The following is a 57671-nucleotide window of genomic DNA, read 5'->3' as shown; positions in this document are numbered from 1 at the left end:
ATACGCTCCGCTAAAGGACTTGCTATGAGTCGCTTCGAAGGGGAAAGGGCGAAAGCTTTGTTTGCAGGGCTTGCAGCTCATTCGATCCTTCCTTTGGAAAGTTGTCTTACTGCCGCCTTAGGTTTGTTATTTGCCATTACCGGGCATATGAAATCGTGGCCGGTCGTGAAAGGAGGCTCCGAAGGAATCGCCACATCGTTTGTGGCTTATTTGAAAACTTTGGGAGTGGAATTCAAAACTGATTTTTATATAGGCAGTTTGCGTCAATTGCCTAAGGCCAAAGTTATCATGTTTGATACGGATCCGACTCAATTGGCAAACATCGCGGGTTCGGTGTTGCCCGGCGGATATGTGAAACGATTGAAGTCTTATCGGTACGGACCTGGAGTATTCAAATTGGATTGGGCACTAGACGGTCCCATCCCCTGGAAAGATCCGAATTGTTTATTGGCATCAACAGTTCATTTAGGTGGAACTTTGGAAGAGATCGCTTTTGGAGAAGCATCTGTTTGGCGGGGAGTGCATCCTGAAAAACCGTATGTACTTCTTGTTCAGCAAAGTCAGTTTGATTCTACGCGCGCACCGAAAGGGAAACATACCGGTTATGCCTATTGCCATGTTCCCTTCGGTTCTACCCTCGACTTGACAAATACGATTGAAAATCAAGTGGAACGATTTGCGCCCGGATTTAAGGATCGAATTCTATCCCGCCACAAAATGAACACGAAAGATTTCGGAACGTATAATTATAATTATGTGGGGGGAGCGATTACCGGTGGAGTCGCCGATATCCCTCAGGCATTTCTTCGTCCGGTTGCCAGATGGAATCCTTACGGCACTCCGAACCCGCATATTTATATTTGTTCCGCATCTTCTCCTCCCGGCGGAGGAGTTCACGGTATGTGCGGTTATCATGCGGCAAATTCGGTTTTGAAAAAAATGGATCGGTTGAAAGATATGGATCAACTTTAGGTTCCGGGAATACGTCTTTGATGAAAGACAGAATTGATAAAACAAAATTCGAATTCAAATATTCACTCGGGCGAATTAACTTATATTTCCATGGATACCGTGAATCAAAAACTTAAATTTGTAATTTCACTTGTCACCAAGGGATTGGATGTTTCTCTGGCGGGGTCATGCAAAAAATAGGTACTCCATTTTCTCCCTCTTCTACAAAACTCGTTTTACTCGGCTCGGGGGAACTCGGCAAAGAAGTCGCTATTGAGGCACAAAGATTCGGAATTCATGTCATAGCGATTGATCGTTATCCGAATGCTCCTGCTATGCAGGTTGCGCATGAGTTCAGGGTCATCGATATGTTGGATCCTATCGTCTTGGAATCCACACTTCGTGAAATCAAACCGGATTTTATCGTGCCTGAAATAGAAGCCATTCATACTAAGACTTTGGAGAAATTGGAAGCAGACGGTTTTAAAATCGTTCCCAGTGCAAAGGCAGTGAACTTGACTATGAACCGGGAAGGGATTCGGAATTTTGCAAGTATTGAACTAGGATTAAAGACATCTAATTACCGTTTTGCGGATAATTTGACGGAGTTTCAAAACTGTATTAAAGAAATCGGCATGCCCTGTGTCGTGAAACCTATCATGAGTTCTTCCGGAAAAGGACAAAGTCTAATTAGGGAAGAGAAAGACATATTAGGTGCGTGGGAATACGGGCAAACCGGAGGAAGATCGGGAAAAGGTAGGATGATCATTGAAGAATTCGTTTCCTTCGATTTTGAAATCACTTTACTCACCATACGCCACATAGGCGGCACTTCCTTTCTGGAACCGATCGGGCACAAACAAGTGCATGGAGATTATGTAGAATCCTGGATGCCTCAGCCTATGTCGGATCTGGCATTAACATCCGCTAAACGAATTGCGAAAAAGGTGACAACCGGTTTGGGTGGATATGGGATTTTCGGAGTCGAATTATTTATCAAGGGTGATGAAGTTTATTTCAGTGAAGTTTCTCCTAGACCGCATGATACCGGGCTTGTGACTTTGATTAGTCAAAATTATTCGGAGTTCTCCCTTCATGTTCGGGCTTTACTCGGTTTACCCATTCCTGAATTGGAATATTATACTCCTGCGGCTTCTGCCGCCATTCTACTCGAAGGAAATATTTCTTCTCCTGGTTTTAAGGGAATGGAAAAAGCATTATCACTAAAAAATGCCGACCTTCGATTGTTTGGAAAACCGGAGATCCAAGGAAAACGTAGAATGGGTGTAGCACTTGCAAAAGCGAAAACAATGGAAGAGGCACGTGAGAAAGCGAGGCAAATTCGAGATCATATCCAACTGGATTTATGAAACATGAGCGGGTGTTATCCGGCCTATGAGAATATTATGAAATGTTAATTTTTTGGAAGAAATTCGAAATCTTCTAAATAAGAATGATGGTGAAATAAATTTTTACGCATAATGAGATAAACCTATGAAAAAAAACAAATTATTAAGAATGGATAATGTCGGTATCGTTGTAAAATCCCTTGATAAGGCAATATCTTTCTTTGAAGAGATTGGGTTGAAGCTCGAAGGGCGAGCCACTATAGAAGGTGAATGGGCTGGTCGAATCACCGGACTCGGTTCTCAGTGCGTAGAAATTGCTATGATGGTTACCCCGGATGGTCATAGCAGACTTGAGCTTTCACAATTTCTCACCCCACCTATTATTTCAGATCACCGGACTGCTCCTGTAAACGCACTCGGTTATCTGCGCGTTATGTTCACCGTTGAAGACATTGACGAAATGGTATCCAGGCTAACTAAATCCGGCGCTCAACTTGTTGGCGAAGTGGTTCAATACGAAAATTCGTATCGACTTTGTTATATTCGTGGAACGGAAGGCCTTTTGATCGGTTTAGCACAAGAACTCGGTAACAAATAAGTAGTGGCGTTCTATTATTATGAAACGTCGTTAAACTACATTTTGTGATTATTTTAAATTTAATTCCGTAAAATATTGAAATATTAGAATGAGTAACAACAACTTAAAAAGACTCCCGCGATTAACTGCAATTTTAGTTAAGTTACAAACAAAAAAGCTATTAACAGCATTTGAATTAGCGGATGATTTTTCCTTAAGTGTCAGAACCATTTACAGGGATATCCGAGCTTTGGAAAAAGCAGGGGTTCCTATAATAACTCAGGAAGGAAAAGGTTATTCGCTGAAAGAAGGTTATAATGTTCCGCCGGTGATGTTCACTGAAAAACAAGCGAATGCTCTGATCCTCGTCGAACAGTTAGTTTTAAAAAACAAAGATAAATCAATTGTAAAAGATTATTCGGAAGCGATCGAAAAGATAAAAGCCGTATTGGATTCCGAACAAAAAGAAAAAATCCATTTGCTAATAAAACGAACACATCTCGATCAAAACTACGAAAGGGAAAAAAATAGTAACAATTTGTCTGATTTGCAAATCGCTTTGACAAATTGTTACTTGATCAATATCGAATATACAAATGAAAAAAATATCATAACAAGGCGCCAACTGGAACCGTTTGCTTTGCTTAGCACTCAAAATTGGTTATTGCTGGCCAAATGTCGATTAAGAAATGAATTCCGTTTTTTTCGTCTGGATAGAATAGGAAAATTAGAACTTCTCCCGGAAAAGTTTCCTTCACATAATATGTCCTTACAGGAATATTTTGATCGGTATTATTAATTTTTTCTCAACCCCTGACATAAGGCTGTCACCTGTCTAATCTTGATTTTTCGTCTACATAGCAGAAGGAAAAAAAATGATAAATCAGTTAATTAACTTAAATTGGATAAGTGTTTCCGTAGCTTACGTAGTATATTCTGTGCTTGGGGCTTTATGGTTCACTTTGTTTTTCAAAAGACAGTATGTTATTTCGTTGGGCAAAGAAAATGAGGCACCTCAAAAACCGGCCCCTATTTTCATTATCGGGCCAGCGGTGTGCATACTCGTAATAACGATTGCAAGTGCTATCTTGATTTATGCTTTAGGGATTGATTCAATCAGTGGGGCACTTGAATTCACTCTAATCATAGGAATGGGATTTTTGGTATCGAATACTATAAATATTGCCATTAACCCAAACATACCCCGACCAATTCATTACGGTATTATTACTGGGTCGTACCACTTGACAGGCATTTTAATTGTTAGCCTCATCATAGTGACTATGAAGTAACATGCGAGCCCTATACACTAAAGATAGAAATTGCATATAATCAATGTTAAATTTTTATTCATGGGATTTGTTTTGCAAGCCTTGGAACATTTGCTACCCGTCACTGTATTCGATTATTAGAAAGTCGATTAATTGGTGCTTGAATTTTTCTATGAAAGCATTATAATCGGATCTATGAGAAAAATTATTTTCGCAATCAATATTACCGCTGATGGGTATTGCAGTCACACGGACATGATCGGTGACGACGAGTTGCACGAGTATTTCACCGATCTTTTGCGTAATGGAACTCTTATTCTTTATGGCCGAATCACGTATCAACTCATGGTACCCTTTTGGCCTGAAGTGGCCAGGGATCAATCGGAGTCGAAAGCAACCAATGAGTTCGCTCGCGTGTTCGACTCACTTGATAAGATCTTATTTTCCACCACATTGGAACAGGTTGAGGAAACGAATACGAGACTTGTGCGGGGAAACATTATGGAAGAGGTGCTTGCCTTGAGGGAACAGCCTGGAAAGGAAATTTTCGTAGGCAGCTTGAGCATTGCGTCTCAGCTTTCTGAGCGTGGTTTGATAGATGAGTATCGTTTCGTGGTTCATCCGGTCGTTGCAGGAAAGGGGCCGCGGCTGTTTGATACTGTGAAGCCGCAGGAAAGTCTTCGGTTGGACTTTCTTGGCTCAAAAACTCTTCAATCTGGCGCCATTGCTCTTCACTACAAAAAACATGTTTGAGGAAAAATTCCTTTGCTTTTAACTTAATCACCTAACTATGGCTTATTGTTAAAATCACGACTCTTGCTCCGCACCATCTCTTGGCTTTCGCAGGCAGAGGGCAGGGGTGTAGCGTTGATAACGTCTATTTCGTTTTGTTCCGTCGCTAAAAAATTGATCTTAACGAATAAATATCTTCCATTATTTTATATAGAAGATAAAATCGAAACGATGACAAAAGAATCAGAAAAAACATTATTATCTTATGAAACGGTCGTTGGTTTGAAAATAAAAGATGAAGATCTTTATACTAAGTATAGGGAATCTATGACTCCGCTTTTGAAAAATTACGAGGGTGGCTTTCGTTATGATTTTAAAATTCAAGAAACGTTGATTAGCGAAAATACAAATTTCATAAATAGAGTGTTCTTGATTTTCTTTAAGAATAAGGAATTGAAAAATAGTTTCTTTTCCGATCCGAACTATTTAAAAATAAGAGAAACCTATTTCTCTCCTTCCGTCGAATCTACCACCATCATTGCCGAATATGAACGTTATAATTAAACGAATATAAATATGGGTTTTTTGTAGTTTAACAAAAACACATTATTTTTTTCGGAATTTATGATCCGACTAGGAAAGAATTCTTTCCGTTGATTTCTTTGGGAAAGATCATTTAACAGAGATACATCCCGAAAGAGCGTTCCAAGATCGATCAGCAAAGATTACACAAGGAATGAGTTCGTTTATCCCGCGGCATTTTGGGATTTAGCCGAACTACGTTTATCCCGCCTTTCGAGGGTGTTATCAGATTTGCGCTAATCCCCGAAACTTAGCATGTTAACCGCATTGCGATTTACTCCATTGAAACGAGGGATATACGAACTTCGTTTAAAACCCCCGCTGGGACTTACAAAACGGAATAACCGAACTTCGTTTAACCCCCAGGAAGGAGGAACTCGCCGGGATATACGTATTGCGCTAATCCCACCTACCACGTGTTGTTACACGAACTTCGCTTATCCTCCTGAGCGCGGAACCCGGTTGATTATCCAACTTCATTTGTCCCCCAACAGAACCCCAAAAAAGCTAGTTACCCGAACTTCGTTTATCCCCGCTTCCCACTTATCGCCGTTCCAACAACCCGCCACCTACACAGCTGCTCCGACAAAACCATCCCCGGCTCCTGCATAGAATTATGTCTCATAAAAAAGACTGTACAAAATCAGGCCTGTCTTTAGAATTTCAACAAATCGTCAGATTTTTGGGAGTATAGGGGATGGATTTCGTCAAAATCCGAGGCAAAGATTTACAAGACTGTATCATGCAAATGAAAATGAAATATGGGCCGGAGGCGCATATTTATGATCAACGTGTAACAACGGAAGGCGGACTCTTCGGAACCGGGCTTCTCGCAAGCAAGATGTATGAAATCGATGTGGGTATCCCAGAAAAACAAAACTCCAAAGATCGTATTGAGAAAAAACTCAAAGATCTGAAAGAACTGATCAAACAAAAGCAGAAAACGGATTCACTTGTGCCGGCAAACGAGAAGAAGGTGGCGAAAACGATTGAAACCGTAAGACCTTATTCGGAAAGAAGAAGAAGGGCGGCCGTTATGGAACGAATGGAGCCGATCGTAATCGATGACGAGGATTACGAATTGGAATCTTCTTTAAAGCCATACCAAGCGGAAGAACAAATCGGTTTGTCATTGGCAAATGTTCCCGAAATTCATGGAAAACCCCCTATTTCGAGAGAAATTCCGCAAGTTTCCATTCCCAAAAGACATTCCAATATTGAAAAACTTTCCGACAAATTGAAATCGGAAGGGATGAGCGCAAGTTATGTGGACGAGATTACACAAGTGCTGGAAGAACATCTTTCTTCCGTAGATGCGTCTCGTTTTGCAACCGTGTGTGAAAAAGCGATTTCTATACTCGAATCTAGAATCACAATCGATTCCGATCTATTCAGCGGAACGCCCCGCGGAAAAAGAAAGGTGGTTTTTTTCGTAGGACCTACGGGCGCGGGGAAAACCACTTCCATAGCAAAACTTGCAGCAAAATACTCCCTCCATATGGGAAAGAAAGTTTCCTTATACACAACGGATAACTACCGTATTGCGGCGATCGACCAACTGAAATTTTATGCGGATGCGATGGGCATGCCTTTTTATGCAGCGAAAGACGTTCGCAAATTGAAAGAGGCGGTCGCTCGGGACGGATCCGAACTGATTTTAGTGGACACTGCCGGTTACTCTCATAAAAACCCCGACAATATTTTGAAACTTCGGGAATTTTACCAGGCATTTGGAGACAAAGACTATCTGGAAAACATTTTGGTTCTTTCTTCCACGATTTCTTCCTCCAATGCCCGCTCGGTTGCAGACGCTTATGAGACAATAGGATACAAAAGAATTTTATTAACTAAGCTGGATGAAGCAGAATATTTAGGTTCTGTAGTGGAATTAGCCGATACTATTCACAGGGAATTCGCATTTTGTAGTGTGGGGCAGGATGTTCCTTTTGACATCCTTAACGCTTCTAAAAAACTTCTTGCAGAGTGTGTAGTTTACCCAGAGAAATTGAAGGGGATAGCCGGCGAGGTCTTTGATAAGGCCACTTAGTCCGCTTGTTATCCCTCCTAGATAGGGGAATAACCAAGCGATGGACCAAGCTGCAAATCTTAGAAAGCTTACTGAAGGAAATACTGGTTTAAAATTAGTCCCGACTTCCGATGCTCAGAAAAAAACAAAGATCATCGCGGTTGCTTCCGGAAAAGGCGGGGTTGGTAAAAGTACTGTTTCCGTAAACCTTGCCATAGCCATAGCGAAGACAGGCCTTAAGGTTTTGATCTTTGACGGAGACTTGGGACTTGCCAACGTCAACGTATTACTTGGAATCATTCCTAAATACAATCTCTATCATGTGGTCAAAGGCCATAAATCTTTAAAAGACATTATTATCTCCACACCGGAAGGGGTGGACATCATTGCAGGTGCCTCCGGGTATTCTCAGCTCGCCAATTTAAACGAAACTCAAAGAAACAATCTGATCAAAGGATTTGTGGACTTGGATCGTTACGATGTAATGATCATAGATACCGGCGCGGGGATCTCCGCCAATGTGATCGGTCTTGTTATGCCTGCCGATGAAGTGGTGGTCGTTACAACTCCCGAACCTACTTCCATCACCGACTCCTACGGACTCATCAAATCGATTGTTTCTCAGTCCAAAGACAAAAATCTAAAGATCATAGTGAATCGGGTTCGCAGTGCCATTGAAGGAAAAAAAGTAGCGGACAGAGTCATCGATATCTCCGGTCAATTTTTGGAAGTCCAAGTGGAAAATTTGGGATTTATCTTTCAAGACGAAGAAGTGGAAAGATCCATCCGGGAACAAAAACCTTTTATTTTAAACTCTCCTCGTTGTAAGGCGGCGGCTTGTTTGACTCGAATCACTCATAATTTGTTACAAACAGAAGGCGGTTATTCCGATGAAGAAGGCCTCACCGGATTTTTCAAAAAATTCTTTAACTTTGTAGATTTCAAAGAGAAAGAGATGGAAAAAGAAATGGAAGACGAAGGTTAATCCCTTGCAGATTGTTTTTCTTGCCGGTTTTGCTGTTATTGGTGCCATCATCAGCACCACCTGTGGGTTTCTTGTTGGAAACCGAATAGGTTATATTTTATTTGTCTCTGCCATTTCCACCTTTGCTTTTGCGGGTCTAGGATTCGGGGTGTATACCGTTTTGGAAAAAAAAGTTCCTGAATTTTTGGAATTTTTAGGCGGGTTGTCCATCGGTGGATTTGGTTCCGGTGGGGAAGAAGGGGATATGGATGAGGCCGGTGCGTCCTCTATGGCGTCTTCCGATTCAGGGTCTCTTTCCAGCGATGACTTTGGGGTACAATCGGGTGCCGAGTCTGCTGCCGAAGCAAAACTTGCTATGGCGAAGTCAGGCAAGTTCGGAGATCATATCATTGTGGACAAAATTGCCATCAAAAACGAGCCGAAACTCATGGCTGAGGCGATCCGAACCATGATGGCTAAGGATGATCCCCAGGAAGGATGAAAATTTATCCAATTTATCAGACATAAGAAAAAAATTGCTCTTGTAATTTTCGTTTTTATACGATTTTTTCTATAAAGTAAGAGTTTCCGGTTATCCGGCCTATTATGTCCAGATTGTTAGACAAATACAACCAATTTGATGAGACAGATCTCTGGAAACAGTATCGAGTCAATAAGAACCCCGAAATCCGTAGTTATCTCGTGGAGAAATATTCTCCCCTTGTCAAACACGTAGCCGGCCGCATTGCGATCGGAATGCCTCAAAATGTTGAATTCGAAGATTTGGTAAGTTATGGCGTCTTTGGTTTGTTAGACGCTATTGAAAAATTCGACCCTTCCCGCGAAATTAAATTTAAAACTTATGCTATGACCCGTATCCGCGGGTCAGTATTCGACGAACTTCGGTCAGTCGATTGGATTCCCCGTTCTATCCGCCAAAAGGCAAAACAATTGGAAGGCATCATCGCGATGTTGGAAAATAAAGAAGGGAAAAAAGTGGAGGACGAAGAGATCGCAAAAGAACTCGGAGTTTCCATGGATGAGTACAATTCCCTTCTCACCAAACTTTCGGGCACTTCCCTTGTATCCTTAAATGACATTTGGTTTCTTGGAGATGAAAACGACGAAGTTTCTTTTATGGAAACTTTGGAATCTCCGATGAATATGAATCCTGACAATATCATCGAAAAAGAAGAAATCAAAAACGTGATCGTAGATGCGATCAAATCCCTACCGGAAAAAGAGAAAAAAGTAATTGTATTATACTACTACGAAGATCTCACCTTAAAAGAGATAGGCGAAGTGTTGGAAGTAACAGAGTCCCGCATTTCACAACTCCATACCAAGGCGGTAGCACGTTTGAGAAGCAAACTCTCCAAAGTGAAATCGGCCATCCAAAAAAGATAGGGCTTCGCCATGTCTCTCACCGGGTTTCTGCAAGAGGAACTTGCCGAGTTCGAAAAAAAAGAAAAAGAACAAGTAGAAGTGATCGGAGATTCGATCGAAGAATGTCTTGCTCTTGCATCCGTTCACTTCGGTAAAAAAATCCATGAGCTGGATTATACCGTTTTAAAAAGAGGAAGAAAGAGACTTTTTTTCTCAGAGCCTTTTCATATCCGTGTCTCTATCATTCCGGAAGACTTGATCTTGGAAGAGTTGAGTGCTTTGGACGAAAGACTCACTGGCGGCACAGGCAAATTACTTTCCAAAGATCTGAAAGATCTGGTTGCTCCTAAAAACAAAGACGGTCGTCTCTCCGTAAAAATTTACAAGACAGGTGTATTTCTTACCGTTTATCCTCCGTTAGGAGAGGGAACTCCCGTAGCCATGGCGGATGTTACCAAACGACTGTCCTTTCGGGGAGTTGCGGGAGTTGATCCTGCCATCTTGGCCAAAATCATCAAAGATAAAAAAGGTGAGCCGGTTCTTATCTCGAATCAAAAACCGAAACAAGGAAATGATTCCAGCTGCAATATTGAAATCGGTTCCGAGCAAATGAAGGCATTTGTTACTATTTTCCCTGCGAGACCCGGTGGGCGTGATTTGGAAGTCAACGATATAGTCGTTTCTTTGAAGAACATGGGAATCAGTTACGGTTTGAAAGAAGCCGACATCAAACAGGCGCTTGATGAAGATAAAATCAATACTCCTTTCGTCGGTGCGGAAGGAGATCACCCCGTTAATGGAAATAATGCGGAAATCCGTTATTATGTTCGAACCGAAAAAAAAGTGAACTTCAAGGAAGATCAATCGGGAAGAGTCGACTACAAAGACTTGGATATGATCGAGAACGTAGTTGTAGGACAATTACTTGCCGAAAAAATACCCGCTCAGAAAGGAAAGTTGGGAAGAAATCTTTTCGGAATGGTGCTTCCCGCCAAAGACGGGTCAGATGTGGAATTGAAACAAGGAAAGGGAACCATACTTTCCGAAGATAAGATGCGTTTGACGGCGGAAGTCAACGGCCAAGTACTTTACGCACTTGGGAAACTTTCGGTAGAAACAGTCTACCGTATCAATGGGGATGTGGGAGTCAAAACAGGAAATGTTACCTTCCTCGGTTCCATCATCATTACAGGAAACGTAGAAGATAATTATTCGGTTAAGGCTGCGGGAAATATCGAAATCTACGGAACTGTTCAAAAAGCAATCATAGAAGCGGACGGAGACATCATCGTAAGACAAGGTGTGACGGGAAGGGAAGAGGCGCGTGTTGAATCCACAGGAGGCAATATCGTTGCTAAGTTCATTCAGAACGCAACCGTCATTACAGAAAGAGATATCATTGTTCAGGAAGGGATTTTGCATTCACATCTGATGGCAGGTGGTAAGGTCAGTTGCAAAGGAAAGAGAGGCCAGATTGTAGGCGGTACCATCCAAGCAGCGCAGCTCATTGCCGCAAAAATCATCGGGTCCCAAGCCAATCCTCAGACAGATCTCATCGTCGGGGTCAATCCGAAGATACTCAAGCAGATCAATGAATATGAAGAGAAGAAAAACGAGAACCAGGACAAATTCGATCAACTGACCAAAACCATGCGTACTCTCCGCGCTCGTAAAGAAGCGGACCCTGCCAGCTTTTCTCCCGAAAACGAAGCCCACCTTCAGAAATTGGAAGCTGGGACTAAGAAGCTCGAAAAACGAATCCAGGAATACGATAAGGAAATCCAGACTCTCACTGCCTATATGGAAGAACAGGCCGCCAGTGGCCGCGTTTCCGTGGAAAAAACCATCTTTCCCGGCGTTTCCATCCGGATCCGAAATGCAGATTTCAAACTGCGGCACGAAACCAAGGCAAAAACCTTCTTTGAGGAAGGGGGCCAGGTGCGAAGTACCAATTACGAAGATCCGGACGAAGATAAAAATGACTGGAGAAAAAAACGAGGTCGTGCTAAACCTAAGAACTAGAAGGGTAATGCAATGATTCTCAACGAAACTTTTGCGAGTAATACTCACCACTTTGAAATTGCAAAACGGGCTCAGGTAGAAAATCCGAACACCTACCAGAACCAAGTTGTGGAATTGCAAAAAGCGGCAATCACTACCCAGAATCGTGCCCAGACAGTTCCCGAGACAAAGGCGAATACTTCGTCTAATGGTTTGAAACCAAAACAAGAAAAAGAAGAAGTGGTTTCTTATACAAAATCAGGGATCGTTCGCGCCAATTTATCTCAGAACAAAGGATCGTTTTTCGATTCAATGGCTTAAGTTCTTTTCATACTCTTTAGGAATGTTGTTGGAAATGTTTCTATGGAGACTAGAAAATGGAACTTTTTTCTCTAGTATTAATCAACATATTGTTTGGTGGGATTTTGTATGTATTCGTTTCTGCAAAAGTCCAAAAGTCCGTATCGGAATATTATGATAAAAAATTAGACCGCGCTATAGATATGGCGACTTCCGAAACCATCAAGGAATTGGATGCGACCGTAGGTGTTATCGAGTCAAGACTTGTAGCTCTCAGATCTATGATTGAAAAGGCGGAGCTCATTGCAAAAGAATTCAAACATTATGAATCGGTAAAAGGAGAACGCCCGGCAAATAAACAGGCCATAGACGAAGTTCCTCCTCTTCGTGAATTAGGTATGTCTTTGGAAAAAGAATTGAGCCAGGCAAAACAAACGGAAGCTGAACCTATCATCCATAGTCTAAAGGAACAAAGATCCGGTGTGGGAGAAGTATATAGATCCAATCAGTTTCTTGCAAATGAATCGGAAGTAATTACAACCGACGGTGCAGTCAATCAGGTGTTCGGAAAATTAGGTAGAGCGGTCAAAGGAATCTTGGGCATGGAAGGGATGAACACTCCTACCAATGATGCAATCGGTGCCGTGGAGCTTCCTCAATTCAAACCTAAAATGGATTTTACCGTCGGAGGAAATCCGTTCTCTGAAAAGAAAGAAGAATCGAATATCATTCGGGATGAAAACAAAGAAGGAAAAACCAGAAAAGAATTTTTAACGGAAATGGCTTACGCAAATGATCCTGCATACGCATCTCACCAAAGAAATTTTGAAGACCAAATCGTATTATCATTGGAATCCGCTTTGGAAGAGCTTCCTGCGAGCGCAGGCAAAATCGATAAAGTAGTTCATTTGCTGAAAAAGGGATATAGCCACGAAGACATCTCGGATGTAATGAATATCGGAACACATGAAATTCATTTGATCGAAACGATTAGGCTTGATAGATCCAGAAGAATCTAGTATTTTGTTCCCATGTCTTCTCTTCCCGTCTTAAACGTCGGGTTTTCCAATATAGTATTTGCTTCCAAGATACTTGCCATTTTACAAGCGGAATCGGCAGGCGCGAAGAGATTACGCCTTGAGGCGAAAGAATCTTCCCGTTTGATTGATGCTACCCAAGGGAGAAAGACGCGTTCCGTACTAGTTCTGGATTCAGGACATATTGTACTCTCTGCGATTCGTCCGGACAGTCTCGCCAAACGTCTGGAAAACGGAGACAATAGTTTCGGTAAAGAGGACGAGGAAGAAGAATGAGTTCTACTAGTCCCAATCTTTACATTATATCCTCTGTGGCAGGCGGCGGAAAATCTACAATCATCAGCAGAATTCTTTCCATTCATCCTGAGTTTTATTTTTCCATATCTTGCACTACAAGAGCTCCAAGGCCCGGAGATATTCCGGGAGTGACTTATTATTTTCTAACCGTAGATGAGTTCAAAAAGAAAATAGAAGAAGATCAGTTCTATGAATGGGCTTCCGTACATGGAAATTACTACGGCACTTTAAAAGCTCCGATTCACAAGGCAATCGCAGAAAACAAAGTTGTTTTACTCGATATAGACGTGCAAGGCGCCAAAACTGTCAAGGCGCTCCGTCCTGAGTCCGTCAGCATTTTCATCCAACCGCCGAGCCGCGATATTTGGATCGAGAGACTGATCAAAAGAGGAACGGACTCGGAAGAAAGTATAGAAAGAAGGATTACAAACGGAATCGGAGAGCTAGAACAAGCGTCTAGCTTTGATTATGTGGTGGTAAATGATGATTTGGATCGTGCTACGGAAGAAGTGAAATCCATCATTCAATCCGAAGGTTCACCGTCTTCATCATCCAAAGTTTTACCGTAACCGGGAACATTCTTAGCACTTGCATCCAACCATTTGTTGGAAATCACGGATCTTCTTTCCGCAGGAAATAAAGTCAGCAAATAGGTTGTGATGGTAGGTCGGCCTTCTTCTTCCGCGTCTTTGTCCATTTGTTCGAATACTTCTATGATATCATAGTCGGGCCAATTGAGGAGCATATCTCTTGCTGACTCGGGAGGCATGTTCGCCACTTTGTTCGCAAGAACTTTTACCTTCTCCGACCTTGCGGATTCCTTTCTGGCTTTCTCCGCCATTTCCTTTTCTTTTCTCTGGATTCCTTCTTTCAGCTCTTCCAATCTTTCCTTATCGGTAGCAAGAGAGTTCTTTGCAGAATCCAATTCTGCTTTGAGTCGATCCAATTCTTCTTTGTCGGAGATGAGTCTCTCTCTTGCTTTTTCCATCTCCAGTTTTTCCAACTCCGTCGGAGAAAGAAGATCCTGATTTACAAAGCTGGGAGATCTTTTCAGGAAGGGTAGATAGTCTTCCGCATTCAGGACTTGAAAATAATCAAAAATAAAAAACCCGATTGTGATTAGAAAAAAAATCAGTAAGATTAAAAAAAAGGATCTGGTTTTGTCCGTTACACTTGCCATCGATTATTTGCCTTTTCCCATATAATATTTTTCGTAAAAGTCTCTTAAGTTTTTAAAATCGCTCATCAATTCGTCGCCACCGTCTTCTCTATTTAGAATTTTGAATGTTTTCGGAATCTTCTTGTTGGCTTTAGGTTCCGTAACACCTATTCCTTCCGCAAAAGCAAGAGATGCCGCTAAATTGGCGTTATATTCTTCTACTTCCCGGCGTTCTTGTTTTTTTCTCTTTTTCTTCCATTCCAGATAACGGTTTTCTTTTAAAACTTCGATCACCTTTTTATCTTTTCTTGCAAGTATCAAACCTTGTCTGACCAGATCCACGTCTTCGTTTTTGGCTTCAATTTTAAGAGCAAGGTCTTCGTTTAATTTCATCAAACCTTGGATGTATCTTTCAATGGATAAATAATCGCTTAAACTGGTTCCTACTTTAGCGCTAGATTCGATCTCTCTGTAAGAACGATCAATTTCTTTTTCGTTAAATTCACGTTCGGCGAAAAGTGCATTCAATTCGGAGACGACTACGGATAGTTTCCGAATTTCTTCGTCTTCTTTCCACTCTCTCAGCTTTAGAACTGTCTCTAAACTAAATTGAAACCGTTTCACACCTGTCTATTTCCTGTGTTTGGAATTATTTTTGTACTCTTTTTTGCTTGTTCTTAAAAAAAAGTGACGATAGAGGTAAAGGTTTGCCTGCTCGAATCCTTCTACAATTTTTCCTTTTGTTTCTACCGGCAGACATCTCTTTGTTTGCGGACCCAATTCATCTTATGGCTGATCATAGGGGTAGTCCGGTTTATCTGCATGGTGATTGGGAGTTTTACCCCAATACGTTTTTACCTCCTTCGGGAACATCTATTTCTCCGCCGATCATGGTTCGGGCGCCCGGAACTTGGAATCAGATTTTGGGTACCGGAAAAGGCTACGGTTCCTATAGGCTTTTTATCTCGGCTCCCGATTTACCGGAAAGAAACAAAATCTATGGACTGAAAATCCCCGACCTAGCCACGGCTTACGAAGTTTTTTGGAATGGGAAAAGTGTTGCTCGGACGGGCAATGTGGGAACGGATTTTTCCACATCGAAACCTTCGTTTCAGTTTCATACCATCCCTATCGTTTGGAAAGAAGGGACAAACGAATTAACTTTTCATATTTCTAATTTTCATTATGCAAAAGGAGGAATGTGGGAGCCTCCATTGCTCGGAGAATGGGAAAATTTAAACAAAGTAACCAACAGGCATCTTGCTTCCTCCTTGTTTCTGGCAGGTGCCGTCTTTATCATCGCTCTTTATCATTTCGGTTTGTTTTATTGGAGAAGGGAAGATAAGGGAAATTTGCTTTTTGGTTTTGCCGCAGGAATTCTTGCGATTCGGATTTTGTTTACGGGTGAAAGACTCGGATTCGGAGAATTGGAACAGTTATTAGGTTGGGATCTCTGCATTAGGATCGAATACCTTACTTTTTATATTTCGCCTTACTTGTTTTATGCGTTCTTTAACGAATTTTACCCCGTTTATTTCACGCGTTGGATGAAATGGAGTTTGCTTGCGCCTACATTGTTTTTTGTTTCCTTGTTGTTTTTCTCCAAAACGGAATTTTTCACGGGACTCAATCTTTATTTCAATGTAGTTTTGTTATACGGTATATTATTGATATTGCAAGGGGTCACTCGCGCGATCTGGGATAAAAGGGAAGGAGGAAGGCTTTTTACACTGGGGATTTTGATTATGGCGATCGCTAGTGTCGTGGATGTTCTCAATGCCAATCAGATCCTTTTTTCCATCGAAGCCATCCCCATTGCCATATTTTTATTTATCCTTTTACAATCTTTGACATTATCCCGCCGTTTCAGTAAGGCTTTTTCAGATGTGGAATCGCTGTCCAAAAAACTTATGGTATTGGACAAACTGAAAGATGAGTTTTTGGCAAACACATCCCATGAATTGAAAACTCCTTTGAACGGAATCATCGGTATCGCAGAATCCATGTTTGATGGAATTGGCGGTTCTTTGAACCTGGAACAAAGACAAAACTTAGGAATGATCATCAGTTCGGGCAAACGATTGTCTTCTCTCGTGGATGATATTTTGGATTTTTCCAAAATGAAAAACAGGGATCTGGATTTGGATCTGAAGACTTTGGACTTACAACAAATCATAGATTTTGTTTTGGTAGTTTCCAGGCCATTGTACATGACCAAGGCTTTGCAGGTTCGCAATTTGATTTCTATGGACTTTCCTCCCGTTTTGGGAGATGAAGCGAGGGTTCAGCAGATCTTATTCAATCTGGTCGGCAATGCGATCAAATTTACGGAAAAGGGCAAAATTGAAATCAAAGCGGAAATAATGGATCAATTTGGCAAATTTTCTGTCTCCGATACCGGGATCGGTATCCCTAATGAAAAGTTTCATGATATTTTCAGATCTTTTGAACAAGTTGATTCTTCCACAACACGGCAGTTTGGCGGAACTGGACTTGGTCTTGCGATCACCAAGAGGTTGGTTGAGTTGCACGGGGGATCCATCTGGGTTGAATCGAAGTTGGGAGAAGGTTCCACTTTTTATTTTACAATGCCTTTGGCCAGAGAGGGTGAGATACCTTTGGAAAAACATTCGGGAAGAAATAATGATCTTTGGATGTCTTTTGAAGGATATAAAACATTCAGTCCGATAGAAGAGGATGTGATCGAGGAAGAGACGAAGGAAAAAATAGTAAAAGTCCTGGTCGTAGATGACGAGCCGATCAATCGACAAGTTTTGAAAAATCACCTAACTTTGGTTGGGTGTGAGGTCGTGGAGGCCTCCAACGGAGGAGAAGCCATTCAGCAGATCCGTGACCAGGGACCGTTTGAATTGGTTCTTCTGGATATAATGATGCCAGGGATGAGCGGTTATGACGTATGTTCGGTGATTCGCGAGTCTTTCTCTCTTCATCAGCTTCCGATTCTTTTTCTAACCGCAAAAAATCAGATCACGGATATCGTATCCGCATTGGAAGCCGGTGGAAACGATTATTTGGCAAAACCTTTCGATAAGAGGGAACTGATTTCCAGATCGAAAAACCTAATCACTTTAAAGAAAGCGGTAGAGGAACAAAACAAGTTTATTGCATTTCAAAATGAGTTAGGCGTTGCCCGAAAATTGCAGAGTTCGATTTTACCGGAAACCGCTCCGGAACTTGCCGGTTTGAAATCCAGTTTCTATTATGAACCGATGGACAGTGTAGGAGGGGATTTTTTCGACTTTCATGTAATTTCGGAAAAAGAGTTGGGAGTTATTATCGCCGATGTTTCAGGTCATGGGATTCCTGCGGCATTGATCTCCGCCATGCTGAAAATTGCATTTTCCATTCAAGCGAGACTTTCCCGCGATCCGGTGGCATTACTTTCCAGGATCAATACGACCCTTCTCGGAAAAACAAAAAATGCCTTTGTGACTGCCAGTTATTTGTATATCAATCTGGAACGAATGGAAGTAACACACGCTAGGTGTGGGCATCTTCCTTTGATCATCACAAGGAAGAATGAAAAGGAACCGATCATCAGTCTCCCTCAAGGCAAACTCATCGGCTGGATTCCGGAATTGGATTGTAAGGCGGAAACGGTTTCCATTCGGTCGGGCGATAGATTGATTCTTTATACGGATGGAATTACCGAGGCTTCCAATCAAAATCATTTGATGTTGGGTCAGGAACATTGGCAAGAGATGCTTCTTTCCACTAAAAACGATTCTTTGGAAAAAGCCAAAAAGAAGTTATTGGAAAAGATTAAAACTTTTACGGGAATCAAATCACCTGATGACGATGAGACTCTCGTTTTGATTGATATAGAATGACTTAAAAATCTTCTTCCGTGCGGGACTGGGAAGTAAGAATGGCGGCAAGCTTGGCAGTTGCATCCGCGTAAGTGGATTTTTGTTCGATCCTTTGGATGAGATAATCGTCGATCGCTTCTTTTTTATCAATCGCCATATCGATTTTCGGATCGGCTCCTCTTGTATAAGCGTTGAGTAGGATAATATCTTCCGAACCTTTGTATTTGGAAATCAACTCTCTGACGAGAGAAGAATGCATATAATGATTTTCATTTACGATCTTTTGCATCAGTCGGGAAAGGGATGCGGGAACATCGATTGCAGGGAAGTGGCTTCTTTCCGCGAGCTTTCTCGTAAGAATGATATGTCCGTCGATAAATCCTCTCACCTTATCCGCAACGATATCATCCATATCATCTTCCGCATCGGTTAGTACGGTGTAAAATCCGGTAATAGAACCTCCGTTATGCGATGTGCCGGCTCTTTCCACCAATTTTGCCATCTTTGTGAAAACACTCGAAGCGAAACCCTTTGTGACTACCGGTTCCCCTATGGAAAGTTCTCTCAATGCTTCCGCATAACGGGTAAGAGAATCCATATATAAATTTACCGAGAGTCCTTTGTCTCTGAAAAATTCCGCCGCCGAACAGGCGAGATGGGCACAACTGACTTGTTCCATTTTGGAGGAATCGGAGGTAGCTACAAATACAACCGACTTGGCGAGAGCTTCCTTTCCGAGCTCTACATTTAGAAATTCATTTACCTCTCGCCCCCTCTCTCCGATGAGAGCGACAACGTTCACATCGGCGCTCGTATAACGGGCGATCATTCCAAGCAAACTCGATTTACCGACTCCTGAGCCAGAGAAGATTCCTATTCTTTGGCCGCGACCGACGGTAAGCATTCCGTCTATGGCACGTACGCCTGTTTCCAAAATCTCGGTGATGGGAGGACGATCCAACGGGTTTAAAAATTTAGGTTCGGAAGCCCGCTCTTCTTTTGTGATCAGTAGACCCTTGGAGTCGATCGGTTTGCCGAGTCCATTCAAAACCCTTCCTAGTAGTTCCGGTCCTGCATTCAAAGTGATTTTACGACCGGAGGAAAAAACAAAAGCATGAGGAAAAATATCCTGAGTATCACCTAATGGCATTAAGGTGTAAAGATGATCTTTGAATCCGACGAGAACACATGCCAAATAACCTTTGTCACTTCCTCTTTCGACTTCCAGGATTTCCCCCACTTTGGAATCGGGGGGACCTTGGGAATAAATCACATTCCCGATCACAGAAACCACAACCCCACTTTTTCGGATGGGTTCGATTTTTTCGACGACATTCAGATATTTGGAAATGGCGTCGATGTGCTCTGTGAATTTTTTCTCGATCATCTGGATTTACGTTACTCTAGCAATGTGACATAATAAAATCAAGCGATTCCAGGAGCAAAATCCGGATTTTGAGGGGGAGAAGAGAACCAAAGCGCATAAGTCACCTTGATTCCCTTTTTTAGTTTATCTACAGGTTTCTATATCTTCCAACTTAGAGATAAATTTGGGATCGGATAGTTTTTTTCCCAGTTTGATTTGGTAGGGATTTGTTCCTTCTACAAACGAATCCGAATAGGCAAGTTTTCCGAAATTAGTCGCCCTTGTGAAACAATTCGGAAATGATTTTGCATCCGTTAATTTCCCGTCTTTCCATTGGTAAACACGGTCGGGAGTTCTTACATATAGACTTCCGCTGTCTGTGGCCCAACGAACTCCGTATACCGGCAGCGCCGTCCAGAAACTCAATGGCAGACTGCTTACTTTGCCCGAACTCGGTTCTAGGATTCGCAATTGGAATTCCGTAAATTCCCAATTTGTATTGGACTCGGCAGTAATCAATGCAACTAGTTTTCCGTTAGGTGACGGGCTAGCTTGAAAGATCACCAGATTTTCAGGTGTGGCCGGATAACTGAAAGCAGGTTTGTTTCCGGGATAAACGGTTAATCGTTGTTTTAGGGTTCCGTATTCGTCGTCTTTTCCGTGTAAGATAAAAGCAGTGTTTTCCCCTTTGTGATAAAAAGCGGATTCCGCCAAAGCCCAAGAGGGGATCTTCCAAGTTTTTAAAATTTTAGAGGCACCGGATCGTACTTCTACTAAGTCAGCTTTTGTGAAATAATTTTTTTTGTCAGTGGTTCCGTTCAAAGGATTCCAGGGATCTTTTTCTTCGTAGTGCACTTCGAGTAACAATGCTATATCGTTTGATTCTGAAGGAGAAATTTCTGGCTGGAGATTTGTTTCTTTCCAGATCATTTGGGAGCACTGGATGGAGAATAAGAAGGAGAGCAATGAAAAAGGAAATACCAATCGTTTCATAACAAAAAATCATACCTTAGGTCTGTGGAGGATGTAAAGCAGAAAGAAGCGGTTTTTAGGGCAAAAAAAAGGGAACTCTTAACCGAGTCCCCTTTTCCAGCGGAAGAAAAAGGAAATTTATTTCCCTTTTTTTGCTTTCGCTTTTTCTTTATTTTTTTGATCGATCTGAGCACGGTGCTCATCACATAATCTGTACAATTTTCCAGTCAATGGATTTTTGCGAGAAACTTTAGTTCCGCAAACAATGCAAAGACCTTGCGCTCTTCTTCTTTTGTAAAGTTGTTGAACTCTTTCTGCACCAGATGCCTTATATTTGGAGATCTGAATGCGGAAACCTTTGAATAGGTAGTTTCCGATAGATTTCTCCGGATCTTTTTTAAGATCATCTGCAATTTTGTCGATTTGTCCAGGTCCTACTTTTAGTGGTTCCATAGCTTTCTTTTCCTTTAAATTCTAGAATTTTTTTTGTCTGACGAAGCTTTTTCAAGCTCTAATACTGATTATGTTTCTCTAGCTAAAAAAAATTCAACTTTTTTTTTCTTCGAATAACGTTTTTTTGACGTAATGCGTTAAAGTAGACGGTTTACTACGTGTTTTACTATCGTAAATTGTCAAAAAATTATATTCAATTAAACATTGAATAGGTGTTCAATATTATATTTAATCAATGTTAATATTTTTTAAAGTCTCGACCCGAATCGCCTTAGGAAAGCTAGGGCAAGACTCTACGCAGAGACCGCATCCGGTGCAGCTAGAAGAGGCAAAAACCGGCAGATTTCCTTTAAATTGTACGGTTTTTTCGATAGGACAGGCCGTAAAACAGGCATCACAGGTTTTTTCGCCTGTTTTGTGATTGATACAATGTTCGTGTAGGCCTTTCGCCTTCCCGAATTTAGGTTTTGTTTGTAACACATCGTACGTCTCCAAAGCTTTTTCAGGACAAGCTTGAATGCATGGCCAATCTTCGCACAAATGGCAGGCTTTTGCATTCGGATCGAAAAAAGGAAAGTTCTTTCTGGTTTCTTGTGATGTAACAGGGAATAAGACGGTATAAGGACAAGAAAAAATACATTCATTGCAACCTGTGCATAAGGAAAAAAATTGACTACTTGCCCCAGGTGGAAGAGATAGAGTTCTGAAAAGTTTGGTTTTTTTTCTTTTTACAATTTTTTCTTTGGGAACTCTTTTTTTTGGGAACTTTTTTTCTTTTGGTGGGTCTGCCGCTTTTTTTTCATCTTCCCAAACTTCCTTGATCGCTTGGGAGAGATCGTCGGTTTTTTCGAATGCGAATTGAAAGACCGACTTAAATCCTTCTTTGAAAAGGTCTTTTCTTTTCATCTAACCGGGAATACGTTCGATCTGGGCTCCCAAGGAACGTAGTCTCGTATCAATTCCTTCGAAACCTCTGTCAATCTGAACGATATTGTGGATCTCGCTTGTCCCTTCCGCACAAAGAGCTGCAATGATCATTGCCATCCCGGCCCGGATATCGGGGCTTGCTACCCTTTGTCCGTAAAGTCGGGAACGACCGATTACAATCGCTCTATGCGGATCACAAAGGATGATTTGTGCGCCCATAGCAATGATATTGTCTACAAAGAAGAGCCTGGATTCAAAAAGTTTTTCATGGATAAGAACTGTTCCTTGACATTGGGTAGCAGTGACAAGTGCGACCGATGTCATATCCGCAGGAAACCCTGGCCAAGGGGCATCATCGATTTTCGGGGTGGCTCCATGGTAGTCCGGTATGATTTCTAATTTTTGATCCGAAGGAACAAGTATGCCTCCTTCTACCGGTCTTACTTCAATTCCTAGTCTGGAGTAAACCATTCGAATCATTCTCAGATCTTCGAGGTTTACATCTTTGATGAGTATTTCTCCGCCGGTAACTGCCGCTAAACTAATAAAAGAGCCGATTTCCAAATAATCCGAACCGATTCTATGCGTTAAACATCCGCCAGGGGAATGTAAGCTGGTAACCCCTTCGATTTCCAAAACATTGGTGCCAATCCCTGTTATTTTTGCACCTGCTTGGGTCAAAAAACGGCATAATCCTTGGACGTGAGGTTCGGAAGCTGCGTTACGGATGACTGTGGTTCCTTCGGCAAAAACAGCTGCCATGACCGCGTTTTCCGTTGCGGTAACCGATGTTTCGTCCAAGAGGATGTCTTTTCCGAATAATCTTTCCGCTGTGATTTCGTAACCGTCGGGAAAAACTTCGATTTTTGCACCTAATGCTTCTAAGGCAAGTAGATGAGTGTCCATTCTGCGTCTGCCGATTTTGTCTCCGCCGGGTTTGGGTAAAAATACCCTTCCCGTCCGGGCAAGTATCGGACCTGCAAGAGTCACAGCCCCTCTCAGTTGAGAACAAAGTTCGTAAGGAAGATCCGATTTTACTTTATTTTTTTTATGAAAGCGGTAAGATCCACGTGTATCCAGTTGAGTAATTTCTACCCCAATTTGTTTTAATACTTCCAAAAGTTTTAAAACGTCGGATATTTGAGGTAGATTCTCCAAGATAACATCTTCCTCCCAAAGGAGGAGCGCTCCGAGTAAGGGAAGGGCTTCGTTTTTGTTTCCTTGGGGGACTATGGTCCCGTGGAGAGGGTTTTTACCGATGATTTTAAAATAGGATGAGCTCACAGTTACCTCCCATGGAAACATGAGCAATTCTAAGGAAAAGTAATTTATGGAACTTGTAGCACAGGTTTGGATATTTCCGAAATTCGAAGGAATTTATATCTTCTACCTATTTTTGATCGGTCTTGCGGCTTTCGCTTACATTCGGTTTATGAATTATCTGCAAAGTCGGCAATCCCATGTGTTTAGCTATTGGAACGATTTTCAGAAGTTTGCTTTTGCAAGAAAATGCAATCAGCAAGAGATGAATATCCTTCATTCTTTCTACGAAAGCCTGCAGCCGGAAGAGGCGGAAAAATATCTCCATCCGGAAAACCGAGGCAAACTTAGGAATGCTCTCTATCGTTATTTTCTAAAAACTCCGGAAAACCCTACGGAGAAAGAAGTGAATCTTTTTGATAAACTTTTCCGTTCTTCCGCTGATATGAAGAAAGAAATTGATAGTTTGGAAGATATCCCCGTCGGAGAAATCGGTGCGCTGGAAGCGGATGGCAAAGAAGAGCTGACTTATGTAATGCAAAAAACGAAAGATGATCTGCTTCTTTCTACCAAAGCGCTTTCCAAGGAATTTTTGGTTTTAGGCAAACAAGCGAGTTTATACGTATTTAGACCAAGTAGCGGCGGTTATTTGATTCACGGAGTGGTCACCAAACTCAACCAAGACGGAATTGTTTTTCATTTTAACGGAACAATTGAAAGAAAGGGAGAAGCACATTTGATGCTTCTCGCAAGATATTCATTAAATATCTCTCCTTGGCCGCCGAAAGACGCAACCAAAGAATCCATTGAGCTTGACCGGAGCAAATTGATTTTGTCCGAAGAAAGCATCGATCATCAATTGGATATGTTACGCAAAATTTCCAAAGAACAACATGGAGAGGATGAGTCGAAGTTTGCGCTTCCCGACACTGCAAAACCGTTTACCGCTTTGTCAGAGAGGATTTCGGATCGAGGTTTAACCTTTGAAATTCCTCCCAATATTTCTCCGGATATTTGGAAAGTGCAAGACCTTTGGGAAGTTAGTTTTTCTTTTCCCGATGGCCCCGGTTTTTCTTTTCGAGGAAAGATGTTTCCGGTGAAACAAAAGGGAGAATTGTATCTGATTCGTTATGTGGATGCGGATGAGTTTGCAAGGAAACAAGTTTATGAAGAAATCAAAAAAAGAGGAGGAAGTCGTGAGATATTGACTTGATTCTTTTGAAGAAGGCCTGTATTGATTTATGGATTCCGAAAGGCCCAAACATGAATAACATAACGACTTCTTCTATTTTGAATCCATATCTTGTTTTTAGTTCTTTGTTTATATTTTTAACTTTTTCCTGTTCTTCTCCTCAGGTAGTGGAGCAGGAACAACCGAAGGTAGAGAAATCTCTCCCAAACGAGAGAGCCTGGAATCAGACGGCCCAATGTTGTTCTTTGCACTCGGAGTTTTTGGGAGTTGTTGTTTTGAATCAAGTATGTGTATCTCAAACGGAAACAAAACTCGAACTTTTTACCAAAGAATCCAAGTTGGTATGTGTTTTAAAAGAAGGGATGGTGTTTAAAGACGATAAGGGAAATTCGTATTCATTTTTGAAGTCCGAAGGTGTTGATCTTTGTCCTAAACGCACTCGAATGAAAAACACTCCTTTCTCCATCTACTTTGACAGTCTTTCTCCGGAGGCAAAATCGTTCGATCTTATTGAAAATAAAAACGCAAAACATGCGCATAAACCCTGGGCTTTCGAAAAAGTGGATTTATCCGCTTGTAAGTGGAATTGAAATTCTTTTAAAATTTTCGTTTAACTTTTGTTATAATGCCTCTGGAAAAGCTCCCTTCACAGGAGTTTTGGAATCTTTAGGCAAAAGAATCAAATCCACTTTGGGAATTTCTTCTCCTGCATTGTATTTCTCCCCCAAGGCTTCCCAGGAATGGGAAGTAAGAGAAAAAGACAATAGGTAACTTAAATTAGGTAGAACCGGGAGTTTTACAAAAGGAGTTCCCCCGTGAAGCACCACAAAACGTTTGTTCGGATATTTTTTGGAAAGATTTGCAATGTTTAAAATCTCTTTTTCCGAACTGGAATCCATCAGAATATGAGTGATGGATTTCCCTGAAATCGCCTTAGTCAATTGTTTTGCCGTGACGGCTTGAATTCCCTTTTTATCCAAGGATTTTTTCAGATGGATGTTTTTTACAAGACTGAGAGTTGATGCTTTCTGATCTTTCGGAGGAGAAAAAACATTCGGGTAAGCGCGGATCGAATCGTTTGTTATGTTTTTTAAGAAGTTTCCATTCTCTGTGAGTTCTTTGTATTTCAGATTTCGCGTTTCTTCTTTTTTTATTAAAAACTCTTTGATGTTTTCATTTTCAGAATAAATATTCGGAGTAGGCGGCGCAGTATAATAAAGCCCCATCTCCAGTTTTTTCCGAATTTGTTTGAATACCGCTTCTTTTAACAAATCTCTTTTTTTGCCTTCGTTGTCCGTTACGAAAAAATCTCCTTTTGCATAAGCATCCGAGAGTTGTTCTTTAAAACGACGTGCCGTATCTCCCCAACTGGTAAGAAGTACTATATTTGCCCCTGCAAGAATGGCGAGCACACCCGGTCTGTCTTTTTCATAATTTTTGGAAATAGCATGCATTTCCATCGCATCCGTAATGATGATTCCGTTGAATTTCAGTTTTTCTCGTAAAATACCTGTTAGTATTTTTTTTGAAAGTGTTGCGGGATATTTCTCGTCTATCAACGGATAAACGATATGAGCCGTCATCACCGCTTCCGCTCCGGAATCTATCGCTTTTTTGAAAGGAACTAGCTCCAATGTTTCCAGTTCCGTCAGTGTTTTTTTGATGATAGGCAATCCCAAATGACTATCTACATTTGTATCTCCGTGTCCCGGAAAATGTTTGATCACAGGCAAAGCACCTCCCTGTCTTGCCCCTTGTTCGTAAGCGACTGCAACACGGGAAACACGTTCCACATCGGAACCGAAAGATCTGGTATTGATCACCGGATTTTGCGGGTTATTATTGATATCCAGGATCGGTGCGAATAGGAAATTGATTCCCAATTCTTTCAATTCATAAGAAGTAACAAAGCCTACTGTTTTACCCCATTCTTCTTTTCCGGTTTGCCCCACAGCCATGGCGCCGGGGTATTCGGTGATTCCATCCTGAACACGGAACACCCTTCCTCCTTCCTGATCCGTGGAAATCAAAAACGGTTGTAAGCCTTCGGAACTTGCCGTCTGTTGTAAGTTAGACGTTAAAGAAATGATTTCCTGTTTTTTGCCCAGGTTCTTTCCGAATAAAATAATTCCACCCGGTTTTGTTTTTTGAATTTCTTCTGTAGCGATTGCATCTACTGTTTTGGAAGGGATGGCAATATGAATGGTTTGTCCTACTAATTCTTCATCTGTAAGTTTATTTGTGATGTCCCAGGCTTTTTTATCCAACCAAGCCTCTCTTTCATCCGCACGGAGTTCTGTGATATAAAAACTAAAAAAATAGGAAGTTCCGATAAATCCGAAAACCAGGAAGATAGAAAAACTCAATCGAAGTAAAACTTTGTTCATATTCTACCATCTAAGATCGGGAAAAGCGGGGAGCTTGCAAGAAAGAAAATAAAGTAGTTTCGGGAACCTATGGGAGGTTTAAACTTTACGAGTGGATGATTTTTACCAAACCTTAAATAGAAGCAGCGACTTTCGTTCCGTTTTTGAAGGGAATCAATTTTTGCCTGTACCGGAAGATTGGTTTTTACTGATCACGGATATCGCAGGTTCTACAAAAGCAATCGATAATGGGCGCTACAAAGATGTAAACACTGCAGGCGGACTCATTGCAATCGCTGTGGCAAACGTTTACGGGCATATGGATTTTCCATTTGTGTTTGGAGGAGACGGAGTTACTTTTTTACTTCCTATCACTTATTTGCCTTCTGTTCGTTCCGCCATTGCGGATACGATCGGTAAAATCAGAACCACATTCGATCTGGAGATGAAAGCTGGGATCGTTCCGGTACAGGAGTTGTACAAACGAGGCGCGACAGTTTATTTGAGCAAGTTCGAAGCCTCCATTCATTATAACCAGTGTTTGATTTTCGGAAACGGATTGGATCTTGCCGAGTCTTGGGTTAAATCACAGGAAGACGAGTCTTTTCTTGTCCGCGAAACGGAAAGAACAACAGACGCCGACTTTACCGGCTTTACCTGTAGATGGCAGGATATTCCCAGCGAAAAGGGAGAAGTGGTTTCCATGATAGTGGAACCTACCCGCAAAGATTACGAGTCCACTGCAAAGATCATATCACGAGTGTTAAATTTTATTCGGATGGAATTCGGAGAAGAGGAAGATTATCATCCCGTTCCTCTATCTCAACTGGAATTGGACAAAGGGCCTTATCAAGAGAAAGAAGCATTGGTACATAGCAACGGTAAAAAAGGAATCGAGTATTATCTGAGACTTGCAAAAATCAAATTTGAAAAATTGGCGGTGTCCATGGCGATCAAATACAAAATTCCCTTGAAGTCCTCTCATTACCGTTTGGATAAATTAAAAGAATATCAGGCGAGATCCGCCGACTTTCGCAAGTTTGACGGTACGTTGAAGATGGTAATTCACGGTTCTAAAAAAAGCAGGATCGCATTGGAACAGTTTTTGGAAAACATGGAATCGGACGGACTCATTTTATTCGGACATTTCGTATCCACTAAATCCCTTATGACTTGTATTTTAAAGGCAGGCGCTTCTCAAGAAGTACATTTTGTGGATGGGGCGGGGGGAGGACTTACACTTGCCGCCAAAGAATGGAAACAGAAGAGAAAGATGGCCACATCGAAACAGGAAGTAGTATAATTATTGTTCTACGCAATAAATGAGTGCGGATGCTAATAAGCAGTTTGCGCTTCCGTCATTCAAAGCGGATTGGCTTGTCGCATTCGAGGAACCTTTCAGGATGGAACTGAATAGGGTGATATCGGAAAAATTGGAACAATTGTCGCCGGTGGTCCAAGTGCTCGTGCTTGTATCGATTCCGGTGAATACGTTCTGAGTTCCGCTTACCGTAGAAATAGAATTGATCAAAGGGAAAACGAATTGTTTGGAACCATTCGTGATTCCTGTCGGGGTTATTTGATCCGGTCGTAAATACAATGTGTTGGCGGCAAGCGGCCAATCACTGCCGGGAGTTCGTGCGGATGTTGAAATCAAGGCTTTGTAAGTCCCCGTTGTCGGTTTGTTTGCGTCACTATTGCAAGCGCTGTCCGCTCCGGACAATCCGACCGCTCCGGATACGGTGGCATTTGTCAGGAAGATCCTTTTTGCACCAATCGGTTGTTCCATGCAGTAAAGTTTGGAGGTCGTAGAACAAGGATTAGCTCCTGCGGAAAAAGCGGCATTCGAATTTACGCTCGAAACCCCCGAACGTGCATATACGCTTCCAAGATTTGTTGCCCAACCGCTACAAACGGTTCCGCTTTCGATAAAATTCCCGCTACCATCCATCTCAATCCCAGTAAAGACATTCCCGGCCGTAGAGCTGATGGAGTTGGAAAGAGTTCCGCTCGTCCAACCGGGTCCCGCTGGCAAACTTGATCCTATAAGAGTAGTTCCGTCCGCCCGGTAATAGTCCCAACCCTTTAACATGATCCAGTCGGTGGTTCCGTTTCTTCCTCCACCCATTCTAAGTGCTTTATAAGCGGAACCCGTATAAGGTCGGCCTGCGTCCGAATTGCACAAGGCATCTGCACTTACGGTAGAACGATTTCCATCGGTGGTTGTTTCCGAGAGAAAGATTCTAAGTTTGGGAGAATCCAATGTGAAAGTTTTTGATTCGACTGCGGAACCTAAGTAGTCTGTTTTACAAGCGATTGCTTTTACCGTTTTGGTTCCTGTCGTATTATGCTGGAATTGATTGGATGCAGTTCCTACCGAGCAACCTCCGCTTGTATTGCAAGCCGGACTGGAACCCGTATCCAACAAACATATATTAGCTCCTCCGGTTGCAGTTGAAAGCAGTAAGGTTGTGGAAGGTAATGTCGCTGTAGCAGGCGAAAAAATACTTGTACCTATTTTATAAACGGGAGTGGCGGCAGTGAAGGTGAAAGTTCCTGTGGCTGCGGAAGCTGACCCGTAACCTGTTTTGCACCCGATAACACGCATATTGTGGATTCCTCCCGAACCTGCCACGGGGAGATTGATCCAACTGGAAAAAGTATAGGTTCCTGATGCAGCGGGTGCCGCACAATCCGGAGTAGACGCATCGATTCTGTAAAGTATCGTTGCGCCGGTTGTCACAGTTCCCCAAACGGCGACAATATCGCTGTCAAAAGTTCCGTCGGCTCCCGGTGAGGTGAGAGTCGGCGTCGCCACTTGCAAATTGGATGTTTTTGTAACAACCGCGGAAGGATTTGTCAAAGCTGCGCATCCTATGGCTTTGATCGAAAAGGAATTTTGAGTGATGCTGATGGAATTTCCCGCTGTTGCTCCTACACCTGTACAATCAGGATTGATTCCATCCGTGCGGTAGTATATGACAGAAGATCCTGAAGCGCTTAAAGTTGTGGTATAATCATTGTTAGCGACAGTATTCGGATCCGGAGAAAAACTAACTGTTCCTACCGTTCCGCCGATGGTTACCGTTTGTTGGATCACAGAAGATTGGATATAATTATTGCTACAGGCTCTCGCTCTGAAGTCACTGCTTACGTTGATAGGAACGGGAGCGGTATAGGCTACTGTTCCCGAAGCGCAAAATCCTCCCGTATTTAGGGCAGAACCTCCGTTAGTTGCCGAACATTCCGGATCAGCGCCGATTCGATAACATAAAGTTTGTCCCGAGGGAGGGGAATTTTCCGTTAAAGTAAGCGTGTTTAGGACACCGGCTGGTCCCGAAAGAGATGGAGCCGGAACAGTCCCGGTGACTGTATAAGCTGCGCTCGTATAAATATCAGAGTCGGTAAAACCCGATTTGCAAGCAATCGCTTTGATATAATAAGAGGGAGTGTTCAGAGGTATGGAAACATTTCCGGTAGGGGATGCGCAAGAAGGATCGGAAGGTAGACTCGTGCCATGAGTGACATGGATGGTTGCTCCCGAAGTGGTCGAGCTGAAACCAATGTTTTGCGCGATTTGATAAACACCGGAAGATACGGAAGGGGAAGGTATATTTGCCTTTAAATTATAAGAGACCGAAGTGGAAACATTAGAGTCCGTGTAACTTGCCCGGCAGGCGATCGCCTTTATCACGTTATTTGTGTTAGCGGAAATGGTTGCGCTGGTTCCTACGCTTCCCGTACCGCAAGTAGGAGGAGTGTGAGATCCGTTTCCTACCGTATAGTAGATTGTTGTTCCCGGATCGGAGCTGATAGTAATTGTTTGTTCGTTTTCATATATTCCGGAGACAAGGCCCGGGTTTGCGGAAAAACTCGGCGCGGTCAATTGTCCGTTGATCGTATAACTTGCGCTTACGACAGAAGAGGAAATCCAGGCAGGTGAGGATTTGCAAGCGATTGCGATGATAGTAGAACTTGCTGCAACTGTAATGGGGTTAGGCGATGTGGCACTGGCACAAGTAGGTCCCGAGCCATCGGTAGTGTAATGGATACTGGTTCCGGAAGGACTGCCCGCTCCCGCGGAAACCGTTACGGACTGACTTCCTCCGTAGGCACCTGCAGCTAAGGAAAAAACAGGGGTTGGTAACGTACCTGTCATGGTATAAATTCCCGAAATGATCGCAGAACTCGTGTAATTCGATTTACAGGCAATCGAATAAACATTGTTTATCGTTTCCGAGCCGGTGATGTTAAGGGAAGGTGCGGTTGTAGAATCGGAACAAGAGGCACTCGCCCCGACTCTGTAATGGATGTTCGCTCCCGATGTGGTTGTGGAAGCGGAAACCGAAATGTTGGAAGAATAATCTCCACTAACAGGGCTTAGTATGGGATCGGCCACAGTCAACCGGTAGGTTTGGGAAGAAAATGTGGAATCCGCCCATCCGGACCGGCATGCAATTGCGACGATTCTCGTATCATCCTGATTGATTGTAAGTGGTGTCGTATAAAGCGTCGAGCTGGAACAGTCCGGATTGGAGGGAGTGCTTCCGATTGTTAGGTTGTATCTAATGGACGCACCGCTTGTAGGGGAGGAGAGAGTAAGCGTTTGATCATTGTAATAAGTTCCTCCCGACATACTGAAATTAGGCGCTGCTACTGTACCTGTAATTTCGTAATATCCGCTTGTTTCCGATGATCTGGTATATCCCGCCAAACAGGAAATAGCTCTTATTGTTGTTGATGCGGAAATTGCCACGGAAGTTCCTGAAGTGCTAGTGCAAGTCGGTGCGGAATTGTCCGTTGTATAATGAATTGCGATCCCGATAGGACTTCCCGGTGGAGTCATTGTCAATGATTGAGCGGTTGTGTAAGTTCCCGGCGGAATATTGAAATTGGGAGTTCCTAATAATCCGTTTGTAATCGTATAATCCCCTCTTTGTGTAAAAGAAGATTTGTCCGCCTTACAGGCAATTGCCCGCAAGTCATGTGATTCGATTGTAGGAGGTGCCGTAGGCGCCGCGAGAGAAACGGAGCCCGAATAAACCGTTCCGTTGCTTCCCGAACAATCGGGTGAAATTCCGTTTAGTGAATAATATATTTTTGCTCCGTCCGTTGCACTTGTGATTTGAACGGACTGGGCCAAGTAATATTCGCTAGGTGGTGGAGAAAAAACCGGGGTTTGCACGTAAATCGCTTCCCCGCATTCGACTCCAACCGATGTAACATTGGAGCCGTTGATCATGCCTTCGCTTCCCGTCACTTCACAAACTTGAGTCGGATCGGAAGGAGAGGCTATCAGGGAAATTTTATAAGTGGTGCGATCGGAATAACTTTTGTCAAAATGAAAGGAGCCGGAAGAAACAATCTCCAGAGATTCTATCACCGGACTTGTATCGAAGTTGGCTCTTGTTTCGATTTGAATTTTTAGATTTTTTCCCAGGATGTTCTTTGCAGTTCCTCCGATGGAATAACGATCCCATCCTAAGAATTGTTTTAAAAAATTGCTGAGGGAGATAAATTCCCAAGGGGAGCGTTTTAATTTCAACGAACACCCAGAAGATAAAATCAAAGCCAATAATATAAGGCTTAACTTTCGCATAAAAAACTTCACTGTTCCATTTAGACAGAATATGAGGATCTTTTGTGGGTCAAGGGCAATTCTTATGATTTTGTTATATAGTGAATTTCGCTATACGAAACAGACAAACATACGTTAAATGATATTTTTATCTATCTTCCGGGAAATACATTCTGTGGTGAATACTACTATGTTTTCTCAATAGACAATTTTTCTTCCGTTGGAAATATCGAAACTATGAAGCTATTTTTGATTCTGCTTTTTTCCTCCGTTTTTTTATCCTGCTCCGATTCTTCCAAAGAAACAGAGAGCGAAACCGCCAAACAGGAATCCAGTCCTACGGAACCTAGAATTATTTTTTTCGGGGATTCTCTTACGGCAGGTTACGGGCTGCTTGATTATGAAGAGGCATGGCCTCATTTGGTAGTCAGTCGTTTGAAAAAGGAAGGGTTTCATTACCAGATAACAAACGCAGGTGTCTCGGGTGATACTACGAGTGGAGGATTGGGCAGGATTGATTGGGTGTTGAGTCAGAAGCCGGATATTTTCGTATTGGAGCTTGGCGCCAATGACATGTTACGCGGTATTTCTCCCAAAATCACAAGGTCCAATTTAAAATCGATGATTCAAAAGGTGAAATCTTCTTATCCGGATTGTAAGATTTTGCTCGTTGGTATGCGTGCCACTCCGAATTTGGGAAAAAAATATGCAGCAGAATTCGATTCGATTTATCCCGATCTGGCAAAGGAAGAGGACTTGAGTTTTATCCCGTTTTTATTGGAGAAAGTTGCCACCATACGGAAGTTAAATCAAAAAGACGGAATTCATCCTACTTCGGAGGGGCATAAACTTGTAGCAGAAACGGTTTACCCTTATTTGAAAAAATTGGCGGAAAAGTAAATTCATTCGGGGTTTCGCTGAAAAGCAGATGCGAATTCGGGCAAAAAGGCGAACAAATTTCGAAAAAAATCAATAGATTTCCGTTTGTATTTGCAAATTCAACTGATGCGTGCTAAATGGAGCACATTGGGTGGCGGGTCCAGTACCCCACCCTCAATCGGGCGGGGTACTATATTCCTTCTCCATCTAACCCCCGTCATCCGGGCCATCCCCCGTCCCCTTAAAACCGGTTGACAGCCTCTCTTTTCGATTCATTCTATCGACTATTATGTCAGAACCTTTTCCTATTCCTCCTTTTGCAAAGGCATGCAAAGAAAAAGCGAAAGATGCATTCGGTGCCTCCTTCATTCATCCGTTCGTGGTTGCACTTGCGGACGGCAGTCTTGCTTCCGAAACCTTTCGGTTTTATCAGATTCAGGATGCAAAGTATCTGGAATCTTTTTCCGATGCTTGCGCCATTCTTTCCACAAAGGCAAGTGATCCGAAAGATAAACTTTGGCTGATTGACGCCGCGAGAATGTCACTTGTTGTAGAAAACGAATTGCATTTGAATTATGGAAAAAAATTGGGATATGATGCGAAGACAATCGCAGATACGGAACCAACCCCCAATAATTTGGCCTATCAAAATCATATGGTATCCGCGGCACTGAAAGGAAGTTCGGTTGAAGGTTTATCCGCCATTGCACCTTGTCCTTGGCTTTATATCGAGCTCGGACAGCACTTATTGCAAAAGATGGGAACGATCCCAAATGATCATCCTTATGGAGACTGGCTTCGTATGTATTCCGATCCCGGATTCAACGAATATATGAAAAATCTTTTGGCGTTATTGCAAAAATGGGCGGACCAAACGGACGCGGGAACCAGGGAAAAAGCCATACTTGCCTTTGAAAAAAGCGTTCATTACGAATGGATGTTCTGGGACCAAGCATGGACAAAACAAACTTGGCATCACTAGACTTTCTTTCTTTTTTCCTTGCGAAAGAACTGTTTCAAAAAATCATGGTGTTACTCAAACCTCTCGCGGGAATAGCTCAGCGGTAGAGCATCTCCTTGCCAAGGAGAGGGTCGCGGGTTCAAGTCCCGTTTCCCGCTAACAGAGGTCTAGACAGAGGCAGAAGACAAAAAGATCCCCTCCTTACTTCTGACTATTGTGGCTCTTGATTCTCCTCCCCCATTCTTGAAATTTTTTATATTGGAATTAGCATGGAATTTACTGCAAAGAAAAACAACAACGCATCTTGCGATTTAACCATTACCTTCAATGCCGCCGAGGTAGAAGTTGCTTATAAAAAAGCTTACGAAAGAGCGAAAGAAAAAGTCAAGATCCCGGGATTTCGCCCCGGCAAAGCTCCGCTTGACATGGTGGAAAAAGTATTGGGTGATTCCGTAATAGACGACGCCGCCAATGTTATGTTAAACCAAGCGATGGCGGACTTGTTCGACAAATTGGAACACAAACCGATTCGCATCCCTCAATTTCAAGTGGAGAGTTTTGATCGTAAAACCGGCGCTAAAGCGAAGGCGACTTACGACACAAAACCGGAAGTAACACTTCCCAAACTCAAAAAAATCAAGATCCAACCGAAAGAAATCAAAATAGCGGATGCAGACATCCAGAAAGAATTGGAAGGAATGCAAAAAAACCTAGCTCGCAACAGCCTCAAAGAAGAGGGCGATAAAGTCGAAGCTACCGATTTATTGGAAATCAATTATAAGTTCAAAGAAGAAGGAAAAGATTTTCCTGACGCATACCAAACCGGCAAATTTCAAATGGGGGCGACCCAAAATCCTCCTGGTTTCGAAGACAATCTTTTGGGAATGAAGATGAACGATGAAAAAGAGTTTAACTTCCGTTATCCTGATTCTTTCCCTCAGTCCCCCGAGTCCGCTGGCAAAACATTGATTTACATCGTAAAAGTGACTGCGATTTACAAAGTCACTTACCCTGATATCAATGATGATTTTGCTTCCGAGGTGGACGGTTCTGCAAACTTACAAGAGTTAAAGGACAAAACCAAAAAACAATTGGAAGAAATCTTCGTTTCGGCGCTTAAGAAAAAAGCGATCGACGAAGCTTATACGGACATCATCAAAGAATCCAAGTTCATTATCCCAGAATCTCTTATAAAAGAGGAAACGGACGGAGTTTTCCATAACTTCATCCATGAATTCGGTCTTCCCCATACGACTTTGCCGGAATACGCAAAAAGACTGGGCAAAGAAGAATCCGAAGTTCGGGAATCCTTCGGAAAAGCCGCTGAAAAGCGAATCCAAACCTACCTTTTGAAGCACAAAATCGGAGAAGAATACAAAATCACGATTTCTGACGAAGAATGGGAAGAAGGTTACGAAAAAGAAGCCAAAACACAAGGAATTCCGACCGAATCCCTCAAAAAAGAAGTCCAAAAACAAAAGGCGGAAACTTTTTACCGGGACAAATTCCTGTTTGATAAAATCGACGAGTTTGTTTACGGTGAGGTAGATAAGAAATCTCCTAAATCGGTTTCCATCGAAGAAGCAGAGAAATTATTGAGCGGGAAAGAATAAAACATGTCAACATTAATGCCCTACGTAATCGAACAAACAAGCAGAGGAGAACGTCAGTATGATATCTTCTCCAGACTATTGAAAGACCGGATTATCTTCCTAGGCTCCGGAATTGACGAAGCTTATGCGAACGTCATTTCGGCGCAGTTATTATTCCTGGAAGCGGAAAATCCGGAAAGAGATATTTACCTCTATATCAATAGTCCAGGTGGTTACGTAAGTTCCGGGATGGCGATTTATGATACCATGCAGCTCATCAAACCGGAAGTAAGAACCCTTTGTATCGGCCAGGCATCTTCCATGGCAGCACTTCTTTTGGCTGGCGGTGCAAAAGGAAAACGTTCCGCACTTCCCAATTCCAGAATTATGTTGCACCAACCTTACGGTGGAGCAGGCGGACAGGCGTCGGATATCGAAATTTCCGCAAAAGAAATTGTTAAGATAAAAGATAAGCTGATCGAACTTTATGCTAAGCACTCCGGCAAAACAACCGAACAGATTCAAAAAGACACTGAGCGCAATATGTATATGAGCGCGGAAGAAGCGAAGGAATACGGGATCATTGATAACGTAATCCAAGAACGCAAACAGATCCAAGCTTAAAAAAGGAGCTCTCCATGACCAAACGTCCGACTACAACAGGGAATACTCGTGAAAAATTGCATTGTTCATTTTGTGGCAAAGCACAAGACGAGGTTCGTCGTTTGGTCGCAGGTCCTGGAGTTTATATCTGCGATGAATGTATTTCTCTCTGTAATGAAATCATCGCAGAAGAGCCGCAAGGTGGTGAAAAAACCGCTATCGTTGGCGATATTCCGAAACCTCTTGAAATCAAAAAAATCTTAGACCAGTACGTGATCGGGCAGGAGCAGGCTAAAAAAGCACTCGCTGTTGCCGTTTACAATCACTACAAACGTATTTTTCATAACGATCGCAAAGCGGGCGAAGTGGAATTGGAAAAATCCAATATCATGCTCATCGGTCCTACCGGATCGGGCAAGACCTTGCTTGCCCAGACTTTGGCTCGTATTTTAAAAGTTCCTTTTGCCATCGTAGATGCGACTGCACTTACGGAAGCGGGTTATGTGGGAGAGGATGTGGAAAACATCATTCTCAAACTCATCCAAAACTCCGACAACGATGTAAAACGTGCGGAAATGGGAATCATTTATATCGACGAGATCGATAAGATTTCCCGCAAATCCGATTCCGCTTCGATCACTAGAGACGTGTCAGGCGAAGGTGTGCAACAAGCATTGCTTAAAATCATAGAAGGTACTGTTGCCAATGTTCCTCCCCAAGGAGGACGCAAACATCCTCACCAGGAATACATCCCTGTAGAAACAAAAAACATTCTGTTCATTTGCGGGGGAGCTTTTGTAGGCCTCGACCAGATCATCAAACAAAGAGTTGGTGTTAAGTCGATAGGATTCCATTCCGGTGAAGCGGTAAACGAGATGGGCCAGGCAATCGATACCAATGACAATTTGGTTCATCATGTGATCCCTGATGATTTGATGAAATTCGGTTTGATTCCGGAATTTATCGGTCGTTTGCCGATCGTTGCCACCTTGGATGAATTAACGGTAGAATCTTTGAAATCTATTTTTACCGAACCTAAAAACTCTCTCCTCAAACAATACCAAAAGATGTTTGATATCGAGAATGTAAAACTCAAGTTTACGGAAGACGCCATCGGCGCCATTGCTGCGACTGCGATCAAACGGGAAAGTGGGGCGAGGGGACTGCGTGCGATCATCGAAGACATTATGATGGATTTGATGTTTCAGATCCCATCCAGAAAGGATGTATTGGAAGTTGTGGTTACGGAAGATACTGTCCTCCGAAACGAACCTCCGATTACAATTCTCAAAGGCGATATAGAAAAAATCGCCTGATTGGTTTCATCATCTAAAAAAGTAAGGATCAAATAATGAACGCAGATTCTAAAATATCCGTTAGTATGCGAATTGTACAAATTTGTTTGTTTCTTATCGCTGCAATTGCTATCTTTGGTGGAACTCTGCAAATGTATCTAGGTGAGCCTACAACTAGCCCGAGGCTGGACAACCTGCATCGATTTATGGCGGGAGTTTATCTGTCTTTGGGTTTGATTAGCGGTTGGGCAGCTTGGACGATTCGAACTCAAACTACATTGGTTTATTTACTTGCTTTAGCAGTACTGATTGCTGCCATCGGAAGGCTTGTTTCCATGTCGGTGGTAGGTTTACCTGAACCTGCCGGACTTTGGATTGGTTATCTTGTTCCTGAATTGGTATTTCCGGTAGTCATAATAACTGCGCATTTCATCAGTCAGAAAAAATCCAACTCTTAAAATCAAGAACGGTTTTTCATCCCCTTTCTATTCCTTTCTAGTCGGGGTTTAAGTTTTATTTAGTTCTGCGGAACACAAAGATGCTTAGGTTTTCCAGCGGGTTTGTAAGGTTTCTCTCTTTTCCCAGACCTTGCATTTTTTTCGCGATAGCGAGAAGCATCTCTCTGGAAGAGTTGGGATTCAAATCCAATAGATAATCCACAAATTCCTCCATAATTTCAAAAGAGGTCAAACCAAACTCTTGTAAGGTGCGATCGCTTCCCCAGACCAAATAGTCTCCCACTTCGATTCCGTCCGCCACGGAAAACTCATGATCATGAACTGCGTGCCAAGAATCATCTCCGCTTCCTTCTATGACTTGGATTCCTTGTTTGGAGAATTGGAATACAGGCATGTCCATAAAATGTAAAAACTGCAACTTGTCTTTTTCCGCACCCACCCCGAATAGAGATAGTTTAAGGCCAGTTAGGCTGAGGTTGCGGAGTGCGGTTTCTATTCTTGTCAGAACATGTGCCGTTGTGTCTTCCGTATCGATAAAACTGGAAAATATTCCATGAACAAAGAGCCTCTCGGAAGCTTCCGTAATCCCCGCTTCCAAATGACCGGCAAGGATTCCCACAAAACCGTCCTTGGTTTTCAGAATCCGCATATAGTCACTGTTAGCATGTCTTACTACGCTGGGGTAAGCGGACACGTCCCAACCGTGGATTTTTTTCAATTCTATATCCGGCATAAGTCGCAAAAGACTAGTAGCCTTCGTTTCCACCCAATTCGGATCTTCGCTACCTATGGCGCCGAGAGTTCCGTTCCCCGCCTGGAACAATGCGAGTTTGATGGAACGAATGATGGATGTTTCTTCCGTAAACTCGTCCGCTCTGTCTTCGCTCGCGGAAAGATCTTTGTGTTGGATTTCACTTGCGATATGTCGGAATATTTTGTAAATAAAACCTAATAGATAGTAGGCGAGTCCCGCAACGCATCCTGCAAATATTAGGGACAAATACAGTCCTAACATTTTGAATGCGATCGTACTTTTTCCCGTTGGGTTTTGCCAGTGACGGAAAGCAAATTCGGATACTAGAAAAAGAATTAAAAATAAACAGAATGAGAATAGTCCCAGTAGGATTGGGATTTTAGTGCGAACGCTTAATTTTCTAATATTCATGTTTTTTATCCGATCGTTCCAATATCTTCATCAAAATGGCTGATACAAAAAACAAAAAGCTCAATGGCACAAGTAACATCATCATGGAAAATACATCCGGTCCGGGAGAAAGCACCGCAGAAACGACAGCGATTATCAGAATTCCTTCTCTCCATTTGGAAAGCAAAAAACCGGAGGAGAGTATGCCGATTCTTCCCAGTAAAATCAAAACAATCGGCAATTGAAATGAAGCTCCGAAAACGAGATGAAGATTAAAAAATAAATCATAGTATTCATCAATAGGAAGATAGGGATCTATCCCTTCCGGTCTCAAAACTACAAGAAAGACTCTTAAGAAATTTTCAAAAACGGTGAACCAACAAAGCAAGAGTCCCGACCAAAAAAGAAGTGTGGAAAATAAGATGATGAACTTTCCCCATTTTTCGGTTCTGGAGTCCACTGCAGGAACGATAAATCCCCAAAGGATAAATAGCAAAATCGGCAATGCCACAAGAACCGATAGCAGAAATGAAGTTTTCAAATAGATGATAAACGGCGCCATCAACTGGATTTGAAAAAAATGTGCGTTGGGACCAAGCACTGCCCGGTAAGGACTGATCAAAATGGAATGGATTTCCGCTCCAAAATACAAAGTCACCACCATAAACGCAAAAATCACGAGCATGGAGTAAATAAGCCTTTGGCGAAGCTCTTCCAAGTGTTCGCCCAGGGTCATGACTTTTTCCCTAATTTCTGAGTTTTCGGGTAAGGGGAGAGGTTTTGTTTTTTTTACTTTCGCCAAGGCTTAAAGAATTTATGCTTTTTTCTTCTTCGGTTTGGTAGTTTCTTTTTCCAGGGATTCATTTTGAGGAATCGAACTGGTAGGCTCATCGTCTGTGGAGCCGGTTAAGGACTTACGAAATTCTTTGATGCCTGAGCCTAAATCCTTTGCGAGCGAAGGAAGGCGTTTGCCACCAAAAAAGAGCAGAGCCAAAAAAACGATGAGTGCAATTTCCCAAGGGCCAAGATTGAAAAAAGCAAGTGGGGGTAGAAAAGAAATAGGAATCTGGAGCATAATTTCCTCTTAGTTACAATATCTATGCAAATGAGTCAGGAATCAAGCGGAATGATAGATTTCTTTCGATTGTTACCGGAAACCTATTCCGGGGGGATATATCTATTTGAAATCGTTTCCGGAAAACTACTATTCACAAACGAGTATTTTCAGAAAACCTTCGGGGTTTCGGGTGCCCAGGATCTTACCGCAAAATCGGAACTTCTTTCTCTGATTCATAAAGAGGACAAACCTCTTTGGCAGTCCCAAACCAAATCTCTCACCCAATCTCCCGCAGGCACCAGAGTCGAATTTGATATTCGATTCTTATTGGAAAAAGGGGAACACCCCCGTTGGTTTCATTTCAATGAAAAATCGGTAAATCTCTCTCAGGTTTCCGATCAAATTTTAGGGATCGGATATGTGAATGATGTTACCAATCAAAAAATCAACGAGGACAATATCCGCGAACAAATCCAATTTTCGGTAAGTCTTTTTGAAAATGCATCTTTAGGGATGGCGTTACAGGACTGGGAAGGAGGATATTTTAGGGTTAACGCCCGTTTTACGGAGATAACGGGATATTCGATCGAAGATTTGACTTATCTTAATATGAAGCGGGTAAATAAAATAGGACTTTCCAAAGAGGAAAAGGATTATTTTTCCCTTATGGGCGACGGAATGGAATTCGGAGAATCCGTTTTATATAGAAAGGACGGAAGACGAATCAACATTTACCGCCGAACCAATATTTTTCGAAACTCGGAAGGTCGTCCCAATTTTTATTATCTACTCTTGGATGACTTAACGGAAAAAAAACAAATCGAATCTTATAATCTACATTCTCAAAAAATGGAAACGATCGGAAATTTGGCGGGAAATCTGGCGCACGACTTGAACAATTATCTGCAACCTATCCATGTGTTTTCTCAGTTGGGAAAGGAAATCCTCTCCAAACAGGATCTTGCTACCTCCAAAGACAAATTGTCAGACTACTTGGAGAAGATAGGAATGGCAGCAAATAGCGCCCGTTCTATGATTCATCGTATCATCCGGTTTTCCAAAAAAAACGACGAAGAGGCGATCTCCATCGTGGAGATTTCATCCATTTTGGAATCCAATATCCCCATTCTACTTGCAGAGATTCCGAAAAATGTGCAATTGGAATGTTCTTTTTCTTTCGAGCCTCTTTTTGTAAAAATAGATCCGGTTCGCATCTGCAAATTAATCGGCGAACTAGTGATAGGTTCCGTTTTTCCTTGGGAGGACAAAAAAGAAGGATTGATTCATCTTTCCACGAAACAAATCCCCTGGTCGCAAGCGGATTCATTGGAAGACAGGGTCTTGATTTCTTTGGAATTTACCGGCCTCGCGGTATCGAATCTTTCCATAAATGATTTTATGCAAAAATCCATTTTCGAAGAAGAAGAGATCAAATGGAAAGGTCTTCACCTTCTCAACCGTTATGTGAAAAACTGGGGTGGTGAGGTAAGACTTGAAAAAAATACCGAAACAGGTTTGATACTATCGATTGATCTTCCTTTGGAAAAGGAAATTTCGGTGGCCCCCGTTCCTTTGCCGAATATGAATTCCGGAAATACAGGTTCCCATTGGGATATAGTTTCCAAAAAGAAAATCTGGATTGTGGAAGACGATGAACCTGCCCGTGAATCGATAGCAACGGTTCTTTCTTTGAAAAATATAGAACCGATTTTATTCGAATCTTCCATTGCAGCTTTGGAATATTCCAAACAGGAATTGCCTGATTTTGTTCTCTCCGATTATAGAATGAAAGATATCAACGGATTGAATTTGATTCGGAAACTAAAGGAAAAAGCACCGAATCTATCGGCTGTCTTGTATACGGGAAATGCGGAAGGTGTGGATTTGGAAACATTGGAAAAGGAAGGGATATTGGTTCGAACCAAACCAATATCCATCGATGAACTTTACGAATCTATTTTGCTATCGTTTGGGCTTCTTTGAGTTGTTCGGTTTTGTTTGAACCGCACCCGTAGTTTTCGTGATAAATTCGGTGATTTCTTGAAATAACAAAGGTTTGTCTGTCTCGGAATATTTGGACAAAAGAACATGTGCTCCTTTTTCCACTTTTACTATTTTGTTAAGCGGATTTGCTTTCGGGCCAGATTGGATTTTTTCAAATCCGGAAATCATTGCGGGAACGGATGCGGATCTATCTTGTTCTTCTTCCGATTTATAATAATAGAAAACGAGCACCGGTTCTTCGATGTGAGACAAAGGATCTCCCTTATCGATGAATCTTTTCAGATTCATTAAATTTTGAATCGCTCCGTAATATTGGTTTTTATACCAAAACTTATAAGACTGATCTTTCGGATCCAGTTCCGCCGATTTGCGAATCTTTCCTAAAATCAAATCGACGAATGTGGAACCCCAAGTGAACTTATAAAGATTTGCCGACGGATCGGAAAAGTCATAGAACGGAGAAGCAAGGATCACTGCGGAAATTTTATCTGGGTATTTTGCCGCCAAATAGGATGAAATGAGTCCACCCATGCTTGTTCCGACCAACACTAGCTTTTCACCTAACTGAGTGGATTCGAGAAGTGCTGTTTCCGCATCCTGGAGATAGGATTGGAAAGGAGTGTTCAAATGATCTTCCACATTGGTTCCGTGACCGGGAAGTCGCACATAATATGTGTTTGCCTGAAAGTAGTCCGCAACTTTGTCCATGACTTCTTCGCCTTCCGCACGACTGGCTCCGAATCCGTGGATGTAAAGAATGGCGATGGGTGTTTTTTCTTCGCTAAAACGAATCAATCTCTCCTCATTGCCTTCTTTGGTTCCTTCGTTTTTGCTGACTTCCAATTCCTTTTGAAAGTACGAATCGAACGGAAGATTGGCGGATTCCGGTTGGAAACTATAATTTGGCTGGTTTAAAAAATACGTAGTTGTTAAAAAGGAGGTAAGGATGAGTAAAATTGCGGTAATCCATTTTCCAAAAATTTTCATGGGGTTCTCTTGTTTCGAAATTTAAATACAATCATTTTGACAATTCTCTTTCTATTTCAAGTCAATTTGTACTTTTCATGTACAAATGCGACAGAGGAATTGTTGGTGCAAAAAGAAGAATCCGGAATCCTGGCGGGGTTTTGGGTCAGAAAAATCCCTGAATCCGCTACAGTCACCGCGGGTTATGGGAAAATTACAAATTTAAGAGATTCTGATATCGGTATCAAAGAGATTCGCGCGGAAGGATTTGATACTGTTGAATGGCATACTTCCTTTTTGGAAGATGGGATCGCCAGGATGAGAAAAGTGGATTTTCCCATTCCACTTCCGTCGGGAAAAGAAATCCTTTTGGACAAGGGAGGAAGTCATTTGATGCTCATCGGTAAAAAGAAAGAGATATCCGAGACGCTTCGAATTCAGTTTGCTCTGTCCAATGGAGAGACGCTCGTTTGGGATGCGGTGGTGAAGTAGTTTAGGAGTGGATTCATTTTCGTGATTTATATGAAAAAAGTTTTTCTTGGGTTTAGCATTCGTATTTTATTTTTTTGTCTTTCCCTTTGTTTTTTCTTTGCCGGTTGCAAGGCCGGAATTGAATTCAGCGAACTTCCTTTGGGTGGAGATTTTTCCGAAAAAGATAAGTCGGGAAAAATGGTATCTTTAAAGGATTTTAAAGAACCGGTATTGCTTGTATTTTTCGGATACACATACTGTCCCGATTTTTGTCCGAATATGTTGTCTAAAATAAAAAACGCAGAGCAGATATTAGACGAGAAAACAAAAAATTCCTTTCGGACTGTTTTTATCTCCATTGATCCGTTGCGGGACGGCCCGGAAACGGTTCAGAAATACGTAAGCTTTTTTCTAAAAAACGTTTCCGGATTTTCTTTCGATCAGACAACTACCAACCGTTTGGTGAAGCAATATGCAGCTTTCGTTGAAGAAACAAAAGATGGAACGATCGATCATTCCACCTATGTTTATGTTCTGGATGCGAATCGAAAAACGAGAAAACTTTTGAAATCCACCGAAGATGCGGAAACTTTCGCAAAAACCATCGAGGCTTTAAGCCGCAATCCCGTTCAGTCTGAGTAAAGCTTCAATTTCGGGGTCTTTTCCGTAAAAGTCCCGAAATAATACCATTGCATTTTCGGAACCGCCTTTCTCGAGAACCGTCTTTCTGAAATGTTCCGCTAACTTCAGATCAAACACTCCTTTATCCACAAAGGAAAAGTAAGCGTTTGCGGAAAGTAGTTCCGCCCATTTGTAGGAATAGTACCCCGCCGCATAACCGCCCGCAAAGATATGAGAGAATGAATTTTGGAAACGGTTGAAAGAAGGAGGCTTAATTACACTTACTTCGTCCCTGACTTGTTCCAATATTTTTTGCACTCCTTCTTCGTTAGGTGAATCCAGATGGATGAGCATATCGAAGATGGCAAATTCCAATTGGCGGACCACTCCCATAGCGGATTGGAAATTTTTCGCATTTACCATCACATCGATAAAAGACTGAGGTATTGTTTCTCCCGTCTGGTAGTGTTTGGCGAAGAGAGTGAGAACTTTCGGTTCATAGGCGAAATTTTCCAGAAACTGGGAAGGAAATTCCACTGCGTCCCATTCCACTCCGTTGACCCCGCTGACAAATGCTTCTCCTACTCGGGAAAGAAGATGATGGAGTGCGTGACCCAGTTCGTGAAATAATGTCACCACATCATTCGGTTTGAGTAATGACGGATGGTCTTTGGTCGCGGCAGGGAAGTTTCCGATGACAAATGCAATCGGCAGAGTTTCCTTTCCTTTTTCATCGATAAAATGAGGCTTCCAATTGTGCATCCATGCACCGCCCTTTTTATCCTTTCTTGCTTCCAGGTCCAGATAGAGCCTCGATCTCACTTCCTTATCAATGACCAAATCATAACAGAGCACAGACGGATGCCAAACAGGTGTTTTTACTTCCTGGAACTGAATGCCTAATAAAGATTCCAAGAATCGGAAGGTTCCTTTGGTGACTGACTCTTTTTCCAAATAAGGGCGGTATTTTTCCTCTTCGTAATCGAATGTTTCTTTTTTCAATTGTTCCGAGTAAAACATCAAATCTGCGGATTCGATTTCTTCCTGTCCTCGTTCTTTTGCAAAATCTCTCAGAGTTTTTAATTCTTTTTCCGCAATGGGTTTTGCTTTTGCGGCAAGGTTGCGAAGAAAACCTAATACCTGTTCCGGGGTGTCCGCTACTTTCGTAGCAAGACTGAGTTCTGCATAATTTTTAAAATCCAAAAGACTCGCTTCTTCTTTTTTGATTTTCAGAATCTCTTCCAGGATTTTTCCGTTTTCGGGAGCCCGTGTGGAGTATGCTTTGTAAAGTTCCTTTCTTTTTTCCCGGTTCGGCCCATAGGTCATATAAGCGATGTAACTTGGAAATTGTAATGTGAATTTGTATTTACCGTCTTCCGTTCTTGCCGCAACGAGTTCTCCTTCCGGCATACCTTTTACATCTTCTTCGGAAAGGATCATCTCAAAAGAATTTGTCGCATTCAATACATTCTGGGAAAATTGATTGGTGAGTTCGGAATGACGGATACGTAGGTCTTTTAATTTGTCTTTTTTATCCTGAGCAAGCCCTACGCCTGACAAACGAAAATCTCTGATTTCATTATCCAAAACTTTTTTCTGCTCTTTGGTAAGTGTTTTATCCGATTTCTGAATTTCGAGAAAGGCATTGTATACGGATTCGTTTTGTCCCAAGTCCGTATAATACTCTGTTAGTTTGGGAATCACTCTGGTATAGATGGTCTGAGATTCTTCGCTGTTTTTAACGGAATGAATATGAGAAAGTTCCGTGCTAAGATCGGAAAGTTCGGTATGAATCGTTTGGTATGGTTTTAAAAAATTGGCAAAACTTAAAGGAGAGTTTTTTAAAAGGGATTCTACTTCCTTCTTGTTGGACTCCATTTTGGCTTCTATGGATTTTTCTTTTTCTGATAAATTGTCGCTTTTGAATTCGGGAAACATATTGCCTCTGATCTTTAGACTTTCGAATTGCAGATTTATCTACCAGAGTTCTCGGAAAACCGGATAGGGCAACAAAACGTTGCGCATATCACGCTCTTTTTCGCGGGACATTCAACGTTTCGTATATCACACTGCGGAACTTCCTGTTCCGACGAAAAAGCTCCGGCATCCCTGCTTTTGCTACCGCGAGATATGTTTCACTTGCTTCTAAGAATAGAATATTTATGCTGAGGATACCGGAGATTGGGGCGCCTCGGATTTGTTAGATGACCATGATGCGGTCGAATCCCCGACCGAGCTCTTCCGCAGGCTTCGCCTATCGGCTCCGGTCCTTCGGACGACGACCTTTCGGTCGTCCCGCTCCGATCTCTGGCGCAGGTGTTGGGCAATCGGTATTCAAGATAGAAATAGTTTGCACTGATGCTAAGAAAGACCTTTAATAATTGCGATAAACCGTGGTTAAACGATATTGTGCAAATACAGTTCTGAGTAAAGCTCAAAAAATTATAACTGCTTGGCAAACCGGCGCCGAAAGAATTCGCGCAACTACCGCCGTTGAACGTGGTGCAGTTGTTACTCGAACCCAAAGGCAAGTTTTATCGGATAGATTGCCCCGGCTCCGGCTCGCCGATGAGATAGACATCCGCTTCTCCGCGGCCTTTTACCTTCATGCGCCCGCGGCGCTGCATGGGAAAGTCGCCTTTCAATAGATTGTAGGTGGATTCTGCGACCTGAATCGCGTTATGGGGCGCCGAGGTCTCCATGCGAGACGCCATGTTGACCGTGTCTCCCCAGATATCATAGACAAACTTCATATTACCGAGCACGCCGGCGCTGACCGGGCCCGAGCAGATTCCAATGCGAATTCCGGTCGGAAGTCCCAGTTCTGCTGTAATGCGTTTGCTGGCCGCGAGCATATCGACGGCCATACGTCCGATGAGGATCGCATGATCCGGCTGGTGGGTCGGCAACCCGGCCGCGCACATGTACGCGTCACCAATGGTTTTGATCTTTTCCACTCCGTGTTGTACAGCGAGTTCGTCGAAAGCCGCGAAGTAGGAGTTCATGATTTGTACGACCTCCTCCGGTTTGCGCTCCAGAGATAAAGAAGTAAAACCGACCATATCCGAAAATAATACGCTGACCTCGTTGTAATTGTCCGCGATCTGTTCTTCTCCGGCCTTCAGGCGTTCCGCCACGCTGCGAGGCAGAATATTCAAGAGCAACCGCTCGGATTTTTCGTGTTCATTTTTCAGTTCGAGTTCCGCGTTCCGTGCGGCGGCGCTGAACAGAAACGCAAAGATTGTCAACTGAAAAAATAAAACGCTACAGTTCATTGCAAAGAACGCGGCCCGGATGGGTTCCGCCAGTACATAATGTTCCCCGGCGAGATGTTGCACGACGAAGTACAGCAGGATAAACAGAAGCCCGCTGAACGCCGCGACACCAAGTGGAATCGCCAGGTTGCGAAAATGACCGAGGCAGATGAAGGACGCAATGACGATTACGTAGAACTGGAAGCCGTAATCCCAGCCCATGAGATAGACGGCCAGGGTTTGGTGCACAAGAACTTCGAAAGATCCCAGGAGCATCATGCTCAATATCAGACCACGCGATCGAATAAGGTAAAGACCTAGCACGAAAATGGCCACGCTCAGAATGTTAAAATAAGCCAGCGGATAGATACCGAGTAAAGAGAACGCCACGAGCCAGCTGGAGTGCAGGAGCAGTGCGAGAAAAAATCCGATGAGCGCGACGTAGTACATACGCCGGTGCCGGAGCGGCACGGACGGAGGAACGCCGAAAAACAGATTAAACAAACCTTTGCTCGCACTCATTTAATAGACCACTAAGAGACGAGACTAATCGGTCAACAAAATAACCCGGGGCTATCGGCGCATCACGCGACGATAGCCCCGGGTGGTTGGACTTCCTAAAAAGTAGAAAGATACGATTTCATAAAAAAGAACTCAAATACTTTTGCAGTGGTGAAGATGTGTCGAGCTTTGGGAGTCTCTAAAAGTGGTTTTTATGATTGGAAGAATCGTTTTCCTAGTGAAAGGAGAAAGTTTAATCTACTGTTGGTTCGCTTAATCAAGGAAATTTATGAAGAATCTAGCCATACATACGGAAGTCCAAGAATCCATAAAGAGATACAGCGGAAGGGATATAAACGACTAACTCAGCACACCAATTTGCAGTCTCACCAAATCTGCTACAACGAAACTTTATTACAACAAAACCAGGCGAAGCTTGGTGCTCAGATTTCACTTATATTCAAATCAATTCCAAGTATTACTTTTTGGTTGTTATTATAGATTTATTCAACCGCGAGATAATCAGCTGGGAGTTAAGCGAAAATCAGCAAACTCCGACTTTGATTAAATGTTTTGAGAATGCTGTGAAGCGAAATCTTCAACAAGAAGGTTGTATCTTTCACTCTGATCGTGGAAGTCAATATGCATCGAACGAATTCCGAAGGGCGTTACGACTAGCAAAGATGAAACAAAGTATGAGTCGTAGCGGAAACTGTTGGGACAATGCGGTTGCAGAATCATTCTTCAAGACCTTAAAAGTTGAGTTCGCAAATGAACAAAAATTTTGGAGTCTTGATGATGCAAGATCCAAACTCTTTTATTTTATAGAAATTTTCTATAATCGAAAAAGGATTCATTCCAGATTGGGCTTTACGGGTACCGTATCATATAACGAAAGTTTAATGACTTTGTTTCTATCGTAAGCCCAGATAGGAAATTCTGGTCCCAGACTTTTTCCCCGGATTCCCAATGTCCTTACAAGAAGCAAGCTTTCCGAATCGAGCAGCAAAATCGTTTTCTTTTCCATATTTTGCAAACGAAAAAGTTCGATCTCCCGAATCGGGTGATTGGAGTAAAAAGCCAGACTGGGTAGGGCAGGATTTTGAACCGCAAGTAGCTCCGTGTTTAAGGGGAGTTTTCGATTCCAGTGATCCGCAGCTATGATCGTATCTTTTCTTTTCTCGGATAACATTGGTAAAGCGATAAAGACAACTGCAAAACTTTGAATGATTGCCAGGAAGAAAATCGCATTTTTCCATTTTCCTTCAGCATCTGAAACGATCTTTCCCATTAAAATCGCAAAGATAGGGTAAGCTGCCAGCGGATAGGAAGGAAGTTTACTCATAAGAAATTCGTAAAATACCCAACCGAAAAAAATGCCACCTAATAATAAAATATTGGTCGGTTCCGGAGCGGCCGTTTTTTTTCGGAAATGATCGTATATATTTTTTGCCTGATTCCAGATTTCTTTCAATGCTTTCGGAAGATAAAATGACCAGGGAAACAAAGTGATGAAAAATAACAAAAGATAGGTGCCGGGTGGTCCCGATTGTCCGAATACAGGATTTGCAGCCCGCCTCAAAATATACCAGTCGATCATCCAGCGAATGAGTTCCCCGTTCGTATTTTGCCAAACTAAGTATCCCCAATAGAATAACGGAAGTAAGGATACGGGAAGAAAAAACCAAGGTTTTAATAAAAAGACTATCTTTCTTGTTTCCTGAAAAAATAAAAACACGAAACAAATTCCCCCTAAAAAAATTAGAACGGGAGGCCCTTTGGTTAAGGTCCCCAAAGCAACGGAAAGCCAGAATAACAAAACCCAAGGATAAGTTCGGGTGTGTTGTTTGGGAAGTAGTCGGAATAAAGAATAAAATCCCAGTATTTCGCAAAACGTAAGTAAGCTGTCTACGAGTGCGATTTTTCCGTTCAGGGGGAAGTATAAAGATGTCGCAAGTATGATAAAGCCGAACAGAGCGGTTTTATCGTTATATATTCGTTTGGCGGTATCGTAAGTGAGCAGACAAATCAATAAAATCCATAAAGAAGGGAGCAGTCTAAGGGAAAATTCGGAAACCCCGAAGATTTGAAAGGAAATGGCACTGAGCCAAAAATGAAGAGGTGGTTTTCTATGAGGTTCGGAAAAAGGAAAACTTTGGGTGAGATAATCTCCCGTTTCCAGCATCGTCTTTGCAAACCCGGCATAGGCAGCTTCGTCCTGGTCATAGAGGGGAGAATTGTTTCCATACAATAAAAATAAGGATAAAACCATGCTAAGGTAAAATAAAACGGGTATTTTTTTGAATAGGAGTTTCACAGTTACAAAGGAAAAACTGCGATCCTCCTGGAAAGAAGAAATATCCCGAAACGGATCGTTACCGTTTTGTAATAATTCAGCAATCAAATTGGAATCTAAATCCTTTAGGATGAGATCATGCTTTTTCTTACTTTTCCTCCCATCGTTTCAGATCCCGTTCTGCCGAAGAAAAAAGTCACAAGGGGGAGGCTGATCTTCTCCGCATTATCCATTCTTTTGTTGGTAATGGCCATTTATCAATTAACGGTTATTATGTTTTATAGATCCGATCTTTTGGATACAAACCGTCCTTTCTCGGGAAACACTTGGACAAATCCCTATCAAAAAGGAGATTGGACGGTTCATTCCGAAAAAGTTTCCCTTCATATCCATTCCGACGAAGTTTCCTATACTCCGGAAAGACATACTGTGGACGAAATAGAATCCGTATACAAGCGGAACGGATTTTCACTTATCTCTTTTTCCGATTATGATAAAGTCACCAAATCAAAGTTATATTCTTTTTTGCCGGGATACGAATGGGGACAGAATATCAAAAAAAGGCATGCGCTTTCCATCGGATCGGAAACGCAAGTTCCGGATTATTTTCCCATTTACGCTTCAAGGGAGAATATCGCTTGGACATTCCGACAAATGAGAGAGAGCGGCGGTTATGTGGTGATCGCTCATCCTAAATTGCATTCGTCCTTCTCAAGGGAAGATTTGGAAAAAATTCCTTTTTACCAAGCGATCGAAGTATTGACCCCTTACGGGGATGACTCCAAGATTTTGGATCATCTGTTGAGCGCCGGAAGAAACGTCCATTGTATGGCAAGTGATGATTTGCATTATTTTCCGGAAGAAACGATTCAATCTTTTTCTGAACCATTTTGGAAAGATATTTTGCAAAAGATCATGTTTGTCCGGGGTAAAGAAGGAGAAAGCCTGCTTCGTTATGTTTCCACTGCAAACGAAAGAAACAACCCCGAGTTGGTTAAAGCGGATCTGAAGGATGGGGCTTTTTTCTGTGTGAAAAAATTCTTCCAAGGAGCCGCGGATCCGAACCTTCCAAATATTCGTTTTAACGGCAAAGATAAAATTTCTCTCTTTTCAGGGGAACGTTATATGGAAGTTCGCTGGATTGGAAACGGCGGAACGATAAAAAAAATCGATCCGGACACGGACCGATCGGAATATGAACTTACTTCGGAAGATACTTACATTCGTTTGGAGATCACATCCTTAACGGGAAAAATCCTTTCGAATGCAATCTACCGAACTACAAATTGATCTATTTAAAACTCAACTTGGCGGCTTCCGTCGTACTTAAACTATCGATATAACTAGAAGAAGTATTATCATGTGCTTCGCTTGTATAACCCGTGCCTGTTCTTAAAAAAGCGCTGTCCACATTCCAGGTTCCCAAGTTGGGGGAAGGGTAACCGGAAGGTACCTGGTTTACCGAAGTTTTGTCGCTTACGAATCCATTTTCATCAAACAGGCCGTAGGTGAGAGATGAGCCTGCAAGATTACAAACAGTGTCGTTTCCTGCCTGGGCATTGGAAGTGACTCCCATTTTCGCTGTTGTATAAAACGGTGCCGCAAAATTTTGCATATAAGCCAGGTTATAGTAAACGATGCTGCTGCCACATTGAGTTTTCAGAAAATTGATTGTTGTGGCACTACTCGGATTTATGGCAATGAGCGCATCCAAATCCATTCGCACTACGGAACGAAAACACAATTGCCCGAGACTAGTGATTTCGTCCAAGGTCACCCTACCGTTATCGCTCGGCCAGGAATTGTTTTTCGGTCCTCCTGCCCAAGTATAAGTTTGTTTTTTTACTCCCGATTTCACGAAGGAGTAACTTTCTACCATTGCATTCGGAGCGGATCCGAATTTGACCGGATCGATTTCGGATAATTTATAATACATCAACGCACCGTCATTTCCTTCCAAAGTCTCCGCACTGTCAAAGAACAGTTGTAAGCTGGGAACGGAAGATCCCGATTTGATGATTTCGAAAGTATTGGAAAAAATTTTGGTGCCGGTGTAGGCAGTAGAAGTGATTGCGGCACTGTCCACTTTCAATTTCAATCGAAGTGTCGCCGCACCCATTCCCGAGATTGTGACGGGGGAAGTGAAAGTTCCCGTCGTATTCAGGAGTCCTTGGTTTTTTATCCCTGCCACTACTTGGTCCAACAGATTGGAATTTCCCCTCGCCCATGTAGCGGAACCACGCACAAATCCCCACGAGTCGGATGCCGCGTAAAGAGGAGTGTTTCCCAATTCCATTCGTATAATATCCGTAAGGTTGAGATCTTCCCAGTGGAAAGCATGTTTGTCGATTGGCTTGGAGAAGTCACTGATCCGAAGAGAAGTTAGGAGGAAGAATATCGAATATAGAATTTTTTTCATCACACTACTCCGCAATTCCTTTGGGAATACAAATCACGAAACTTGTGCTCGGGTTACATCCGTTGCTTGAAGAGCGGTTAAGAAAAGAGAGTAGGAGTAAATTGGTTAGATTTTTATCGTCATTCGACTTTTCTTTTAGTTTGCATGCAAATGAGCTGAGCAAAATCATTAGGGCTAGTGATAGGATCAGAGGTTTCTTCATAACATTTTCTTTTTCTAATATAATTCGTAATTTTGCAAGTTTTTGTGGAAAAAAACACAACAATGGAAAGACATGTAAGAACTGGTTTTTGGCACATGAAATTTAGATTCATTCGAATTTTCGGGGTATTTCTTTTTTTTCTGTTTCACACCATTTTACCCGCAGAACCTCTTTCGAAAGGAATTTCAGGAGAAGCGGGGAGTGATTCCGGCAAACGGATTGCTCTGATCATAGGAATCAATGAATACAAAGACGTAGGTCTGAATGATCTTCGGAAAGCCCGCAATGATGCCAAAGGTTTTGCTAAAATTCTGATACAAAACGGAGAATTCGATTCGGTGACCTTGATGACTGACGAGGTTGACCCCAAACAAGATCCGAATTCCTTATATCCCACCAAACTCAATATAGATGAAAAACTTGATTCTTTACTTTTGAATGCAGATCAGAATGATACGTTTGTATTTTTCTTTTCCGGTCATGGGATTTCCGACTATGACGAAAAAAGTTATCTTCTTACCCAGGATTCCATTTTATCCAAACCGTTTAACTCTTCTTTGTCGGTCGAAACCGTAATTCAAAAAATCAGTCGCAAAGGTATCAGAAAATCCATTTTATTTTTAGATGCATGTAGGGATTCCATGTTTACCACAAAAAACGTAGGATCAAATCTCTTGATTGAGTCCTCTACGTCCGAGAGCGAAATTTTCGGGATTCTTTATTCGACGAAGGCGGGTTTTTTCAGTTATGAAGATGATGAAAGCTCTTACGGAGTATTCACAAAATATCTGATTTACGGAATGGAAGGAAGAGCGGATTCAAACCGAGACAGGAAGGTGAGTTTTTCCGAATTGGAAATTTATATCACAGCCGCAGTAAAAGATTGGTCGATTCGCAAAAACAAACAACAGAAACCTTTTACAAAATATTTTGGGGAAAAATCGGGAGATATCATTCTCTCCCAGTCTACAAATCCGGGAGTCAGTCTTGCCGATGTTCCAGTTATAAAAATAAATCCGGAAGGAGTTTTGGTGCGTTCCATGATCCTTCCCGGATGGGGGCAGTATTACCAGGGAAATGAAACCAAAGGTAAAATCTATATGGGGATCGCCACGGTATTGTTACTCGCTACTTTGGAATCTTATATGGATTATAGAAGTGCCCGCGAATCCTATTCTTCCTTTACCGGGATCCCGCCTACCAACCGGTTCGGGGAGTCTTATCTTGTTAACTCACTATTGTTAGAACCAAAAAGAAAGGATTTGCAGGAAAGTCAAAATCGCCTGCAAGAGACTTCTTTCGTATATGCATTGTTTTATCTTTGGAATTTGGCGGACTTGGCACTTTTTGATGCACCGGCAAATGAGCTTGATAAAAAATTAAATTTTTCACTTTATAGGGAATACGCACCGGGTTCAGGCAGTGGCTCGGTTTATTCGGGCAGATATGAAGTTTATTACCAGCATCGTTTTTAAATTTGTATATATTTTTCTGCTTTGGATTCCTTTTACTCATTGTTTTCGGGATAATTTAGAAAAGAAACGTTTACAGAATTATGCTTTTTTGGAAGTTCTGGGGGATTCTTTTGATGATTCCGTCAGCCTATTGCCCAGTCAGAATTCCGTAGTAAATCATCTTCAAGTTGTAAAAATTCGTTTTCCTGATCCTCTTATGGAACTCGTTCCTGCGGAACTAGTCAATGTGGATGGGCCGGGACTTGGTAGTTTAGCTTTGACGTCGGTTTTGAACCAATCCTCGAGGGACGTTGTCCTGGAGTTCAAAGGTTCTCCTGTAGACGGTGAAATATTCATTCGTTTTTCGGATTTGAAATTTACAGGAAGGTTCGGGAATTTTACAAACTCGTATGTATTTCGTTATGTGATAGACAACGGTATCCCGACCGTCAGTTATGATTTTAATTCGGGGGATTTTCCTTCTTTCCTGGATGACGGTTATCTGGATGTCCAATTTTCGGAACAGGTAAACAATGCGGATAAAAAGGAAAATTACACTTTCTCCGAACCGATCGCAAGCGATGTTATTATTCTAAACGTACTTTCTTTGGGAAACAACCGTTATCGTTTGGTGTTTGCAGGGAAATCCCATCGCAAAATCGATCGTTTTTCTTTGACTTTGAATTCTATTGAAGATGTTGCTCAAAATCCAATTCAAAATCCGGTCATTCATTTCTATCAACCCACTGTAAAATCGGTAGGAAATTTACTCGAGCCAAGATGTTGGCCCGAACTTGTGAAACTTCCGAATAACAAAGTCATGGTGATCGGAGGTTATAAATCAACCAGCCAAACCATTTCCACAGTTGAAATTTTTGATACTGTCACGAATACTTCCACGGCTTATCCTTTTTCTATGACAATCCCAAGAGCGGAACATTCCGCCACTTTGTTACGCGACGGCAGAATACTTGTGGTCGCGGGAGTAAAGGGGAGCGCTACTTCCGTTGCTAATTTTTTAGCAAATTATGAAATTCTGGATTCTAACGGAATGATTCCCCCCATTTCCGGAAATCTACCGGCACAAGTAAGAAGAGGACATAAGGCTATTTTAGGTTTGAATGGAAAAGTATATGTGTTAGGTGGAAGGGGTGGCGTTAATGCGAATGACCCGCTCTCCTACCTGGATAGGGTGGATGAATTTGATCCTTCTACCGATACTTTTTCCGCCGCCGGGACATTGGCTTCCAGAAGGGACGGGCTTTCCGTAAGCCTCGATCCATCCGGAAAAATATTGGCTTCGGGAGGAATTCTCATCCGTGCCACTCATATCAAAAATTTCGAATTCTACGATCCGGATACTCAATCCGGAACGATATCTCCCAATTTACTGATATCTACAAGAAGGGATCATTCTACGATCCGAGCGAAAAACGGTGATTATTATATATTAGGCGGAGGAAACCTTTCTCCTATTTCAGTTGTGGAAAAAATCGGTTCCGATGGTAACGTATCTTATGTGGGGAATCTGACGGAACAAAGATTTAAAGGGGGTTTCGCCTCCTGGAATGACAGCACTATATTGGCGATAGGTGGTAAAAAGGCCGAGACTCTTGCTTATTCCATTGAAGCGATCAATCTCGCGTCCGAAAGAATTTATAATGTCGGTAGTTTGCCATTTCGCGGAGAGTGCACTACCTTGTTGCCTCTGAGCAAAACCGATATTTTGATTTTTACATCCGATTATGACTCTACCTATACGGGAATTCAGAGGCTAAAGATCGATGAATAAGACATTCTTATCTTTTATCTTTCTTATTTCTATTTCCTTATCACATTGTACAGGTGTTATAGGATCGGAGGATTTACTCAAAGGCAAAGCGGACAATTTGATTTTAAGCGATTTATTGAACGTTATCTATCGTCCTTCGGTTTCGGTTATTTCCGATCCGGATCTGACAAAACCATTCGGAAAACTCACTCTTAATTTTCTATTTTCACAATCCATACCGATTTCTTCGGATGATATAGAAATCATCACTTCGGACGGAACTAAGCTCTTTGGTTGTGTGTTTGAAAAGTTGGACGATTCCAGGATTCAAATCCGGTTCCCGGCCGATACAGGATCGGGGGACTATCGGATCAGTTTCGAAAAACTTTCCGGTCTGATCGGAAAGAACATCCAACCTTCCTTTCTTACTTTTCATTACGATCCGAATGCTCCATTGCTTAGCAGTGTATCGGGAGAAGTTTTGGACAGTTCCTTTTTCTTTGACGGATATTTGGATATCAATTTCAGCAAATCAGTGTCAGGTGCCGATCTTTTGGATCGTTACCAATTGAGTGGCTCTGCACTCGGTTCTCTCCAGCTTTCCAGTATTTATAAAATAAAGAGTAATCTTTACCGATTGTTTTATACCGGGATGCCTGCAACGGAAGGGGGGATATTGAATCTTCAGGTATCCGGTATTACGGATTCCGCAGGCAATATGATTCAAAATCCTTCCTTGGTTTGGAAGGTATACGGATTTAGGGAAGCAGGGACATTGCTTTTGCCCCGCGCCACGAAAGGAGTTGTACTTTTAGCATCGGAAGAAATCCTCATCACCGGAGGAAATATAGGTTCCGGTGTAATCACGAATAAAGCGGAAATATTCAATCCTAGGACTAAAACTTCGCGTTATACGGTGAATCATATGACGGAAAACCGTAGACGTCATACTAGTGTACTTCTTCCCAGCGGCAAGGTTTGGATCGCAGGCGGAGGTAGAGATCCGGTCGGTGTAGTCGATACTCCCCTCAGCTCCACTGACATTTTTGATCCGGTTACGGAAACTTTTAGCCCGGGACCGAATTTAAACCAAGCCAGAATGGATCATACTGCCACTTTACTTCCGTCAGGTGAAGTTCTTGTGATC

The 57671-nt window shown here is 42.3% G+C and carries 52 protein-coding genes and 1 tRNA gene (2 of these 53 only partly in view); 36 read left to right on the top strand and 17 right to left on the bottom strand.

What is annotated here, in order from left to right:
* The 16 genes from DI077_RS13170 to gmk all read left to right on the top strand — a co-directional run.
* On the top strand, positions 1-972 hold the 3' portion of the coding sequence (locus DI077_RS13170; RefSeq protein WP_109020314.1) for a phytoene desaturase family protein. The gene continues 483 nt to the left of window position 1, outside the view; only the last 972 of its 1455 coding nucleotides appear in the window; the start codon falls outside the window, past its left edge; the stop codon is at positions 970-972.
* Between the two features lie 167 nt (positions 973-1139).
* The gene (gene purT / locus DI077_RS13165) at positions 1140-2321 is read left to right on the top strand and encodes a formate-dependent phosphoribosylglycinamide formyltransferase (protein ID WP_109020311.1); all 1182 of its coding nucleotides are present in this window, start codon (positions 1140-1142) and stop codon (positions 2319-2321) included.
* 124 nt (positions 2322-2445) lie between these two features.
* Positions 2446-2898: a VOC family protein gene (locus DI077_RS13160; RefSeq protein WP_109020309.1), complete on the top strand. Its 453-nt coding sequence runs from the start codon at positions 2446-2448 to the stop codon at positions 2896-2898.
* An 88-nt stretch (positions 2899-2986) separates the two neighbouring features.
* Positions 2987-3676 carry a helix-turn-helix transcriptional regulator gene (locus tag DI077_RS13155; RefSeq protein ID WP_109020306.1) on the top strand — a complete coding sequence of 230 codons (690 nt, stop codon included), beginning with the start codon at positions 2987-2989 and terminating at the stop codon, positions 3674-3676.
* Between the two features lie 76 nt (positions 3677-3752).
* Complete coding sequence (locus DI077_RS13150) at positions 3753-4169, top strand: DUF1761 domain-containing protein (protein WP_109020304.1); 417 nt, start codon at positions 3753-3755, stop codon at positions 4167-4169.
* A 174-nt stretch (positions 4170-4343) separates the two neighbouring features.
* Positions 4344-4901 (top strand): dihydrofolate reductase family protein, encoded by a 558-nt coding sequence (locus DI077_RS13145; RefSeq protein WP_109020578.1) that lies wholly within the window; start codon positions 4344-4346, stop codon positions 4899-4901.
* A 210-nt stretch (positions 4902-5111) separates the two neighbouring features.
* Positions 5112-5444, top strand: a complete 333-nt coding sequence (locus DI077_RS13140; protein ID WP_109020577.1) for a DUF1330 domain-containing protein — start codon at positions 5112-5114, stop codon at positions 5442-5444.
* 715 nt (positions 5445-6159) lie between these two features.
* Positions 6160-7509 (top strand): flagellar biosynthesis GTPase FlhF, encoded by a 1350-nt coding sequence (gene flhF, locus DI077_RS13135; protein WP_109020302.1) that lies wholly within the window; start codon positions 6160-6162, stop codon positions 7507-7509.
* A gap of 40 nt (positions 7510-7549) precedes the next feature.
* Complete coding sequence (locus DI077_RS13130; protein WP_109020299.1) at positions 7550-8473, top strand: MinD/ParA family protein; 924 nt, start codon at positions 7550-7552, stop codon at positions 8471-8473.
* A 4-nt stretch (positions 8474-8477) separates the two neighbouring features.
* Positions 8478-8954, top strand: coding sequence for a hypothetical protein (locus DI077_RS13125; protein WP_109020297.1), 477 nt, complete (start codon positions 8478-8480; stop codon positions 8952-8954).
* A gap of 104 nt (positions 8955-9058) precedes the next feature.
* Positions 9059-9859 carry an RNA polymerase sigma factor WhiG gene (gene whiG / locus DI077_RS13120; RefSeq protein WP_109020294.1) on the top strand — a complete coding sequence of 267 codons (801 nt, stop codon included), beginning with the start codon at positions 9059-9061 and terminating at the stop codon, positions 9857-9859.
* Between the two features lie 9 nt (positions 9860-9868).
* Positions 9869-11860, top strand: coding sequence for a DUF342 domain-containing protein (locus DI077_RS13115; protein WP_109020292.1), 1992 nt, complete (start codon positions 9869-9871; stop codon positions 11858-11860).
* 12 nt (positions 11861-11872) lie between these two features.
* Positions 11873-12160 carry a hypothetical protein gene (locus DI077_RS13110; RefSeq protein ID WP_109020289.1) on the top strand — a complete coding sequence of 96 codons (288 nt, stop codon included), beginning with the start codon at positions 11873-11875 and terminating at the stop codon, positions 12158-12160.
* 56 nt (positions 12161-12216) lie between these two features.
* Positions 12217-13158, top strand: coding sequence for a hypothetical protein (locus DI077_RS13105; protein WP_109020287.1), 942 nt, complete (start codon positions 12217-12219; stop codon positions 13156-13158).
* Between the two features lie 12 nt (positions 13159-13170).
* The gene (locus DI077_RS13100) at positions 13171-13452 is read left to right on the top strand and encodes a DUF370 domain-containing protein (protein WP_109020284.1); all 282 of its coding nucleotides are present in this window, start codon (positions 13171-13173) and stop codon (positions 13450-13452) included.
* Positions 13449-14042 (top strand): guanylate kinase, encoded by a 594-nt coding sequence (gene gmk, locus DI077_RS13095; protein ID WP_109020281.1) that lies wholly within the window; start codon positions 13449-13451, stop codon positions 14040-14042. The genes DI077_RS13100 and gmk overlap by 4 nt, the downstream gene beginning before the upstream one ends.
* Here gmk and DI077_RS13090 read toward each other — a convergent pair.
* Together DI077_RS13090 and fliJ are read right to left on the bottom strand one after the other, a co-directional pair.
* Positions 13997-14653: a periplasmic-type flagellar collar protein FlbB gene (locus DI077_RS13090; protein WP_109020278.1), complete on the bottom strand. Its 657-nt coding sequence runs from the start codon at positions 14651-14653 to the stop codon at positions 13997-13999. The genes gmk and DI077_RS13090 overlap by 46 nt on opposite strands.
* A gap of 3 nt (positions 14654-14656) precedes the next feature.
* A complete protein-coding gene (gene fliJ / locus DI077_RS13085) occupies positions 14657-15256 on the bottom strand; it encodes a flagellar export protein FliJ (RefSeq protein WP_109020276.1) in 600 nt (199 codons plus the stop codon).
* Positions 15257-15339: 83 nt separating this feature from the next.
* Here fliJ and DI077_RS13080 point away from each other — a divergent pair, with 83 nt between their 5' ends.
* Positions 15340-18483: a SpoIIE family protein phosphatase gene (locus tag DI077_RS13080; protein WP_242935197.1), complete on the top strand. Its 3144-nt coding sequence runs from the start codon at positions 15340-15342 to the stop codon at positions 18481-18483.
* 1 nt (position 18484) lies between these two features.
* On the opposite strand, the gene DI077_RS13075 is transcribed toward DI077_RS13080, so the two are convergent.
* The 5 genes from DI077_RS13075 to murA form a co-directional block, all read right to left on the bottom strand.
* A complete protein-coding gene (locus tag DI077_RS13075; RefSeq protein ID WP_109020273.1) occupies positions 18485-19849 on the bottom strand; it encodes a FliI/YscN family ATPase in 1365 nt (454 codons plus the stop codon).
* A gap of 123 nt (positions 19850-19972) precedes the next feature.
* Entirely contained in the window at positions 19973-20758 is a 786-nt protein-coding gene (locus DI077_RS13070) for a hypothetical protein (RefSeq protein WP_109020575.1), read from the bottom strand.
* 180 nt (positions 20759-20938) lie between these two features.
* Positions 20939-21253: an LIC10235 family protein gene (locus DI077_RS13065; protein WP_109020270.1), complete on the bottom strand. Its 315-nt coding sequence runs from the start codon at positions 21251-21253 to the stop codon at positions 20939-20941.
* A gap of 228 nt (positions 21254-21481) precedes the next feature.
* Positions 21482-22159, bottom strand: a complete 678-nt coding sequence (locus tag DI077_RS13060) for a 4Fe-4S dicluster domain-containing protein (RefSeq protein ID WP_109020267.1) — start codon at positions 22157-22159, stop codon at positions 21482-21484.
* Positions 22160-23464, bottom strand: a complete 1305-nt coding sequence (gene murA / locus DI077_RS13055) for a UDP-N-acetylglucosamine 1-carboxyvinyltransferase (RefSeq protein WP_109020574.1) — start codon at positions 23462-23464, stop codon at positions 22160-22162.
* A 46-nt stretch (positions 23465-23510) separates the two neighbouring features.
* Between murA and DI077_RS13050 the strand changes: the two genes are divergently transcribed.
* Both DI077_RS13050 and DI077_RS13045 read left to right on the top strand, forming a co-directional pair.
* Complete coding sequence (locus DI077_RS13050) at positions 23511-24653, top strand: hypothetical protein (RefSeq protein ID WP_109020264.1); 1143 nt, start codon at positions 23511-23513, stop codon at positions 24651-24653.
* Between the two features lie 50 nt (positions 24654-24703).
* Complete coding sequence (locus DI077_RS13045; protein WP_242935196.1) at positions 24704-25222, top strand: hypothetical protein; 519 nt, start codon at positions 24704-24706, stop codon at positions 25220-25222.
* A gap of 30 nt (positions 25223-25252) precedes the next feature.
* Here the strand turns inward: DI077_RS13045 and DI077_RS13040 are convergent, their stop codons facing one another.
* On the bottom strand, positions 25253-27019 hold the full coding sequence (locus DI077_RS13040; RefSeq protein ID WP_109020261.1) for a glycoside hydrolase family 3 protein: 1767 nt from the start codon (positions 27017-27019) through the stop codon (positions 25253-25255).
* A gap of 91 nt (positions 27020-27110) precedes the next feature.
* On the opposite strand from DI077_RS13040, the gene DI077_RS13035 reads away from it, so the two are divergent.
* Complete coding sequence (locus DI077_RS13035) at positions 27111-28301, top strand: DUF3095 domain-containing protein (RefSeq protein ID WP_109020258.1); 1191 nt, start codon at positions 27111-27113, stop codon at positions 28299-28301.
* Here DI077_RS13035 and DI077_RS13030 read toward each other — a convergent pair whose 3' ends face one another.
* The gene (locus DI077_RS13030) at positions 28302-32543 is read right to left on the bottom strand and encodes a chitobiase/beta-hexosaminidase C-terminal domain-containing protein (protein ID WP_242935195.1); all 4242 of its coding nucleotides are present in this window, start codon (positions 32541-32543) and stop codon (positions 28302-28304) included.
* Positions 32544-32813: 270 nt separating this feature from the next.
* On the opposite strand from DI077_RS13030, the gene DI077_RS13025 reads away from it, so the two are divergent.
* The 7 genes from DI077_RS13025 (at position 32814) to DI077_RS12995 (ending at position 38364) form a co-directional block, all read left to right on the top strand.
* The gene (locus DI077_RS13025) at positions 32814-33476 is read left to right on the top strand and encodes an arylesterase (protein ID WP_109020252.1); all 663 of its coding nucleotides are present in this window, start codon (positions 32814-32816) and stop codon (positions 33474-33476) included.
* A gap of 268 nt (positions 33477-33744) precedes the next feature.
* Positions 33745-34437, top strand: a complete 693-nt coding sequence (locus DI077_RS13020; protein ID WP_109020250.1) for a TenA family protein — start codon at positions 33745-33747, stop codon at positions 34435-34437.
* 65 nt (positions 34438-34502) lie between these two features.
* Positions 34503-34574: transfer RNA gene (locus tag DI077_RS13015), tRNA-Gly, on the top strand.
* A 111-nt stretch (positions 34575-34685) separates the two neighbouring features.
* On the top strand, positions 34686-36029 hold the full coding sequence (tig, locus tag DI077_RS13010) for a trigger factor (protein WP_109020248.1): 1344 nt from the start codon (positions 34686-34688) through the stop codon (positions 36027-36029).
* A 3-nt stretch (positions 36030-36032) separates the two neighbouring features.
* Positions 36033-36632: an ATP-dependent Clp endopeptidase proteolytic subunit ClpP gene (gene clpP / locus DI077_RS13005; protein WP_109020246.1), complete on the top strand. Its 600-nt coding sequence runs from the start codon at positions 36033-36035 to the stop codon at positions 36630-36632.
* A gap of 14 nt (positions 36633-36646) precedes the next feature.
* Positions 36647-37927 carry an ATP-dependent Clp protease ATP-binding subunit ClpX gene (gene clpX / locus DI077_RS13000; protein WP_109020243.1) on the top strand — a complete coding sequence of 427 codons (1281 nt, stop codon included), beginning with the start codon at positions 36647-36649 and terminating at the stop codon, positions 37925-37927.
* Between the two features lie 35 nt (positions 37928-37962).
* On the top strand, positions 37963-38364 hold the full coding sequence (locus DI077_RS12995; protein WP_109020240.1) for a DUF4345 domain-containing protein: 402 nt from the start codon (positions 37963-37965) through the stop codon (positions 38362-38364).
* A gap of 55 nt (positions 38365-38419) precedes the next feature.
* On the opposite strand, the gene rktP is transcribed toward DI077_RS12995, so the two are convergent.
* The 3 genes from rktP to DI077_RS12980 are packed head-to-tail and all read right to left on the bottom strand — an operon-like array spanning position 38420 to position 40583.
* Positions 38420-39529, bottom strand: a complete 1110-nt coding sequence (gene rktP, locus DI077_RS12990; RefSeq protein WP_109020237.1) for an Arg-Lys translocation region protein phosphatase RktP — start codon at positions 39527-39529, stop codon at positions 38420-38422.
* Positions 39519-40310 (bottom strand): twin-arginine translocase subunit TatC, encoded by a 792-nt coding sequence (tatC, locus tag DI077_RS12985; protein WP_174705635.1) that lies wholly within the window; start codon positions 40308-40310, stop codon positions 39519-39521. The genes rktP and tatC overlap by 11 nt, the downstream gene beginning before the upstream one ends.
* 12 nt (positions 40311-40322) lie before the next feature.
* A complete protein-coding gene (locus DI077_RS12980; protein WP_109020234.1) occupies positions 40323-40583 on the bottom strand; it encodes a Sec-independent protein translocase subunit TatA/TatB in 261 nt (86 codons plus the stop codon).
* A gap of 30 nt (positions 40584-40613) precedes the next feature.
* On the opposite strand from DI077_RS12980, the gene DI077_RS12975 reads away from it, so the two are divergent.
* Positions 40614-42548 carry a PAS domain S-box protein gene (locus tag DI077_RS12975; RefSeq protein WP_242935194.1) on the top strand — a complete coding sequence of 645 codons (1935 nt, stop codon included), beginning with the start codon at positions 40614-40616 and terminating at the stop codon, positions 42546-42548.
* Here the strand turns inward: DI077_RS12975 and DI077_RS12970 are convergent.
* Entirely contained in the window at positions 42528-43556 is a 1029-nt protein-coding gene (locus DI077_RS12970) for an alpha/beta hydrolase (RefSeq protein WP_109020229.1), read from the bottom strand. The two genes, DI077_RS12975 and DI077_RS12970, sit on opposite strands and share 21 nt — an antisense overlap.
* Before the next feature lie 9 nt (positions 43557-43565).
* Here DI077_RS12970 and DI077_RS12965 point away from each other — a divergent pair, with 9 nt between their 5' ends.
* Entirely contained in the window at positions 43566-44027 is a 462-nt protein-coding gene (locus DI077_RS12965; protein WP_109020227.1) for a copper chaperone PCu(A)C, read from the top strand.
* A 30-nt stretch (positions 44028-44057) separates the two neighbouring features.
* Entirely contained in the window at positions 44058-44648 is a 591-nt protein-coding gene (locus DI077_RS12960) for an SCO family protein (RefSeq protein WP_109020224.1), read from the top strand.
* Here DI077_RS12960 and DI077_RS12955 read toward each other — a convergent pair.
* Entirely contained in the window at positions 44619-46565 is a 1947-nt protein-coding gene (locus tag DI077_RS12955) for a M3 family metallopeptidase (RefSeq protein ID WP_109020221.1), read from the bottom strand. The two genes, DI077_RS12960 and DI077_RS12955, sit on opposite strands and share 30 nt — an antisense overlap.
* A 596-nt stretch (positions 46566-47161) precedes the next feature.
* Entirely contained in the window at positions 47162-48403 is a 1242-nt protein-coding gene (locus DI077_RS12950; protein WP_109020218.1) for an adenylate/guanylate cyclase domain-containing protein, read from the bottom strand.
* Between the two features lie 156 nt (positions 48404-48559).
* Between DI077_RS12950 and DI077_RS19890 the strand changes: the two genes are divergently transcribed.
* Positions 48560-48883: an IS3 family transposase gene (locus DI077_RS19890; RefSeq protein WP_109020215.1), complete on the top strand. Its 324-nt coding sequence runs from the start codon at positions 48560-48562 to the stop codon at positions 48881-48883.
* Positions 48778-49305 carry an IS3 family transposase gene (locus DI077_RS19885; protein WP_109020212.1) on the top strand — a complete coding sequence of 176 codons (528 nt, stop codon included), beginning with the start codon at positions 48778-48780 and terminating at the stop codon, positions 49303-49305. Before DI077_RS19890 ends, DI077_RS19885 begins: the two co-directional genes overlap by 106 nt.
* Here DI077_RS19885 and DI077_RS12945 read toward each other — a convergent pair.
* A complete protein-coding gene (locus DI077_RS12945; protein WP_242935193.1) occupies positions 49236-50786 on the bottom strand; it encodes an ArnT family glycosyltransferase in 1551 nt (516 codons plus the stop codon). The genes DI077_RS19885 and DI077_RS12945 overlap by 70 nt on opposite strands.
* A gap of 30 nt (positions 50787-50816) precedes the next feature.
* On the opposite strand from DI077_RS12945, the gene DI077_RS12940 reads away from it, so the two are divergent.
* Positions 50817-51968 carry a CehA/McbA family metallohydrolase domain-containing protein gene (locus DI077_RS12940; protein ID WP_109020209.1) on the top strand — a complete coding sequence of 384 codons (1152 nt, stop codon included), beginning with the start codon at positions 50817-50819 and terminating at the stop codon, positions 51966-51968.
* 1 nt (position 51969) lies between these two features.
* On the opposite strand, the gene DI077_RS12935 is transcribed toward DI077_RS12940, so the two are convergent.
* Positions 51970-53097 (bottom strand): LIC_12337 family protein, encoded by a 1128-nt coding sequence (locus DI077_RS12935; protein ID WP_109020207.1) that lies wholly within the window; start codon positions 53095-53097, stop codon positions 51970-51972.
* 297 nt (positions 53098-53394) lie between these two features.
* On the opposite strand from DI077_RS12935, the gene DI077_RS12930 reads away from it, so the two are divergent.
* The 3 genes in view from DI077_RS12930 to DI077_RS12920 are tightly spaced (each overlapping or abutting the next) and all read left to right on the top strand, a layout consistent with a single transcriptional unit that may run on beyond the window.
* Positions 53395-54774, top strand: coding sequence for a caspase family protein (locus DI077_RS12930; protein WP_167837143.1), 1380 nt, complete (start codon positions 53395-53397; stop codon positions 54772-54774).
* Complete coding sequence (locus tag DI077_RS12925) at positions 54746-56545, top strand: Kelch repeat-containing protein (protein ID WP_109020202.1); 1800 nt, start codon at positions 54746-54748, stop codon at positions 56543-56545. The genes DI077_RS12930 and DI077_RS12925 overlap by 29 nt, the downstream gene beginning before the upstream one ends.
* Positions 56538-57671, top strand: the 5' portion of a protein-coding gene (locus tag DI077_RS12920) for a Kelch repeat-containing protein (RefSeq protein ID WP_109020199.1). Its footprint extends 645 nt past the window's final position; only the first 1134 of its 1779 coding nucleotides appear in the window; the start codon lies at positions 56538-56540; its stop codon lies beyond the right edge, outside the window. Before DI077_RS12925 ends, DI077_RS12920 begins: the two co-directional genes overlap by 8 nt.

Source organism: Leptospira kobayashii (genome assembly GCF_003114835.2).
Classification (GTDB): domain Bacteria; phylum Spirochaetota; class Leptospiria; order Leptospirales; family Leptospiraceae; genus Leptospira_A; species Leptospira_A kobayashii.
This window is presented reverse-complemented; position numbering and strand designations above follow the sequence as displayed.

What these genes read in the sequence shown, in the direction of transcription:
- purT (WP_109020311.1), top strand. Translation starts at nt 1,140, where the DNA reads ATGCAAAAAATAGGTACTCCATTTTCTCCCTCTTCTACAAAACTCGTT.
- DI077_RS13160 (WP_109020309.1), top strand. Translation starts at nt 2,446, where the DNA reads ATGAAAAAAAACAAATTATTAAGAATGGATAATGTCGGTATCGTTGTA.
- DI077_RS13155 (WP_109020306.1), top strand. Translation starts at nt 2,987, where the DNA reads ATGAGTAACAACAACTTAAAAAGACTCCCGCGATTAACTGCAATTTTA.
- DI077_RS13150 (WP_109020304.1), top strand. Translation starts at nt 3,753, where the DNA reads ATGATAAATCAGTTAATTAACTTAAATTGGATAAGTGTTTCCGTAGCT.
- DI077_RS13145 (WP_109020578.1), top strand. Translation starts at nt 4,344, where the DNA reads ATGAGAAAAATTATTTTCGCAATCAATATTACCGCTGATGGGTATTGC.
- DI077_RS13140 (WP_109020577.1), top strand. Translation starts at nt 5,112, where the DNA reads ATGACAAAAGAATCAGAAAAAACATTATTATCTTATGAAACGGTCGTT.
- flhF (WP_109020302.1), top strand. Translation starts at nt 6,160, where the DNA reads ATGGATTTCGTCAAAATCCGAGGCAAAGATTTACAAGACTGTATCATG.
- DI077_RS13130 (WP_109020299.1), top strand. Translation starts at nt 7,550, where the DNA reads ATGGACCAAGCTGCAAATCTTAGAAAGCTTACTGAAGGAAATACTGGT.
- whiG (WP_109020294.1), top strand. Translation starts at nt 9,059, where the DNA reads ATGTCCAGATTGTTAGACAAATACAACCAATTTGATGAGACAGATCTC.
- DI077_RS13115 (WP_109020292.1), top strand. Translation starts at nt 9,869, where the DNA reads ATGTCTCTCACCGGGTTTCTGCAAGAGGAACTTGCCGAGTTCGAAAAA.
- DI077_RS13110 (WP_109020289.1), top strand. Translation starts at nt 11,873, where the DNA reads ATGATTCTCAACGAAACTTTTGCGAGTAATACTCACCACTTTGAAATT.
- DI077_RS13105 (WP_109020287.1), top strand. Translation starts at nt 12,217, where the DNA reads ATGGAACTTTTTTCTCTAGTATTAATCAACATATTGTTTGGTGGGATT.
- DI077_RS13100 (WP_109020284.1), top strand. Translation starts at nt 13,171, where the DNA reads ATGTCTTCTCTTCCCGTCTTAAACGTCGGGTTTTCCAATATAGTATTT.
- gmk (WP_109020281.1), top strand. Translation starts at nt 13,449, where the DNA reads ATGAGTTCTACTAGTCCCAATCTTTACATTATATCCTCTGTGGCAGGC.
- DI077_RS13090 (WP_109020278.1), bottom strand. Translation starts at nt 14,653, where the DNA reads ATGGCAAGTGTAACGGACAAAACCAGATCCTTTTTTTTAATCTTACTG.
- DI077_RS13075 (WP_109020273.1), bottom strand. Translation starts at nt 19,849, where the DNA reads ATGATCGAGAAAAAATTCACAGAGCACATCGACGCCATTTCCAAATAT.
- DI077_RS13070 (WP_109020575.1), bottom strand. Translation starts at nt 20,758, where the DNA reads ATGATCTGGAAAGAAACAAATCTCCAGCCAGAAATTTCTCCTTCAGAA.
- DI077_RS13065 (WP_109020270.1), bottom strand. Translation starts at nt 21,253, where the DNA reads ATGGAACCACTAAAAGTAGGACCTGGACAAATCGACAAAATTGCAGAT.
- DI077_RS13060 (WP_109020267.1), bottom strand. Translation starts at nt 22,159, where the DNA reads ATGAAAAGAAAAGACCTTTTCAAAGAAGGATTTAAGTCGGTCTTTCAA.
- DI077_RS13050 (WP_109020264.1), top strand. Translation starts at nt 23,511, where the DNA reads ATGGAACTTGTAGCACAGGTTTGGATATTTCCGAAATTCGAAGGAATT.
- DI077_RS13045 (WP_242935196.1), top strand. Translation starts at nt 24,704, where the DNA reads ATGAATAACATAACGACTTCTTCTATTTTGAATCCATATCTTGTTTTT.
- DI077_RS13040 (WP_109020261.1), bottom strand. Translation starts at nt 27,019, where the DNA reads ATGAACAAAGTTTTACTTCGATTGAGTTTTTCTATCTTCCTGGTTTTC.
- DI077_RS13025 (WP_109020252.1), top strand. Translation starts at nt 32,814, where the DNA reads ATGAAGCTATTTTTGATTCTGCTTTTTTCCTCCGTTTTTTTATCCTGC.
- DI077_RS13020 (WP_109020250.1), top strand. Translation starts at nt 33,745, where the DNA reads ATGTCAGAACCTTTTCCTATTCCTCCTTTTGCAAAGGCATGCAAAGAA.
- tig (WP_109020248.1), top strand. Translation starts at nt 34,686, where the DNA reads ATGGAATTTACTGCAAAGAAAAACAACAACGCATCTTGCGATTTAACC.
- clpP (WP_109020246.1), top strand. Translation starts at nt 36,033, where the DNA reads ATGTCAACATTAATGCCCTACGTAATCGAACAAACAAGCAGAGGAGAA.
- clpX (WP_109020243.1), top strand. Translation starts at nt 36,647, where the DNA reads ATGACCAAACGTCCGACTACAACAGGGAATACTCGTGAAAAATTGCAT.
- DI077_RS12995 (WP_109020240.1), top strand. Translation starts at nt 37,963, where the DNA reads ATGAACGCAGATTCTAAAATATCCGTTAGTATGCGAATTGTACAAATT.
- rktP (WP_109020237.1), bottom strand. Translation starts at nt 39,529, where the DNA reads ATGAATATTAGAAAATTAAGCGTTCGCACTAAAATCCCAATCCTACTG.
- DI077_RS12980 (WP_109020234.1), bottom strand. Translation starts at nt 40,583, where the DNA reads ATGCTCCAGATTCCTATTTCTTTTCTACCCCCACTTGCTTTTTTCAAT.
- DI077_RS12975 (WP_242935194.1), top strand. Translation starts at nt 40,614, where the DNA reads ATGAGTCAGGAATCAAGCGGAATGATAGATTTCTTTCGATTGTTACCG.
- DI077_RS12970 (WP_109020229.1), bottom strand. Translation starts at nt 43,556, where the DNA reads ATGAAAATTTTTGGAAAATGGATTACCGCAATTTTACTCATCCTTACC.
- DI077_RS12960 (WP_109020224.1), top strand. Translation starts at nt 44,058, where the DNA reads ATGAAAAAAGTTTTTCTTGGGTTTAGCATTCGTATTTTATTTTTTTGT.
- DI077_RS12955 (WP_109020221.1), bottom strand. Translation starts at nt 46,565, where the DNA reads ATGTTTCCCGAATTCAAAAGCGACAATTTATCAGAAAAAGAAAAATCC.
- DI077_RS12950 (WP_109020218.1), bottom strand. Translation starts at nt 48,403, where the DNA reads ATGAGTGCGAGCAAAGGTTTGTTTAATCTGTTTTTCGGCGTTCCTCCG.
- DI077_RS19890 (WP_109020215.1), top strand. Translation starts at nt 48,560, where the DNA reads ATGTGTCGAGCTTTGGGAGTCTCTAAAAGTGGTTTTTATGATTGGAAG.
- DI077_RS12940 (WP_109020209.1), top strand. Translation starts at nt 50,817, where the DNA reads ATGCTTTTTCTTACTTTTCCTCCCATCGTTTCAGATCCCGTTCTGCCG.
- DI077_RS12935 (WP_109020207.1), bottom strand. Translation starts at nt 53,097, where the DNA reads ATGAAAAAAATTCTATATTCGATATTCTTCCTCCTAACTTCTCTTCGG.
- DI077_RS12930 (WP_167837143.1), top strand. Translation starts at nt 53,395, where the DNA reads ATGAAATTTAGATTCATTCGAATTTTCGGGGTATTTCTTTTTTTTCTG.
- DI077_RS12925 (WP_109020202.1), top strand. Translation starts at nt 54,746, where the DNA reads ATGAAGTTTATTACCAGCATCGTTTTTAAATTTGTATATATTTTTCTG.